The following is a 57671-nucleotide window of genomic DNA, read 5'->3' as shown; positions in this document are numbered from 1 at the left end:
AGTCGAAGTGGCGCGAACCGGACGAGGGGCTGTGGGAGGTCCGGGGGCCCCGCCGGCACTTCGTGCACTCCAAGGTGATGGCGTGGGTGGCCGCCGACCGGGCCGTACGGACCCTGGAGACCGATCCGCGGCTCAGCGGCGACGCGGACCGCTGGCGGGCGATGCGGGACGAGGTCCACCGGGACGTGTGCGAGCGGGGGTACGACCCGGAACGGAACACCTTCACCCAGTCCTACGGGTCCGCCGAGCTGGACGCGGCGACCCTGCTCATTCCCCGGGTCGGGTTTCTGCCGCCGGACGATCCACGGGTCACCGGCACGATCGACGCGGTACGGGCGGAGCTGGGGCACGACGGTCTGCTGCGCCGCTACAGCACGACGGGGCCGGGCGTGGACGGACTGCCGGGCGAGGAGGGCGCGTTCCTGGTCTGCTCGTTCTGGCTGGCCGACGCGCTGCATCTGACGGGGCGTACGGAGGAGGCGAAGGAGCTGTTCGAGCGGCTGCTCTCGCTCCGCAACGATGTCGGGCTGCTCTCGGAGGAGTACGACCCGGTGGCGCGGCGGCAACTCGGGAACTTCCCCCAGGCGTTCAGTCATATCGGACTGGTGGTGACCGCCCTGACGCTCGCCGGGGAGCGCACGGCAGGATAGGCCCATGGATCTTGGACTGAAAGACCGTGTCTATGTCGTGACGGGCGCGTCGCGCGGGCTGGGCCGGGCGGCGGCCGAGGCGCTGGCCGAGGACGGCGCGAAGGTCGTCATCTCCGGACGGGACGAGCAGAACGTCGGCAGGACCGCCGCGGCCATCGGACCCGGTGTGTACGGGCTGGCCGCGGACAACGCGGACCCGGACGTGGCGGAGCGTCTGATCGGGGCGGCGCGGCAGGAGTTCGGCGGCTTCGACGGCATTCTGATCAGCGTCGGGGGCCCGCCGCCGGGGCTCGCGCAGGACAGCACGGACGAGCAGTGGCGGGCGGCGTTCGAGTCGGTCTTCCTGGGGGCGGTACGGCTGGCCCGCGCGGCGGCGGCGGAACTGGGCGAGGGGGGCGTCATCGGCTTCGTCCTCTCGGGCTCGGTCCATGAGCCGATACCGGGTCTGACGATCTCCAACGGCCTGCGTCCGGGCCTCGCGGGCTTCGCGAAGTCCCTGGCGTACGAACTCGGCCCGCGTGGCATCCGGGTGCTCGGCCTGCTGCCGGCCCGTATCGACACGGACCGCGTCCGCGAGCTGGACTCGCTGTCGGGCGATCCGGAGGTGGCGCGGGCGGCCCATGAGGCCCGTATCCCGCTGCGGCGGTACGGCACGCCGGCGGAGTTCGGCAGGACGGCCGCGTTCCTGCTCTCGCCGGCGGCGTCGTATCTGACCGGCGTCATGCTCCCGGTCGACGGCGGCGCCCGCCACGGCTTCTAGCCCAGCCAGATCCGAACGAAGGACCCCAGGTCCTGCCCCCGCTCCCGCCACTCCCCCGTCCCTCCCCGGGCGGGGGAAGGACGGGGACGCGGGGGTCAGGTGACTCGTTCCGCGCCGTGGCGGGACGCCCGGAGGCGGACTTCCGAGGGGAGCGCGGCCAGGCCCGTCGACTCACGGGCCTGGGCCAGTGCCTCGTCGGTGAGGCGGTTCAGCGACTGGTGCGGCGACGCGTGGGGTTCCAGGAGCAGCCGGATACGGGCGGACGGCCCCGAGCGGCGGCCCCTGAGGCGGACATGGGCGCGGGCCACGCCGTCGAGGGACTCCGCGTCGTCCTCCAGCACCCCTTCCAGCGCGCGTCCGCGCAGCAGCGCGCCCTGTCCGTCGCCGCTGTCGATCAGCACCTCCGCCAGCCGGGCCCGGTGGAGCTGGGCCAGCAGCCACCACAGGGCCAGGACCACCAGGACCGCGAGGCCGGCGATCACCACCGGCCACCACCAGCCGTCGGCGCGGTACCGCTCCCGGGCCGCACGGCTGAGCAGGACCTGGTGCGGTCCGCTGTACGGCCACCAGGACGGCACCGACCACCCCAGTCCCTGGGCGAGCACCACACCCCCCGCGCACAGCAGCACCAGGCCGACCAGCGCCAGCAGCACGCGGTTGACCACCCGGATCATCCCGTCACCCCTTCTTCACCGGCCTGCGGACCCGCACCGTCAGCGAGGGCGGCCTCGCGAGGCCCAGTTCGCCGATGCCGGTGCCCAGCGCCTCGTCCAGGTCGGCCCGTACCGCGTCGAGTTCCCGGAAGTGGGAGAGGGCCCGCGCCCTCACCCTGGAGCGGCCCACCCGTACCCGCGCGGACTGCACCCCGGAGACCTCCATGGCCCGGTCGCGCAGCACCAGCGCGGCGGCCTCCCGGTCGAGCCCGCCCCGCACCTCGGCGACATCCCGGCGCATGGGCAGGACCCGGCGCAGGCCGGGGGTCAGGGCGAGCACGACCAGCCACAGCCCGAGCGCCATCGCGACGCACGCGCCGACCAGCACCCAGGTTCGGTCGAGCGGCTGCCTGGCCAGTTCGTCGGCGAGTCTGCGGCGCCAGTACATCGCGGGCTGCCCCGCCCGTACCGCCGCGATGTCGTACAGCAGCAGGCCGGCGGCGCCGAGGAGGATCAACGAGACCAGCGCCGCGGGGATCCGCCGCGAGGACCAGAAGCGCCCGGCCCGGTGGTCCGCCTCGCCGGAGAGTGTCGGCCGCGGCTCGTACCGGGTGGCGGAGGCGGACAGGTCGAGGCCGGGCGGCCCGCCCGTACCGCCTGACCCGCCCGTGCCGCCTTGTCCGCCCGTGCCGCCTGACCCACCCGTATCGCCTTGTCCGCCTGTACCGCCTTGCCCGCCCGGTGCGCCGCCGCGTGCGGGCGCCGCTTCCCGCCCGGCCGCTGCCTCGGGCGCCTCACCGCTCGCGGGTCCGCCGACCGGACCGTCCGCCGGATCGCTCACCGGACCCTCCCCCGTGCCGTCAGACGCGACTGGACGGAGTGGAGCCGCTCGACCCGCACCACCACCTCGGGTACGTCCATGCCCGCCAAGTCCCTCACCCGCTGGGCGACCCGGGTCCGTACCGCGCCGCACTGCGTACCGATGTCCGAGGGGTAGTCCAGCTCGACCCCGATCCGAACCTGCGCGATGTCACGGTGCACCGTGACGGTGGCGTACGGCGCGGAGCCCCCTTGGGGCACACCGTCGAGCGCCTCGCGCGCCGCCCGCGCGGCGATCTTCGCGACGACCCGGTCGGCGATCGTGGTCGCCCCGCGTTCGCCGGCCGCCACCCGCTCACCGGCCGCCACCCCGTCACCGGCCACGCGGGATCACCGCCGCCGGCCGTCGCGGTCGCGGTCGCGGGTGCGGAAGAAATCGCCCGGTTCGAGATCGCCGTCGATGAACCGCCCCGCCACGAATCCGACCGCTCCCAACGCGGCCACCAGCACAAAGGCACCGAAGCCGCCGAAGTATCCGGCGAAACCGAGCGCCATACCGGCCACCAGGCCGACCACCGCCATGCTCATCGTTCGCTCCTCTTCCGCTGCTCGTCCACGCGCTTCCCGCGCTTTCCGCGCTTCCACCGCCTCGTCGGCGGTGGCCTACTGGACCCGCGTGTCCTGGTCCTCGTCATCTTCCTCGTCGGGCAGCTTGACGTCACTGACGGCGATATTGACCTCGACGACCTCAAGGCCCGTCATCCGCTCGACCGCCGCGATGACGTTCTCCCGTACGGCGGCGGCCACTTGGGTGATCGAGACGCCGTAGTCGACGACGATCTCCAGGTCGAGGGCCGTCTGTACCTCGCCCACCTCGGCCTTCACACCCCGGCTGACGGATCTGGTGCCGCCGGGGACCCGGTCGCGCATCGCGCCGAAGGTACGGGAGATGCCGCTGCCCATGGCGTGCACACCGAGCACGTCCCGGGCCGCCATCCCGGCGATCTTCTCCACCACGCCGTCGGCGATGGTGGTGCGGCCCCGCGTGGCGGGAGGGCCGCCCCCGCGCTTGGTGACGGACGTCCGCCTCCCGTCCTCGCCCGAGAGCTCTGCGGCGGAGGGCGCTGACTGATTGCGAGGTGTGCTGTCTGACATCGCCGTTCGTCCTTTCCGGGCGGTCGGGGACTTCGCTCCTCAGACTAGGTCCGCTTTCCCCGCACCGCGCCGTGGATGCGGCAGGCTGGAGGAATGACGACTGCGCACAGCTCCGACAGTTGGACGGCCGCCGTACGCCGGCGGCTCGACCTGGGCAGACTGCTTCCCCTGGGCGGGGCCGCCGACGGGACATGGCTGGCGGAACGCGCGGCGGTGGAGGAACTGAGACGGGCGGCGGCGGAGATGCCCGGCGCCGTGCTCGGCACGGTGCGGCTCTCCCCCGTGGACCCGGCCTCGGCGGAGGAGCCCTCCGTACCCCCGCCGCCGAGCGCGCTGCCACCCGGACGGCTCCGTATCGAGGCGGAGTTCGGCGAGCGGTTCACGGCGATGACGGACGAGCCCCTGCCCGCTGTGGCGGAACGGCTGCGCGCGGTGCTGTACACCCGCGCGGCGGAGGGGCTGGGGCTGCGGGTCTCGGAGATCGATCTGCGGGTGACGGCCCTGCTCGGCCCGGCGTCGGAATCCCCGGCGGGACCGGCTGCTCCGATCGAGCTACAGACGGCCGTCCCGGAGGGCGAACCCGGGCTGACGGCCGCCTCGGTGCCGGGTGTGGCCTGTCTGACCCGGACGCTGGGCAGCGCGGTGGCCGGCACTCCCGGGCATGTCCGGGTGGAGCTGGCGACGGCGGCGGGGCACCGGCCGCTGGATGTGGCGCGGGCGGTACGGGAGAGGGTCGCGGCGGCCGTACCGGGCGGGCCTTCGGTGGCGGTGCTGATCACGGCGACAGCGGTCGGCGCGCCGCGCTGAAGGCCCCGGCGCGGCGCGGCCCGCCGGCGCGCTCGGTCCGCCGGTACGGTCCCGCCGCGCTCCCCCGGTCCGCCGGTGCGGTCCGCCGCGCGCCGGACCGCCACGCGCCCCCGGCCCCCGCCGCGCGCTCTGCCACCGGATGCGGGGCTGGTCGGCGCCCAGGACAATGGTGCAGGTCAGGCCGGGGTACCGGTCGGCGTGGCGGCCCCGCTACGCGTGAGGAGGTAGGCGCCCATGGCCTCTCCCGCCCCGGAGGTGATCCCGCAGCCGGTACTGAGCCCGCTCACGGGCGCGGCGATCTTCCTGGTGGTGACGGTGGACCCGGGGGGCGAGCCGGTCGTACGGGATCTGCTGCCGGATCTGGCGGGGCTCCAGCGCGCGGTAGGTTTCCGCGCGCCCGACGGGCAGTTGAGCTGTGTCGCCGGTATCGGCTCCCAGGTCTGGGACCGTCTGTTCGGCGGACCGCGCCCGGCCGGGCTGCATCCCTTCCGCGAACTCGTCGGCCCGACGGGGCATCGCGCGGTGTCCACCCCCGGTGATCTGCTGTTCCATGTCCGGGCCGCGCGGCTGGACCTCTGTTTCAATCTGGCCTCCGAGATCATGGACCGGCTGCGGGGGGCCGTCACGGTCCACGACGAGGTGCATGGGTTCAAGTACTTCGACGTACGCGATCTGCTCGGCTTCGTCGACGGGACCGAGAACCCGGTCGGACCCGTGGCGCGGGCGGCGGTGCTGACCGGGGACGAGGACCCGGGGTTCGCCGGTGGGAGCTATGTGATCGTGCAGAAGTACCTGCACGACCTGGACGCGTGGAACGCCCTGCCCGTCGAGGCGCAGGAGCGGGTGATCGGCCGTACGAAACTCTCCGACATCGAGATGGCCGACGACGTCAAACCCGTCGACTCGCATGTCGCGCTGAACACGATCACGGACCCCGACGGCACCGAGCGGAAGATCCTGCGCGACAACATGCCGTTCGGCCATGTGGGGCGTGGCGAGTTCGGCACGTACTTCATCGGCTACGCCCGGACCCCCGAGGTCACCGAGAAGATGCTGGAGAACATGTTTCTCGGCAGTCCGTCGGCCACCCACGACCGGATCCTGGACTTCTCCACCGCCGTGACCGGCACGCTCTTCTTCGCGCCCAGCGCCGACTTCCTCGACGATCCGCCGGACCCGCCCGGAGTGGAGGCCGGATCCCAGGCCGGAGCGGCAGGAGCCGAGGCCGGAGCCGGGGAGGCAGGGGCGGCGGGACCGGATACGGGACCGGGAGCGGGGGCGGAAGCCCCGGCGATCCACACACGGAGCACCGACGGCTCGCTCGGGATCGGTGACCTGAAAAGCGGTGGCCCGAAGAGCGGTGACCTGAAGAGGAGCATCCCCGATGAAGAACCTGCACCGTGACCTGGCGCCCATCTCCGATGCCGCGTGGGCGGATCTGGAGGAAGAGGCACGGCGCACCTTCGTGCGCCATGTGGCCGCCCGCCGGATCGTGGATGTGCCCGAGCCCGCCGGCCTCGTGACGGCGGCGACAGGAACCGGCCATCTCGACGCCGTCGATCCGCCGGCCGACGGGGTCCTCGCCCACACCCGGGTGTCACAGCCGCTGGTCGAGCTGCGGGTGCCGTTCACCGTCGACCGCCGGCAGGTGGACGATGTCGAGCGCGGCGCCAAGGACGCGGACTGGCAGCCGGTGAAGGACGCCGCCCGGAAGATCGCCTTCGCCGAGGACCGGGCGGTCTTCGAGGGCTACCGGGCGGCGGGCATCGCGGGCATCCGGCAGAGCACGTCCAACCCGGAGCTGACCCTTCCCGCCGAGGTGCGCGACTACCCGGACGCCATCAGCCAGGCCGTCTCCACCCTGCGGCTGGCGGGCGTCGGCGGCCCGTACACCCTGGCGCTGAGCGCCGACGCGTACACCGCCGTCAACGAGACGTCCGACCACGGATATCCGATCCACAAACACATCGACCGGGTGCTGGACGGCGAGATCATCTGGGCGCCCGCCATCGACGGTGCCTTCCTGCTCTCCTCGCGCGGCGGCGACTTCGAACTCCGGCTCGGTCAGGACGTGTCCATCGGCTATCTGTCCCACGACGACACCAGCGTGCGGCTCTACTTCCAGGAGACGCTGACCTTCCTGATGTACACGAGCGAGGCCGCCGTGGCACTCACCTCGCCCCCGCAACTGTGAGTCCGTCGGCCGACGGCGGGACGGGCCCGCTCGGGGTGCTCACCCGCCGTCAGTCGGCGAGCCCCGCCAGATCGCGCAGCCGACGGGCCTGCGCCGCGCGCTCGGCCGCGCGCTGGGCCTCGAAGGAGCGGCCGGAGGCACCCTGGAGCAGCGCCTTGGTCTCGATCACCGCGTCCCGGGGGGCGGCCAGTAGGGCCGCCGCCAGATCCTGGACCGCGGCGTCGAGTTCGTCCACGGGCACCACGAGATTGGCGAGCCCGGTGCGCTCCGCCTCGTCCGCCTGGACGAAGCGGCCCGTGGCGCAGATCTCCAGCGCACGGGCATATCCCACGAGTCCCACCAGCGGATGGGTGCCGGTGAGATCCGGGACCAGGCCGAGACTCGTCTCGCGCATGGCGAATTGCGCATCCGACGCGACGACCCGGAGGTCGCAGGCCAGGGCGAGCTGGAAACCGGCACCGATGGCATGCCCCTGGACGGCCGCGATCGACACGATGTCATTGCGGCGCAGCCAGACGAAGCCGTCCTGGTACGAGGCGATGGCCGCGTCGAGGTCCGCGTCGGAACCCCGGGCCAGCTCCAGGAAGGACGGCTCGCCGTCGAACCCCTCGGGGGTGAACGCCTGCCGGTCGAGGCCCGCGGAGAAGGATGTGCCCTCACCACGCACCACCACGACCCGCACACTGCCCGGCAGTGACCTGCCGGCTTCTGTCAACGCCCGCCACAGAGCGGGAGACTGGGCGTTGCGCTTGGCCGGATTGGTCAGGGTCACCGTGGCAACCGCGTCCTCGACGGTGAGCCGTACACCGTCGGTGTCGAGCACTGGTTCACGTACTGGTTCGCGTACTGGGTCGAGCGAAGTCATACGGGCGCCTCCGGTCCGGGCAGTCAGGACATCAAGCTAAGTGACTGGACAGTAACCACCTGGGCGATCGCCTGATCGACCCGGGTGGCCACCGCCCGAACCGGTGGCCATGAGGAGCGCGCACGGTCGTCAGGCCGAAGCGGCCTTCTTGCCTCTGGTCGCTCCGCCGCGTCCCCGCAGTGTGACTCCGGACTCGCTGAGCATTCGGTGGACGAATCCATAGGAACGGCCTGTTTCCTCGGCCAGCGCCCGGATGCTCGCACCATTGTCGTACTTTTTCTTCAGGTCTGCCGCGAGCTTGTCGCGCGCGGCGCCGGTCACCCGGCTGCCCTTCTTCAGAGTCTCGGCCACCCGTGCCTCCTCATGGGAAGTGCGCTCTGGACTTCTCATGATCACCCCTTACGGGCCTCCTGGCCACCCATTCGGCAAGGTCCGTACGACAAGCTTTGGCAGAGTTCAAGCTTCCGGCGCGACCGGAATCCCCGGTTCCGGTCATGGCTGTAGCGGTCAAGGACCATGACAGGGGTCGAAGTGCCAGGTCAGCGACGTACCCATAAGGGCGGGGCGGATGATGGCTGTGACGGTACTCTCCGTCGCGCGGCACGCCGACTGTACGAGACGCACTCACACAGATGATGGATCACCGCTGAGCCGAATGATCCATACGGAGTGGATCACGGTCGGGATCGGGTCTGGATCGCCCCGTGGAACACTGCCGCACACCGCGCCACACACCGCCGCGCACCGCTCCGGAGCGCACCACCGACGCACCACCGGTGCGCCGCCCGGCGCCCTCCCCGGCCCGTCCGGCCGTCGGCGCACGCCCCCGGGCGCACGGCCCACCGGTGAACGGGTTCACAGGCGTACGGCCCGTCCGGCGGGCAGCGGGCGGCGGGCAGCGGGCAGCGGGCAGCGGGCAGCGGGCGCACCGGAGCACCCGGCGATCCGACGCGGATCACCGGGTGGCCGTGGGGACGCCCCCTGGGGGGTCAGGCGAGCGCGACCAGATCCGCGTAGTCCGCGCCCCAGAGGTCCTCGACCCCGTCGGGCAGCAGGATGATCCGCTCCGGCTCCAGCGCGTGGACCGCGCCCTCGTCGTGGGTGACGAGGATGACCGCGCCCTTGTAGGTGCGCAGCGCGCCGAGGATCTCCTCGCGGCTGGCCGGGTCCAGGTTGTTCGTCGGCTCGTCGAGGAGCAGCACATTGGCCGAGGAGACGACGAGGGTGGCGAGCGCCAGCCGGGTCTTCTCCCCGCCGGAGAGCACCCCGGCGGGCTTGTCGACGTCGTCACCGGAGAAGAGGAAGGAGCCCAGCGTCTTGCGGACCTCGACCAGATCGAGATCGGGCGCCGACGAGCGCATGTTCTCCAGGACCGAGCGGTCCGGATCGAGCGTCTCGTGCTCCTGGGCGTAGTAGCCCAGCTTCAGACCGTGGCCCGGGGTCACGCTTCCGGTGTCCGGCTTCTCGACCCCGGCCAGCAGCCGGAGCAGTGTGGTCTTGCCCGCGCCGTTGAGGCCGAGGATGACGACCCGGGAGCCCTTGTCAATGGCGAGATCCACATCGGTGAAGATCTCCAGAGAGCCGTACGACTTCGACAGGCCCTCGGCCGTCAGCGGGGTCCTGCCGCAGGGCGCCGGCTCGGGGAAGCGCAGCTTGGCGACCTTGTCGGACTGGCGGACCTCCTCCAGCCCCGACAGCAGCCGCTCGGCCCGGCGGGCCATGTTCTGCGCGGCCACGGTCTTGGTGGCCTTGGCGCGCATCTTGTCGGCCTGGGAGTTGAGGGCGGCGGCCTTCTTCTCCGCGTTGGCGCGCTCCCGCTTGCGTCGCTTCTCGTCGGCCTCGCGCTGCTGCTGGTAGAGCTTCCAGCCCATGTTGTAGACGTCGATCTGCGCGCGGTTGGCGTCCAGGTAGAAGACCTTGTTCACCACGGTCTCGACCAGCTCGACATCGTGGGAGATCACGATGAAGCCGCCCCGGTACGTCTTGAGGTAGTCGCGCAGCCAGACGATCGAGTCCGCGTCGAGGTGGTTGGTGGGCTCGTCGAGCAGCAGGGTGTCGGCGTCGGAGAAGAGGATCCGCGCCAGCTCCACCCGGCGGCGCTGACCGCCGGAGAGGGTGTGCAGGGGCTGGCCGAGCACCCGGTCGGGCAGCCCGAGCGCGGCGGCGATGGTGGCGGCCTCGGCCTCGGCGGCGTACCCGCCCTTGGTGAGGAACTCCGTCTCCAGGCGCTCGTACCTCTTCATCGCCTTCTCGCGGGTGGCGCCCTTGCCGTTGGCCATCCGGTCCTCGTTCTCGCGCATCTTCTTCAGCACGGAGTCGAGGTCGCGGGCGGACAGGACGCGGTCGCGGGCGAGGACGTCGAGATCGCCGGTACGCGGGTCCTGCGGCAGATACCCGACCTCCCCGGACCGGGTGATGGTGCCGGCGGCGGGGATGCCCTCACCGGCGAGGCACTTGGTGAGGGTGGTCTTGCCCGCTCCGTTGCGGCCCACGAGACCGATGCGGTCCCCCTTGGCGATACGGAACGAGGCGGACTCGATGAGGACACGGGCTCCGGCACGCAGCTCTACGCCGGTTGCGGTGATCACGGAAAGACTCCAGGGCGGTATGGACGGCGGAAGAGGGCAGGCGGAGGCGAGTCTTCGACGCCGGCTAATGCACAAGGAGAAATGCCATACGGAGCAGTCTAACCGGGCTGCGCAACTGCTTTCCGCTGCCGGTGGCCGGTGCCCTCGGCCGGGCGGTGGCCCGGGAGATCGTTCCCGAGCGGGGTGCGGTCGGGCACGATCCTGCCGAGTCCGTCGACGGCCTTCAGCTCGGCCGTCCAGGCGGAGTTCCCGGCACAGGGCTGGGCGACGAGCAGGGCTCCGCGCGTACGGACCGAGCGCCCCGGGTCGAAGGCGCAGCCCCGGGCGGCGGGCAGCACCCAGCGCAGATCACCGTCCTCGGTGCGGTACGCGGTGATACGGCGCGGGGTGACGACGGCGAGCATGCGGGACCCGGGGTCGAGGAGCTGGAGCACTCCGGCGCCCCGGCCGGGGGCGGCGGCCAGCCAGTCGGCGAGGCCGGGGAGGGCGCGGTGCCAGCGGACGGCGTGGCCGGTGGCGCTCTCGGTGTCGGTGACCAGGCCGTCGTTCCACAGGGCGAAGGCGTGACCGGGTGCCGCCGTGACGGCGAGGGGGCGGCGACCGGTGCGCTCATGGACCCAGCGCAGTGCGCCGGAGTGCGGATCGTGTGCCTCGACGCGGGGGCCCTCGGTGCGCAGGACCGGGTCCTGGGCGGCGGGCGGGGCGGGGGCCGGCGGGGCGTGGACGGTCAGCTGGTCACCGAAGGGGGCGTGCCGGGACTGATGGGCGGCGGTCACCAGGGGGAGCGCGAGGACGGCCGGGACGACGGCGAGCGCGAGCCGGAGGCCGCGCCGTGCGCGCCGGCGCCGCGTGGAGGTGGGGGGTGTCGCGCCGCTGTCTCCGCTTCCGCCGGGTCCCCCGCCGCTCTCCGGTGACGGCGCGGACGCGGTGGGCGTCGCGACGGTCGGCGTCGCGGTCGTGGACGGAACGGTCACTGCTCCCCCGGTCCCTGTGCGTTCTTCGCTGCTCGCGCCGTTCGCCGCTCGCAGTCCGGTACCACCGGTCTCGATCAGGCGTGAGCGTAGTCAGGGGCCGCGCGGACGGGGCCGGGACCTGCCGGGACAGGGCGATCCCGGCGGGACACATCGCCCGTTCGGCCTCGGGACCGACGGCCCGGCGCGGTCCGGGGCGTCCGGGCGGTCCGGGGCGGGGGCCGGGAGGCGGTCCCCCGCCCCAGGCTCCCCCGCCCGGCGCCGCCGCGCGGGCGGGCGGCGGCGGGCGACGGCGGCGGCGCGGTGAACGGCGGCGAGGCCGACAGCGGCGGGCGGCGGGCGGCGGGTCAGGAGCCTCCGGTGTGCACCTGGAAGGCGGCCCGGCGCACGGCCTTGGCCAGGGCGGGATCCGGGTGCGCGGCGGCCAGGGCGACCAGGACCTGGACGGTACGGGGGTGGCCGACGGCCCGGACCTCGTCCAGCAGGGCGGGCACATTGCCCTGCACGGCCGAGTCGAGATGGCGGACCAGCAGATCGCTCTCGCCGTGGTCGGCGACGGCCGCGGCGGTGTCCACCCAGAGCCAGGTCGACTCCTCGCGGGTGAGGACGTCGGCCGCGTCGTCGGGGTCGGCGCCCTCGTACTCCGCCAGCCAGAGCAGCGCGTAGGGGCGCAGCGAGGGCTCGTCGGCCGCCGCCCGTACGCCCGCCTCGGCGGGGGCGCCGACGACGCGCAGCGCCTCGAAGGCCAGTCCGCGCAGCAGCGCGTCCTCGCCCCGTGCGACGGTGAGCAGTTCGGTGACGGCACTGCCGACCGTACGGGCGGCGAGCCAGGCCCGGTATTCGGCGCGGGCCGGTCCTGGGGTGAGCCGGGCACAGCCGCGCAGCATGTGCTGGGCGGACTGTTCGATATTGCCGGCGGGGCTCTGGGCGGCGACACAGATCTGTTCCAGTTTGACCCAGACCGCCCAGTTGCCGAGCGGGGTCAGGGTCGCCTGGCCCTCCCCCAGGGTGAGCGCGCCGACGGCGGCCAGGCCTTCGAGGGCCCAGTCGAGCAGCGGGGGAAGGAGGGCCTCGTCCAGGGGCTCGGGGGCCGCGGGCTCGGCCGCCATGGGCTCCGCAGGCGCGGACGCGGCGGGCACGGACCCGTCGGCCTGGGACCCGTCGGCCGGGGACTCGTCGGGCACGGGCGGCGGTCCGTACGGGACCTCGCAGCGCTCCTCGTGGAGTTCCGCCACCCGCTGCCGCAGCAGATCGAGCAGGGCCGGCACGAGTACGGGTCCGGCCGAGAGCTGGAGCAGCGAGAGCACCTGGGGGACGGCCTCGACGACCTCGGCGACCGTGGCGGCGGCGACATCCTCGGGAGCCGGGTGCACCAGCGACCAGGCGTCGAAGAGGGCGACCCAGCCGCGCTGGACGGCGCTGTCGTCGCGGTCCCACGCCTGGAGCCGCCAGCCGGGTCTCACGGTGCCGCCGTGGAGCTCGACGAGCCCGGCCAGCCGCGCGCGGTCCCAGCCCGCGCGCACCTGCTCCGGAGTCAGCTCCAGCGCGGCGGCGGCCCGTTCCTGGGCGGGCACGTCGAAGGAACCCGTGCCGGAGCCCCGGTCGACGGCCGCCCAGCGAGCGATCCGCACCGCGTCGGCGAGGACCTCCCTGGCCTGGCGGGCCAGCTCCGCGGCGGGCGGAGTGCCCTCGGGCGGCCGGGGTGCCGGCCTGTTACGGCCGTCGGTCACAGCCCGTCGGGCCGTGGTCAACGGCCTCGGGCGGACGAGTCGGAGTCTGGAGTTGCGCGCCAATTGCTCATCAGGCTTTCGGGACGTCACGGGAGCAGTCTTCCCGGTGACCGCCCGAAAGCCCAAACGGAACCTGTTTTGTCGCTACCGGAACACCGGGGGGAGTCTCCCCGGCCCGACCGGGGCGAGGAGGCGGACGGGACGGAGGAGGCCTGATGGACGGCTACATGAGAGGGGTGAGGAAGCGGCGGAGCGCTTCCTCGTAGCCGGGCGGGTCCGCGTTCCACATCGCGGCGTGCGGAGCGTGCGCCACGGCGTGGAGGCCGATCAGTCCGGGGCGCAGGGCGGCGAGTTCGCGGGAGGGGTCCCAGGAGGCGAGGGTGTCGTCGGGCCCGTGGATGATCAGCGTGGGCACATGCAGATTGCGCGGGTCGGCGGCCTGGAGCAGCCGGTCGCCGTGGAGTCCCGTCCTGCCCTGGGCCGCCCTGACGGCCAGCGGCAGCAGCGGGGTGGGGGTGCGCCGGGCGGTGGCGAGGGCCCGCAGGGTGGCCTCCCAGTCCAGCACGGGCGAGTCCAGCACCAGCCCGGAGATCCGCTCGCTGTGCGCGGAGTTGGCGGCGGCATGCAGGGCCATCGTGGCGCCGGTGGACCAGCCGTACAGGATGACCCGCTCCGCGCCGTAGCGGACGGCGTACCGGATCGCCGCGTCGAGGTCGCGCCACTCGGAGTCGCCGAGATGACCGAGGCCGTCCGGGGAGCCGGGAGCGCCGGGGTCGCCCCGGTAGGCGAGATCGAGGACGGGGACCTGGAGCCCCGCCAGCAGTTCCATGACGTTCAGGGGGTGCTCGCGTGTGGTGCCGAGACCGTGCACGGTGATCACCCAGGTGTCCCGCGCTCCCGGTACGAACCAGGCGGGCAGGAGGCCGAGTTCGCCCGGCACCCGCTCCTCGCGGTGGTCGAGGCCGAGCGCGGTGGTGGGGTCGCCGCTGTGGACCTGGGGGGTGAGGCGTACGCGCGTACCGGGGACGAGGGTGCCGTGGCCGACCCGCTCCAGTCTCCGTACGACGGTGTCCGCGGGGTGCGGGACGCCCTCCAGAACGGGTCCGACGACCGCGTGGACGCCCCGGTTCCCGATCCCGTAGACACCGGGGCGCAGGGCGGCGAGACAGCGGGTCAGGGTGATCTGTCCCGCCGCCGTGGCGTGCACGGTGAGCCGGGGGTCGCCGGGCAGGGGCCGCCCCGGTGACGCCTTGAGCGCGGCATCGCCGGCGAGCCGGCCGGCCGCGACCGCGGCCGCACCGACTCCGATCACTGTGGAGACGGCCGCTGCCGTCGCTGTGGCGGGACGCACGGTCCCAGTGTCGTCACCCCCGGCCGCCCCGGCCACCGGGCGCGGTCCGTCGGGGTACGCGAGCGGCGGGGAACGGGCCGCCGCCGGATCAGCGGCCGGGCTGGCCGTAGCCCCTCAGCTTCTCCCCCGCCTCGCGGAGCTGGTCCTCGGAGAGCAGCGAGGGGGTGCGGCCCGGCACCGAGGAGGCGGTGAGCCAGAGGCGGCACATCCACTCGAGCTGGGCCGTGCGGTCGTAGGCCTGGGCGAGGGTGGCGCCGTAGGTCACCGTGCCGTGGTTCCGGAGCAGACAGCCGGTCCGGTCCCGCAGGGCGGCGAGCATGCCCGCCGCCAGTTCGTCCGTCCCGTACAGCGCGTACGGAGCGACCCGGACGGGTCCGCCGAAGGCCGCCGCCATGTAGTGGATCAGGGGCAGTTCGGGGACGAGCGTGGAGACGGCGGTGGCATGCACGGCGTGGGTGTGGACCACGGCCCGCGCCGGTGTGCTCCGGTAAACGGAGAGATGCAGCGGCAGCTCACTCGTGGGGGTGAATTCACCGAGGACCTGCCGGCCGTCCGGATTCACCCCGACGGCGTCCCCGGGACCGAGCTGTTCATAGGGAATTCCACTCGGCGTGACCAGGATGAGTCCGCCGACCCGTACCGAGACGTTGCCCGAGGTGCCGACGACCAGCCCCTCGGCGGCCGTCCTGCGGGCCGTGTGCACCAAGTCCTGCCAGGCCCCCGCTATCGCGTCCCGGCTCTGCTGATCGGTCATACGGCGATCCTGCCAGGAGTGTCCCGGCGTGTCGTACACCGTTCTCCCGATCATCCGAACAGATCCACGCCGACGTCAGCGGGAGACACCGCGAAGCCCTGCGCAGTTCATCTTCCGTTCACCCTGACTCCCTACGTTCACCGAGGCCCCCTACGTCGAACGATTGCCTGGGTAAATGGAACACATCACACTGCTGCTTGCGATCGTGATCGTGACGGCGCTCGTGTTCGATTTCACGAACGGTTTCCATGACACCGCCAACGCGATGGCGACGACCATCTCGACCGGCGCCCTGAAGCCCAAGACCGCGGTGGCCATGTCCGCCGTTCTGAATCTGGTCGGCGCGTTCCTCTCCGTGGAGGTCGCCAGAACGATCTCCGGCGGGCTCATCAACGAGAACGGCATCCGGACAGAAGTGATCTTCGCGGCGCTCGTCGGCGCCATCCTCTGGAATCTCTTCACCTGGCTGCTCGGCCTGCCGTCCAGTTCCTCCCACGCCCTCTTCGGCGGACTGATCGGCGCCACCCTGATGTCCGTCGGCGCCTCCGGGGTCAACGGCGGTGTCGTCATCACCAAGGTGCTCATCCCGGCGCTCGCCGCTCCGGTCGTCGCGGGTCTCGCGGCGCTGCTGGCCACCCGGCTGACGTACCGCATCGGCCGCGGTACGGACGACAGGGCCACCGCCAAGGGCTATCGCGCGGGGCAGATCGCCTCCGCCGGTCTGGTCTCCCTCGCCCATGGCACCAACGACGCGCAGAAGACCATGGGCGTCATCACGCTCGCGCTGGTCACCGGCGGGGTGCTCGCGCCCGGCTCCAACCCCCCGATGTGGGTCATCGTCTCCGCGGGCACGGCGATCGCGCTCGGTACGTATCTCGGCGGCTGGCGCATCATCCGCACCATGGGCACCGGCCTCACCGATCTCAGGCCGCAGCAGGGCTTCGCCGCCCAGACCAGCGCCGCGACCGTCATCCTGGCCTCCTCCCACCTGGGCTTCTCGCTCTCCACCACCCAGTCCTGCTCCGGGGCCGTGATGGGCGCCGGCCTCGGCCGCAAGGGCGGTGTGGTCCGCTGGTCCACCGCCACCCGGATGTTCATCGCCTGGGGGCTGACCCTGCCCGCCGCGGGTCTGGTCGCCGCCTGCGCGGAGTTCCTGACCGGCCAGGGCAGTTGGGGCGTCGCGGTCGTCGCCGCGCTGCTGGTGGCGTTCTCCGGCGCGATCTGGCTCGCCTCGCGCCGCCGCCCGGTCGACCACACCAATGTCACCGAGAACGAGGCCGGGGAGCCCGCCGACGCCGTGGCCAACGGCGTCGCGGCCGTCGCCCCGCCCCCCACGGCCGGTGCCGCGCAGGACCTCTCGGCCACCATCCCGTCCCCTCCGGGCGGCGCCGGTGAGCCGGCCCGCACCGCCTCGGTCTGAACCGTCCCGGTCCGAACCATCTCGATCCGAACCCTCTCGGTCCGAACCATCGCGGTCCGAACCGCCTCGGTCTAAGGAAAGAACGTATGAAGATCGACTGGGCAGCACTCGGCTCCGTCTTCGGGGTCAGCCTCGTGGCGACCGTCGCCCTCGTGGGCCTGTTCACCCTGGGCATCGTGGGTCTCGCCAGGCGCGAGTCCGCCGTCGCGCAGGGCGGCGGTACGGGCACGGCGGCGCTGGCGCGCACGGGTGCGTACGCCTGCTTCGCCCTCTGCGCGGCGGCCGTGGCGTACGGGATCTATCTGATCGTCGCCTGACCCCCGCCCCTGTCCCGCCCGTCCCGCCCGTCCCGCCCGTCCCGCTTCGCCTCGCCTCGCCCCGCATCGCCCCGGCCCTTACGGGGCGATGTGGGGCTTCGCACACTGTCCCGCCGCAGGTCAGGGATGGGTTGACGGGTGTTCACGGGGCGTGGTGGACTGCCGGGGCCATTACGGCGGCAGAAGAGGAAGCCGGTGCGAATCCGGCGCGGTCCCGCCACTGTCACTGGGAACTGTCCCAGGAGCCAGGAACTCTCGCCGCCGCATCACGTCGAGCCGGGGCGCGGACCCTGAGTGAGGACATTTCGCCATGCCTGGCAGCGGTTCGGCCGCCGTGCGCGGCGGCGGTGCGACCGCCGAGCGGGTCTTCGCGTACGGCGCGGCCCTGGGGCTCCTGGGCGACCGGCTGTTCGGCGATCCGCGCCGGGGGCATCCGGTGGCCGCGTTCGGCCGGGCGGCGGGGGCCGTCGAACGGGCGCTGTGGCACGACCACCGAGGCTGGGGCACGCTGCACACGCTGGTGTGCGCCGGAGGCGCCGCCGGTCTCGCGGTCCTCGCGGCCCGGGGTGCACGGGGAGCACGGGGAGTACGGGGTGTACGGGGTGTACGGGGTGGAGGAGGCATCCCGGAGAGCCGTGCCGCCTCCGTCACGCTGACCGCCCTGGCCACCTGGTCCGTCGTCGGCGGCACCTCCCTGGGCCGGGAGGCGCGCGCGATCGGCGCCGCGCTCACCGCCGGGGACCTCGCGCTGGCCAGGGAGCGGCTGCCACGGCTGTGCGGGCGTGACCCGCAGGCACTGGACGGACAGCAACTCGCGCGCGCCGTCGTGGAGTCCGTCGCCGAGAACACCTCGGACGCCGTCGTGGGCGCGCTGGTGTGGGGGGCGATCGCGGGCGTGCCCGGACTGGTGGGATTCCGCGCGGTGAACACGCTGGACGCGATGGTGGGTCACCGGTCCGCCCGGTACCGCAGGTTCGGCTGGGCGTCGGCCCGGCTCGACGATCTGGCAGGCTGGCCGGGCGCCCGGCTGACCGCCGCCCTGGCCGCCGTCGCCGGTGACGATCCGCGCGGGGCCCTGCGGGCGGTGCGGCAGGACGCGCGCAGGCATCCGAGCCCCAACGCGGGCCCGGTGGAGGCGTCGTTCGCGGGCGCGCTGGGCGTACGGCTCGGCGGGACACTCGCGTACGGCGGACGGGTGGAGCACCGGCCCGTACTGAACGGTGAGGGGCGGCCCGTGACGACGGCCGACATCGAGCGGGCCGTGCGGCTGTCGCGCCGGGTGGGCGGATACGCCCTCGCGGTCTGTGCCGCCGGCCGGTTCGCGTACGGCGCGCTGCGCCGCCGTGCGGCGGACACGGGAAGGGGACTGGGATGAGCCGGGGCGGGCGCGGCGGGGGTCTGCTGGTGGCCGGGACCACCTCGGACGCGGGCAAGAGCGTCGTCACGGCGGGGATCTGCCGGTGGCTCGTACGCCGGGGGGTGAAGGTCGCCCCGTTCAAGGGGCAGAACATGTCGCTGAACTCGTTCGTGACGCGCGAGGGCGCGGAGATCGGACGGGCGCAGGCGATGCAGGCGCAGGCGGCCCGGGTGGAGCCGACGGCGCTGATGAATCCCGTGCTGCTGAAGCCCGGTGGCGACCGCAGCAGCCAAGTGGTGCTGATGGGGCGGCCGGTGGGCGAGCTGAGCGCCCGGGGTTTCTTCGGCAGCCCGGGAGGCGGGACCTCCGGACTCTCCGGACAGCCCGGCGTGCCCGGAAAGCCCGGCGTGTCAGGGGAGTTGGCGGGGGCCGGCGAGCGGGCGGGGGCCAACGCGGTCGCGGGGGCCGGCGCGACGGTCTCGGAGAGCGTGCTGCGCGGGGGGCGGGAGGCCCTGCTCGGCCCCGTCCTGGAGTGCCTGGAGGAACTGCGCTCCACCTATGACGCGGTGATCTGCGAGGGCGCGGGCAGCCCGGCCGAGATCAATCTGCGCCGTACCGACATCGTGAACATGGGCGTCGCGCGGGCCGCGCGTCTGCCCGTGGTGGTGGTCGGGGACATCGACCGGGGCGGGGTCTTCGCCTCGTTCTTCGGTACGACCGCGCTGCTGAGCCCCGAGGACCAGGCCCTGGTCGCGGGGTATCTCGTGAACAAGTTCCGGGGCGATGTGTCCCTGCTGGAGCCCGGTCTGGAGATGCTCCGGGGACTGACAGGACGGGCGACGCTGGGGGTGCTGCCCTGGCGGCACGGCCTCGGCATCGACGAGGAGGACGGACTGCGTATCTCGCTGCGCGGCACCGTGCGCGAGTCCCTGGTGGCTCCCCCGCACGGCGAGGAGGTGCTGCGGGTCGCGGTCTGCGCCGTACCCCTGATGTCCAACTTCACCGATGTGGACGCGCTCGCGGCCGAACCGGGCGTGGTCGTACGGTTCGTGGACCGCCCCGAGGAGCTGGCCGACGCCGATCTCGTGGTGGTGCCCGGCACCCGTGGCACCGTGAAGGCGCTGGCGTGGCTGCGGGAGCGCGGGCTCGCCGACGCCCTGGCGCGGCGGGCCGCCGAGGGGCGTCCCGTCCTGGGGATCTGCGGCGGCTACCAGATCCTCGGTGAGCACATCGACGACGAGGTGGAGTCACGGGCGGGCGCCGTGGCCGGACTGGGGCTGCTGCCCGTACGGGTGCGGTTCGCCCGCGAGAAGACCCTGGCCAGACCGTCCGGGACGGCCCTCGGCGCGCCCGTGGAGGGGTACGAGATCCATCACGGCGTCGCGGAGGTGCGGGGCGGGGACGCCTTTGTCTCCGACGCCGGCGGACGGGCGCTGGACGGCTGCCGGGTGGGCGCCGTCCAGGGCACGCACTGGCACGGGGCGCTGGAGAGCGACACGTTCCGGCGGCGCTTTCTGACGGAGGTGGCGCGGACGGCCGGCCGGCGTTTCGTCCCCGCGCCCGACACGAGCTTCGGCGCGCTGCGCGAGGAACAGCTCGACCTTCTCGGTGATCTCGTCGAGGAGCACGCGGACACGGACGCCCTGCTGCGGCTGATCGAGGAGGGGGCGCCGGCCGGGCTGCCCTTCATCCCCCCGGGGGCCCCATGACCACCACCGCCGTACTCGAAGGAGCGATCAGCATATGAGCATCCCCTATCCGTTCACCGCCATCGTGGGGATGGACGATCTGCGGCTGGGCCTGCTGCTCAACGCGGTCAGTCCGGCGGTCGGCGGAGTCCTCGTGCGCGGGGAGAAGGGCACGGCGAAGTCCACAGCCGTACGGGCCCTGGCCGCCCTGCTGCCCGAGCTGGCGGTGGTCGCCGGGTGCCGGTTCGGCTGTGATCCCGCCGCGCCCGATCCGCACTGCCCGGACGGACCGCACGAGACCGGGCCGGGGGTCTCCAGGCCCCCGCGCATGGTCGAACTGCCCGTCGGCGCCTCCGAGGACCGGCTCGTCGGGGCCCTGGACATCGAACGGGCGCTGTCGGAGGGCGTGAAGGCCTTCGAACCCGGGCTGCTCGCGGACGCCCACCGGGGGGTGCTCTATGTCGACGAGGTCAATCTCCTCCATGACCATCTGGTCGATCTGCTGCTGGACGCCGCCGCCATGGGCGCCTCGTACGTGGAGCGCGAAGGCGTCTCCGTACGGCATGCCGCGCGCTTTCTGCTCGTCGGCACGATGAACCCCGAAGAGGGCGAGCTGCGCCCGCAGTTGCTCGACCGCTTCGGGCTCACCGTGGAGGTCGCGGCCTCGCGGGAGCCGGAGCTGCGGGTGGAGGTCGTACGGCGGCGGCTCGCGTACGACGACGATCCGGCCGGCTTCGCCGCGCGCTGGGCCGGCGAGGAGACCGCGCTGCGGGAGCGGATCGTCGCGGCGCGCGCGCTGCTGCCCGGGGTGCGGCTCGGGGACACCGCGCTGCTCCAGATCGCCGCGACCTGCGCCGCCTTCGAGGTGGACGGGATGCGCGCGGACATCGTGATGGCGCGGACCGCGACGGCGCTGGCCGCGTGGGCGGGGCGTACGGCGGTACGCCCCGAGGACGTGCGGCAGGCCGCGCTGCTCGCGCTGCCGCACCGGCGGCGCCGCAATCCGTTCGACGCGCCTGGGCTGGACGAGGACAGGCTCGACGACACGCTGGAGCGGTTCAAGGGCGAGGACGGCCACGGGGACGGCCACGGGGGTGACGGCGGGGACGACGACCCGGACGGCGGCGGTCCCGGCGGCCCGGACGGACCCGGTGGTGGCATCCCGCCGCAGGGCGGCCCCGAGGCGACGGGGACACCGCCGGAGTCGGGCGCGAGGCGGCACGACGCGCCCGCGGAGCCGGAACCGCCGGCCGGGCCCGAGCCCGGGACGGAGCCCGACGGCCGGCCGCGGGACCCGGCCGCCGATGCCGGAGCGGGTGCCGGAGCGGGCGCGGGTGCCGGTGCCGGTGAGCAGTCCGCCGTACGGGCCGCCGAGCCGTTCCGTACGAAGACACTGAGCGTCCCCGGGCTGGGCGAGGGCGCCGCCGGACGCCGTTCCCGGGCCCGTACCGACCACGGCAGGACGACCGGATCGCGCAGGCCCCGGGGCACGCTGACCAAGCTGCATCTCGCGGCGACCGTCCAGGCCGCGGCCCCGCACCAGCGGGCGCGCGGGCGCGGCGGCCCCGGACTGGTGGTCCGCAGGGACGATCTGCGGCAGGCGACCCGGGAGGGGCGCGAGGGCAATCTCGTGCTGTTCGTGGTCGACGCGTCCGGGTCGATGGCGGCCAGACGGCGGATGAGCGCGGTGAAGGGCGCGGTGCTCTCGCTGCTGCTGGACGCGTACCAGCGGCGCGACAAGGTCGGTCTGGTCACCTTCCGGGGCAGGGCGGCCGAGGTGGCCCTGCCGCCGACCTCGTCGGTGGACGCGGCGGCGGCGCGGCTGGAGTCGCTGCCGACGGGCGGGCGCACCCCGCTCGCCGCCGGGCTGCTCAAGGCCCATGACGTGCTACGGGTGGAGCGGATACGCGATCCCGCGCGCCGTCCGCTGCTGCTGGTGGTGACGGACGGCCGTGCGACGGGCGGTCCCGATCCGGTGGCGCTGGCCGCGCGCGCGGCCCGGCTGCACGCGGCGGAGGGAACGGCCTCGGTGGTCGTGGACTGCGAGTCGGGGCCGGTACGGCTGGGACTGGCCGGTTCGCTCGCCGCCGCGCTGGAGGGCACGGCCATCACACTCGACGCCCTGCGGGCCGACAGCATCGCCGGTCTGGTCAGGGACGTACAGCAGGTCAGCAACGGACGCCCCAGGAGGGCCGCGTAATGCCGCAGGGACAGCCGGAAACCGTTCCGGACGACGGTCTCACCACCCGCCAGCGCCGCAACCGCCCGCTGGTGCTCGTGCACACGGGCACCGGCAAGGGCAAGTCGACGGCGGCGTTCGGGCTCGCGCTGCGCGCGTGGACCCAGGGCTGGCCGATCGGGGTGTTCCAGTTCGTGAAGTCGGCGAAGTGGCGGGTCGGCGAGGAGCGCGCGCTGACGGTGCTGGGGGCGAGCGGCGAGGGCGGTTCCGTCGCCTGGCACAAGATGGGCGAGGGCTGGTCCTGGGTGCAGCGCGACAGCCAGCTCTCCAACGAGGAGGCGGCGCGCGAGGGCTGGGAGCAGGTCAAGCGCGATCTGGCGGCCGAGACGCACAAGCTGTACGTCCTGGACGAGTTCGCCTATCCGCTGCACTGGGGCTGGGTGGACACGGACGAGGTGATCGAGGTGCTGCGCGACCGCCCCGGGACCCAGCATGTGGTGATCACCGGGCGCAACGCCCCCGGGAAACTGACCGACTTCGCGGATCTGGTCACCGAGATGACCAAGGTCAAGCACCCGATGGACGCGGGCCAGAAGGGCCAGCGGGGCATCGAGTGGTGAACGTCCCGCGTCTGGTCGTCGCCGCGCCCGCCTCCGGCAGCGGCAAGACCACCGTCGCGACGGGGCTGATGGCGGCCTTCTCGGAGCGCGGTCTCGCCGTGTCCCCGCACAAGGTGGGGCCCGACTACATCGATCCGGGGTATCACGCGCTGGCGGTGTCCGCCGGGGGCGGCCGGGCCCGCCCGGGGCGGAATCTCGACGCGTACATGTGCGGCCCGGGGCTGATCGGGCCGCTGTTCGCGCATGGCGCGGCGGGCTGTGACCTGGCGGTCGTCGAGGGCGTGATGGGGCTGTACGACGGCGCGTCCGGCCAGGGCGAACTGGCCTCCACCGCCCAGGTGTCGAAGCTGCTGCGGGCGCCGGTGGTGCTGGTGGTGGACGCCTCGTCGCAGTCCCGTTCCGTGGCGGCGCTGGTGCACGGTTTCGCCTCCTGGGATCCGGAGGTACGGATCGGCGGGGTGATCCTCAACAAGGTCGCCACGGACCGGCACGAGCGGCTGCTGCGCGACGCGCTGGACGAGTCGGGTGTGCCGGTGATGGGGGTGCTGCGGCGCGCCGGACAGGTCGGTACCCCTTCGCGCCATCTCGGTCTGGTGCCGGTGGCCGAGCGGCGGGCGGAGGCGGTCGCGGCGATGCGTGAGCTGGCCGGACGGGTGCGGGCGGGCTGTGATCTGGAGGCGCTGCTGGCGCTGGCGCGCAGTGCTCCCCCGCTGGACACGACGGCGTGGGAGCCGGGGTTCGCGGCGTCCGAGCCGCCCGCGCCGGTCGCGGCCGCATCGGTCGCGGCCGCATCGGTCCGGGCCGCGCCGGTTCCGGCGGGCGCGTCCCTCACGTCGACGGATCAGGCAGGGCCGGCCGGCCGGGCCGACCGGGCCGGCCTGCGTGTTCCGGCGCGGCGCGGGCGGCCGGTGATCGCGGTGGCCGGCGGGTCCGCGTTCACCTTCTCGTACGCGGAACACACCGAGCTGCTGACGGCCGCGGGCGCGGACGTCGTACCGTTCGACCCGCTGCGTGACGAGGCCCTTCCCGACGGGACAGGGGGTCTGGTGATCGGGGGCGGCTTCCCCGAGGTGTACGCGCCGGAGCTGTCGGCCAACGAGCCGCTGCGCAAGGCCGTGGCGGAGCTGGCGTTCTCCGGTGCTCCGGTGGCCGCCGAGTGCGCCGGGCTGCTGTATCTGGCGCGCTCCCTGGACGGGCGGCCGATGTGCGGGGTGCTGCCCGCCGACGCGCGGATGTCGGAGCGGCTGACGCTGGGCTACCGCGAGGCGGTGGCGGTCGGCGACAGCGCGCTGGCGAGGGCCGGAACCCGGGTGCGGGGGCACGAGTTCCACCGGACGGTGGTGGAGCCCGGCGCGGGGGACGCCCCCGCCTGGGGCGTGGTCCACCCGGACCGCCGGGTGGAGGGCTTCGTCCGAGGCGGCGTGCACGCGAGCTATCTGCATACGCACTGGGCGGCGGCGCCGGAGATGGCGCGGCGGTTCGTGGAGCGGTGCCCGGCGTGAGCGGGCGGTGAGCGGACGGTGAGCGGGCTCTCGGGCGTGCCGGCCGGTGCCGGGCCTCGTGCCTCAGCCCGCGAGACCGACCACCAGCCAGATGAAGGCCACGCCCAGGACCGTGCAGAGCAGGGTGGAGCGGGCCGGGTGCTCATGATGTGCCTCGGGCAGGATCTCGGCCGCGGCCAGATAGAGCAGGGCTCCGCCGAAGAATCCCAGATAGCCGGCGAGCGCCTCCTCGGGCAGGGTGAACAGCAGGGTGGACGCGGCGCCCACCACGGGCGCGATCGCGTCCGCGACGAGCATCACGAGCGCCCGGCGCCGGTCGTTCCCGTACAGGCTGGTGAGCGTGTACGTGTTGAAGCCGTCGGCGAAGTCATGGGCGATGACGGCGAGCGCGACGGCGGCGCCCATCCCCTCGCCGACCTGGAAGGCCGCGCCGAGGGCGATGCCGTCCATGACGCTGTGGCCCACCATGGCCGCCGCGGCGGTCAGTCCGACCTCGGGCACCCGGTCGGTCGCGCCGCGGGCCGCGTCCCGGCCGGGATCCCGGTCCACGCCGGGGGCGGCCGGGTGGGCGGCGCTCCGGCGGCCCCCGGGTCCCGCGCCGTACGGGACGGACTCGCGGGAGGCGGCGTCGCGCGCGTCGCCCGGCCGCGCCACGCCCTCCTGCGGGGCGCCGCCGTGGGAGGCCTGACGAACCGCGAGCAAACGTTCCACCAGATGGGCTACCAGAAAGCCGCCGACGAAGAGCAGCAGTGCCCGCGGGACACCGAAGATCTCGCCGCCCGCCGCGCGCATCGCCTCCGGCAGCAGATCCAGGCCGACGACACCGAGCATCAGCCCTCCGGCCAGGCCCAGTACGAGATGGCGGCGGTCGGTGACGCGTTGCGCCGTCCAGCCGCCGAACAGCGTCATGAGGAACGCGCCGAGCGCGACGATCACGGCCATGCGCCCCTGCATAGCCGATCGGGGGCCCCTCTCGCACATCCGGAACACGGCCCGGGGCGGTGTCCGGAACGGGAGGCGGAGCCGGAGGCGGAACGGAAGGCGGGGCCGGGGCCGGACACCGTGCTTCGCCCGGAGCCGGAACTGGAGCACGAGGCGGACCAGGAAGCCGGGCTTCGGCCGGGGGCGGGGCCCGGACCGGGGCTGGTCATCGGGGTCGGCGCGCGCGGCGGCGCCTGCGTCGGGGAACTGCTCGGGCTGATAGCCGACACGCTGCGGGACGCCGGGCTCGCGCCAGGCTCCGTCGTCGGGCTGGCGACCCTCGACACCAAGGCCGGTGATCCCGCGGTCACCGGGGCCGCCGCACGGCTGGGCGTGCCCGTACGGGGATACGCGGCCGGCCTGCTGGCCACGGTCGTCGTGCCGAACCCGTCCGGCGCGCCGCTGGCCGCCGTGGGGACGGCGTCCGTCGCGGAGGCCGCCGCGCTCGCCGAGGGGGGCGTACTCCTCGTACCGAAGCGGAAGTCGAACCCCCGGGGCCGGCCGGCCGCGGTCACCTGTGCCGTGGCGTACAGGGGCCGGTGCCGAGTGGAACCGGCGGAAGCGGAGATGATGTCGGTGTGGACGGTGGAAGACCGTTGACGGTGGAGAGTTGACGGCAGCGAACGGCGGTCACGCGCGACAGCGCGTGCCGCCTGATGACGCCCCGGGATCCCGGGGCGTCCGGACGGCAGGCGGAAGGGAGCCCGGTGACCCGCGTCATCCAGCCCATGAAGAGCGTGGCGCCCCGGCAGCGGGGTCCGTATCCGCCCGGGGCGCGCTGTGAGAGCCCCGCCCGGCGCGCGACGCCCGGCACGGCCGGTGCGCAGGGCATGCACGGCATGTACGGCACGCCCGGTGCGGCCGATGCGGCCAGCACCGCCGGCACGCACGGCACCGCCGGTGCGCCCGGCACGGCCGCGATATCCGGCGCTCGACCGAATGACGGCCATGTCTACGCGCGGTGATCTCCATGATCTGCGCCATCACGGCGATGTCGAGCTGCGGGACGGCGCGGAGGGGCTGATCGATCTCGCGGTCAATGTCCGTACGGGCACTCCCCCCGAGTGGTTGCGTACCCGTATCGCCGAGTCGATGGCCGGGCTCGCGGCGTATCCGGACGGACGGGCCGCGCGGGCGGCGGTCGCGGCGCGGCACGGGCTGCCGGTGGAGCGGGTGCTGCTGACGGCGGGGGCGGCGGAGGCGTTCGTGCTGCTCGCCCGCGCCCTGCCGGTCCGCCGGCCGGTGGTCGTCCATCCGCAGTTCACCGAGCCGGAGTCGGCGCTGCGGGACGCGGGGCACACGGTGGGGCGGGTGCTGCTGCGGATGGCGGACGGCTTCCGGCTCGATCCGGGCGCGGTCCCGGAGGAGGCGGATCTGGTCGTCGTCGGCAATCCCACGAATCCGACGTCCGTGCTCCATCCCGCCGAGGTCATCGCGAGGCTCGCCCGTCCCGGGCGGACGCTGGTGGTGGACGAGGCGTTCATGGACGCGGTGCCGGGGGAGCCTCAGTCGCTGGCGGGCCGTACGGATGTGCCGGGGCTGGTGGTGCTGCGGAGCCTCACCAAGACCTGGGGGCTCGCGGGGCTGCGGATCGGTTATGTCCTGGCCGAGCCGGGGACGGTGGCCGCGCTGGAGCGGGCGCAGCCCCTGTGGCCGGTCTCGACGCCCGCGCTGGCCGCGGCGGAGGCGTGCATGTCGCCGGACGCCCTCGCCGAGGCGGAGCACGCGGCGTGCCGGACGGCGGTGGAGCGCGCCCATCTGCTGGCCGGGCTCGCGGAGTTCGAGGAAGTGCGGGCCGTGGAGGCGGCGGAGGGGCCGTTCGTCCTGGTCCGTATGGCACGCGCGGACGCGGTACGGGCCCGGCTGCGCACCCTCGGCTTCGCCGCGCGCCGAGGGGACACGTTCCCGGGGCTGGGCCACGAATGGCTGCGCCTCGCGGTCCGCGACCGCACCACGACGAACCGTTTTCTCCAGGCCCTGGACCAGGCGCTGACGGCGGTGGGCACCTGACGGCCCCGCCACGGAGCGATCGGCGGTACGGCCGCCCTCCGGCCGTACCGCCCCGGACCGTTGTTCCCCGTGTTTCCCGGCCCGTGGCACCCCGGATCGTTCTCCCTGGCCCGTAGCGCCTCCGATCGCCGTTCGCCGACCCGTACCGCCGCGCGGCGAACCGCTGTGCCGCGGAACCGCCGCGCCGCCTTCGTGCGTGCGTACGGCGAGCGGGGCCCGCTCGACGCGGGCACCGCTCGCCGTCCTGGCCTCCCGGGCCCCCTTGGCCCCAGAGCCTTCCGCTGGGCCTTCCCCCGGGTCAGCGCTTGGCGCGGCTCCTCGCCAGGGCGATCGTGGCGCCGCCCGCCGCGAACAGCAGTGCCGCGCCGCCCGCCAGATACGGCGTCAAGGAGCTGCCGCCCGTCTCGGCGAGGTTCTCCCCGGCCGGCTCGGCGCCGGTCTGCGGCTTCAGATCGGCCGGGTCGGCCGGAGCGGCCGGAGCGGCGGGGTCGGCCTGTTCCGGCTGCTCCGGCCGCTCCGGAGCCGTCGCGCTCTTCTCCGGCGTCTCACAGGTGGCCCCCGCGAGCGTGAGGGAGCCCTCCACCTCGGCGACGTTCAGCTTGAGCGGGTTCAGCGCCACCTTGAGTTCCAGCGCCGCCGCCGCGGCCGTACGGGACGTGGTGTGCGTCTTGGACAGTTCGAGCGTCACCTCGCCCACCCCCGGCGCCTCGACCCGCGTCGTACCGCCCGCGGAAAGCGTGACCCGCTTGCCGAGCACCGTCACCGGGCCGAGCAGATTGGACTCGGCGACCGGCCGCTCACCGGCCGCGCAGACCGCCGTGGAGGTGACCTCCTGGATCTCGACGAGGGAGAGCAGCGGCAGTCCGGGGACATGGACCTTCGCGTGGGCGAGCCGGGTCCGCCCCTCCGCCCTGTGCGCGTCGGCCGTCGCCTTCGCGTGGGCCACATCGGCGCGGAGCACGGTGAAGGGCCTGCCCCCGTCGACCCCGTCCAGCGTGACGCTCAGCGCGGTCTTCTCGGCGCTCGCCGGGGCCTCGACCTCGTTGAGCGCGGCCTTGAGCGGCACCTGGACGGTCCTGTTGAGCAGGGACACATCGAGGTCGGTCCTGAGCACGACCGCGCCCGCCCGCCCCGTGCTCCCGCCCTCGGTGGCCTGCGCCGGGGCGGCGAGGAGCACCGGCCCCGCCGTCAGCGCGGCGGCGGCCGCGACGGCGGCGCAGCGGCGTGCGGGCATGCGGAAGGTATTGCTGTTCACGATGTGGAACCCCCACAAGAGACTTGGCGTCGCCGGCCCGCCGAACGGGGACACGCGGCGGTGGCGACCGACACACCGGAATCTTTACGCACGAAGAGTGAACTGGCGGGCACCTGGGGTGAGTTCACTCCAAAGTGGGGTTTCCGGGTTCATATTCGATTCTTGTGGCACGTGCGTTCTTCGCCGCGCCGCCCGTGACGGGGCGCGGGGGGTGCGCCGGTCCACGACCGCGGAGCACGCGTAAGAGAGATCAACGACCCGGGCGGCCCTCGCGTCACCCCCCGTCCGTCACGCCCCGTCGGTCACCCGCCCGCGTCACGCCCCGTCCATCACGCGCCCGTCCATCGCACGCCCGCGTCACGCCCCGTCGATCACCCGCCCGTTCAGCACGATCTGCCGCGGCGCCGCCAGGACCTCGACGTCCGCCCGGGGATCCTCGTCGTACACCACCAGATCCGCCGGGGCGCCCTCCTCCAGCCCCGGGCGGCCCAGCCAGCGCCGCGCGCCCCAGACGGCCGCCGAGAGGGCGTCCACGGGCGGGATGCCGGCCTTCACCAGCTCCGCGACCTCGGCCCCCACCAGACCGTGGGCAAGCCCACCGCCCGCGTCCGTGCCGGCGTAGACCGGGATGCCCGCGTCGTAGGCCGCGCGCACGGTGTCGTAACGGCGCTCGTGGAGCCGGTTCATATGCGCCGACCAGCGCGGGTACTTGTCCGCGCCACCCGCCGCGAGCCGCGGGAACGTCGCGATGTTCACCAGGGTCGGGACGATGGCCACACCGTGCTCCGCGAAGAGCGGAATGGTGTCCTCGGTGAGCCCCGTCGCGTGCTCGACGCAGTCGATGCCCGCCTCCACGAGATCGCGCAGGGCGGCCTCGGCGAAGCAGTGCGCGGTGACCCGGGCGCCGAGCCGGTGCGCCTCCGCGATCGCCGCCTCGACCTCGCCGCGCGGCCAGCAGGCGGTCAGATCGCCCGCGTCCCGGTCGATCCAGTCACCGACGAGCTTGACCCAGCCGTCACCGCGCCGGGCCTCCTGGGCGACCACGGCGACCAGGTCCTCCGGCTCGATCTCATGGGCGAAATTCCGGATGTAGCGGCGGGTACGGGCGATGTGCCGGCCGGCCCTGATGATCTTCGGCAGGTCCTCGCGGTCGTCGATCCAGCGGGTGTCTGCGGGTGATCCGGCGTCCCTGAGCAGCAGGGCACCCGCGTCCCGGTCGCCGAGCGCCTGCTTCTCGCTGGTCGCGGGGTCGACCGCGCCGTGGTGGTCCAGGCCGACATGGCAGTGGGCGTCGACCAGACCGGGCAGCGCCCAGCCCCGGACGGTACGGATGTCGCGGGCGCCGGCCGGCCGCTCGTAGCTGACCCTGCCGCCCACCACCCACAGCTCGTCCCTGACCTCCTCGGGTCCGACAAGCACCCGCCCCTTCACCCGCAGCACCGCCTGATCACTCATGAACAGCACTGTACGAGGCCGTGGGTACCCTCGACCGGGACAATTCCGAACACCGGTCCGAAGCCGGTGACACCGTCGAAGAGAGCACCGCTGTGACACACCCGCTGCTGGACCTGCCCCCGCTGACCGCCGCGCACTTCGCCTCGATCGAGCGCCGCGTCGCCGCGCTGCTCGCCACCGAGAACGATGTCGTGATCATGCAGGGCGAGGCCCTGCTGCCGCTGGAGGCCTGTGTCCGGGGCGGCGCGCGGCCCGGCTCGACGGCGCTGAACGTGGTCACGGGACCGTACGGCCAGACCTTCGGCAACTGGCTGCGTGACTGCGGAGCCACGGTCGTCGACCTGGAGGTGCCGTTCCACTCCGCCGTGACCGCCGACCAGGTCGCCGCGGCCCTCGCCGCGCACCCCGGGATCGACTTCGTCTCGCTGGTGCACGCCGAGGCGGCGACCGGCAACACCAACCCCGTCGCCGCGATCGGTGAGGTGGTACGGGCCCATGGCGCGCTGTTCATGCTGGACGCCGTCGCCTCGGTGGCCGCCGAGCCGCTGCTGACGGACGCCTGGGGCGTGGACCTCTGTGTGATCGGCGCGCAGAAGGCGATGGGCGGACCCGCCGGGGTCTCGGCGGTGTCGGTGAGCGCACGCGCCTGGGAGCGCTTCGCCGCCCATCCCGGCGCGCCCCGCCGCTCGTACCTCTCGCTGCTGGACTGGAAGGAGCGGTGGATCGACACGGGCCGCAGGGCGCTCCCGCACGCCCCCGCCCAGCTCGAAATGCTGGCGCTGGAGGCGTCCGTCGAGCGGATCGAGGCCGAGGGCCTGGACACGGTGATGGCCCGGCACGCCTCCGCCGCGGCGGCCACCCGCGCGGGCGCGGTGGCGCTGGGACGGGATCTGGAGCCATTCGTCCATGAGGCGTCGGCGGCCGCTCCGGTGGCGACGACGCTCCGCACCCCGCCCGGGACCGACGCCGCGGAGGTGGTGGCCAAGGCCCTGGCCGCCGACCCCTCGCTGCCGCTGATCGCGGGCGGCGGAGCGCTGGCCTCGGAGATGATCCGCGTCAACCACTACGGCCCCCACGCCACCCCCGAGGCCGTACGGTCCGCGCTGGACGCCCTGGACGCCGCGCTCGGCGCCGCTCAGGGGAAGTGACCGCGGGGCGGGTCGGCATTACCTCTCGCATATCAAATATTGACTATTGACTATTGACTATTGACGCGAGAATGAGTGGCGATAACGCATCACGGTTTTTTTGAATTCTTTTTCCACGGGCAGTTTCCCGTAAGCTTCTGCCCGCCGATCCACAGCCTAAACACAGAGGTTTCCGAGGGGCTCGGACGCGATTCCAGGTGATATCCGACGGGTCTCACCAGCGTTACGAATATGTGACCGAGTCCACAAGCGCAGCCGTCTTGCCCAGAAATCTCCGCATATTATACCCATCTATGTGAGACGGCGCACAGGCAGCCGCGCACGCGTGATAACACATGTCGGCTTCTTGCCCAACCCCTCCCCGAGATGCATGTTTTGAATGCCCTCGGTAAATTCAATACCTATGACCGCCGCACAAGCAGACCTTGCAGGCGCCCGAAGCGAATTCACCCCATCCTTGACGATCGACGCCCCACGAGTGGAGGACGGAGCCGCGATCTGGCGCATCGCCCGTGACTCCGAGGTACTGGACCTCAACTCCTCGTACAGCTACCTGCTGTGGTGTCGTGACTTCGCGGCCACGTCCGTCGTCGCCCGCGACGACGGAGGAGTACCGATCGCCTTCGTGACGGGATACGTCCGCCCCGAGCGTCCCGACGTGCTGGTCGTCTGGCAGGTGGCCGTCGACCGCGAGCAGCGGGGCCGCGGGCTCGCCGGCACTTTGCTCGACGCGCTCACCGCCCGGGTGGCGCGAGAGCCGGGGATCTCGTCGGTCGAGACGACCGTGACCCCCGACAACACCGCCTCGGACCGGTTGTTCACCGCGTTCGCCGCGCGTCATGGCGCGACGCTGACGCGTGAGGTCCTCTTCGACGGCCGGCTGTTCCCCGACGGGACGCACCAGCCGGAGGTGCTGTACCGGATCGGCCCGCTCTCCCGGCCCGCCGGACGGACGCGGACGCCCTGAGCAGATGAGCGTGCCGGCGCGGCCCGTGGGCCGACTGGACGCGCCGGGTACGTCAGGTGTCCCGGACGCCCAGCCGCCGTCGCGGGTGCCCCAGGTGGCCAGGTCGTCCCGCGTGGCCAGGTGTCCCCCGCGCGCGCCGGGTGCGTGGATCGCCATGGAGGTGAGCACGCCGACGCGTCCGAACCGGTCATGCCGGGTGGACACGGCGCCGCCGGTGGACACGTTCCGGCACCTGAGCGCGTCGGAGCCCATGGACCGGACGCGTCGGAGCCCATGGACCCGCGCGCACAGGGGCACGGAGGCACAGGCGCACGCAGGCACAGGGGCATACGCCGCGCCACGCGAGTGAGGCACCTGAGCCACGACGAAGCACCTGAGCCGAGCCGCACACCAGCACCGTCCGCCGCCCCGGACCGGTCGACGAGGACACACCCCTCCCCCCTCTCCCTCTCCTCACCCACTCCCATCGGCAGGAGATTCCTGTGACTATCACCCCGCCCGCACTGAGCGTCTTCGAGACCCTTGAGTCCGAGGTCCGCAGCTACTGCCGCGGCTGGCCCGCCGTGTTCGACCGTGCGCAGGGCAGCCGCCTCACCGACGAGGACGGCCACAGCTACCTCGACTTCTTCGCCGGCGCCGGATCGCTCAACTACGGCCACAACAACCCGGTGCTGAAACGCGCGCTGATCGACTACATCGAGCGCGATGGCATCACCCATGGCCTCGACATGGCGACGACCGCGAAACGCGCCTTCCTGGAGTCCTTCCAGAATGTGGTGCTCCGGCCGCGCGATCTGCCGTACAAGGTGATGTTCCCGGGCCCGACCGGCACGAACGCCGTCGAGTCCGCCCTCAAACTGGCCCGCAAGGTGAAGGGCCGGGAGTCGATCGTCTCCTTCACCAACGCGTTCCACGGCATGTCGCTGGGCTCGCTCGCCGTCACCGGCAACGCGTTCAAGCGCGCCGGGGCCGGTATCCCGCTGGTCCACGGCACCCCGATGCCGTTCGACCACTATCTGGACGGCCGGACCCCGGACTTCCTCTGGTTCGAGCGCCTGCTGGACGACCAGGGCTCCGGACTGAACAAGCCCGCCGCGGTGATCGTCGAGACGATCCAGGGCGAGGGCGGCATCAATGTCGCGCGCCCCGAGTGGCTGCGGGAACTGGCCGCCCTCTGCCACCGCCAGGACATGCTGCTGATCGTCGACGACATCCAGATGGGGTGCGGCCGTACCGGCGCCTTCTTCTCCTTCGAGGAGTCGGGCATCACCCCGGACATCGTCACCCTGTCGAAGTCGATCAGCGGCTACGGGCTTCCCATGTCGCTCTGCCTCTTCCGCCCCGAGCTGGACATCTGGGAGCCGGGCGAGCACAACGGCACCTTCCGGGGCAACAACCCGGCCTTCGTCACCGCAGCCGCCGCGCTCACCACGTACTGGGCGGACGGCCAGATGGAGAAGCAGACCATCGCGCGCGGTGAGCAGATCGAGCGGGCCCTCGCGGCGATCTGCGCCGAGAGCACCGGTACGACCGCGGAGTTCCGGGGCCGGGGCCTGGTCTGGGGCCTGGAGTTCGCGGACAAGGAGCGGGCATCCGCTGTATGTGCGCGTGCGTTCGAACTGGGGCTGCTGCTGGAGACCTCGGGCCCGGTCGGCGAGGTGGTGAAGCTGCTGCCGCCGCTCACCGTCACCCCCGAGGAACTGGACGAGGGCCTGCGCACACTGGCCCGCGCGGTCCTGGAGACGGCCTGACGCACCGGCGCGGCGCGCGGCACACCGTACCCGCGCGTCGTCCGGACGGAGAAGGACCCCGGACAGGGCAGGAGACCCGGGCAGAGCAGAGACCCGGACGGACAAGGACAAGAAAGAAACAGAGAAGCCAGAACAGCGCAGAGAGAAAGGCGGCAACACGCCGTGATCGTCCGATCGTTCAAGGACATCGAGAACACCGACCGCCATGTGAAATCGGCCTCGGGCACCTGGGAGAGCAAGCGCATCGTGCTCGCCAAGGAGAACGTCGGCTTCTCCCTCCACGAGACCGTGCTCTACGCGGGTACGGAGACGTCGATGTGGTACGCCAACCACATCGAGGCCGTGCTGTGTGTGGAGGGCGAGGCCGAACTCACCGACGACGAGACGGGTGAGACCCACTGGATCCGGCCCGGCACGATGTATCTGCTGGACGGACACGAGCGCCACACGCTCCGCCCCAAGACCGACTTCCGCTGTGTATGCGTCTTCAACCCGCCGGTGACCGGGCGGGAGGACCATGACGAGAACGGGGTCTATCCGCTGCTGACCGAGGAGGGCTGACGATGACCACCACTCCCGTACGTTCGGAACGTACCGAACGTACCGACCTCTACCCCACCCGTGGCCGCCGCGAGGTGACCACCCCGCGGCAGGACCCCGTCGTCTGGTCGGCACCGGGCGCCCCGGGACCGGCCTCCGCCGCGGACCTCGGGGACTTCGAGCGGGACGGCTTCCTCACCGTGGACCGGCTGATCGGCCCCGACGAGGTGGCGTTCTACCGCGCCGAACTGGAACGACTGGTCGCCGACCCCGCCGTACGCGCGGACGAGCGCTCGATCATCGAGCCCCAGTCCAAGGACGTGCGGTCGGTCTTCGAGGTCCACCGCATCAGCGAGATCTTCGCCGGGCTGGTGCGCGACGAGCGGGTGGTCGGCCGCGCCCGCCAGATCCTCGGCTCGGACGTCTATGTCCACCAGTCGCGGATCAATGTGAAGCCGGGCTTCGGCGCCTCGGGCTTCTACTGGCACTCGGACTTCGAGACCTGGCACGCGGAGGACGGTCTGCCGAACATGCGGACCGTCTCCGTCTCGATCGCGCTGACCGAGAACTACGACACCAACGGCGGGCTGATGATCATGCCCGGATCGCACATGTCGTTCCTCGGCTGCGCGGGTGAGACACCCCAGGACAACTACAAGCAGTCGCTGAAGATGCAGGACGCCGGCACGCCGTCGCACGAGGCGCTGACGAGCATGGCGGACCAGCACGGCATCAGGCTCTTCACCGGGCGGGCCGGTTCTGCGACCTGGTTCGACTGCAACTGCATGCACGGGTCGGGCGACAACATCACGCCCTACCCGCGCAGCAATGTGTTCATCGTGTTCAACAGCGTGGAGAACGCGGCGGTGGAGCCGTTCGCGGCGCCCGCGCCGCGGCCGGACTTCATCGGGGCCCGGGACTTCACACCGGTGCGCTGAGGCCGGTGCGGCACCGAGGCCCGCGCACCGGCGCCGGAGAGTGTGCGGACGCCGAACGGACGCGGGGCGGACCGTCATGGTCCGCCCCGCGTCGGTGTGTCAGTTCTCCAGGGACGGATAGTCGATGTAGCCCTTGTCGTCGCCGCCGAAGAAGGACGCCGGGTCGGGGGTGTTGTACGGGCCGCCCGCCTTCAGCCGGGCCGGCAGATCGGGGTTGGAGAGGAAGAGCGCCCCGAAGGAGATGATGTCCGCCGTGCCGTCCTCGATCAGCTTCAGCTCGTCGGCGCCGGTGAATCCCTCGGTCGCGGCATTGAGGACGAGCGTCCCCGAGAACGCCTTGCGCAGCGCGGTGGTCAGCTCGCGCGTGTTCTCGATCAGGTGCAGATAGGCGAGGCCGATCGGCTCCAGCTCCTGGACGAGCGCGAGGTACGTGGCATCGGGCTCGGGCTCCTCGATGCTGTTGTACGGGTTTCCGGGCGAGATCCGGATCGCGGTGCGCGAGGCCCCGATCTCGTCGGCCACCGCGCGGGTCACCTCGACCGCGAAGCGGATACGGCCCTCCACGGAGCCGCCCCACTCGTCGGTGCGCACATTGGAGCCGGGGGCCAGGAACTGGTGAATCAGATAGCCGTTGGCACCGTGCAGCTCGACACCGTCGAACCCGGCCTCGATCGCGTTGCGGGCCGCGGAGGCGAAGTCGGCGATGGTCTCCCGTACCTCGTCGGAGGTCAGTTCGCGCGGGGTGACGAAGTCCTTGGGACCGTCATGGAGATAGACCTGTCCCTGCGGGGCGACGGCGGAGGCGCTGACCGGCACCAGACCGTCGGGAAGCAGATCGGGGTGGCCGATCCGGCCGGCGTGCATGAGCTGGACGAAGATCTTGCCGCCCTTGGCGTGTACGGCGTCGGTGACCTTGCGCCAGGCCGCGATCTGCTCGGCGCTGTGCAGACCGGGGGTGTCCGGGTACCCCTGGCCGACCACGGAGGGCTGGGTGCCCTCGGTGATGATCAGCCCGGCGGAGGCGCGCTGTGCGTAGTACTCCACCGTCGAGTCGGTGGGCGAGTGACCGGGGCCGAAGGCGCGGCTCCGCGTCATCGGGGCCATGGCGACACGGTTGGCGAGCTGCGTGCCCGAGAGGTCGATCGGGTCGAACGCGGTGGTCATGAAGGCTCCCAGAACGATAAGTGGGCGGTACGACAGGCTTGGCACCGACGCAATAGATGGTCGGCCAAGTAATCAACCGTGGATCACTCTAACTCATTCCTTGGCCGACCAAGCTAAACTCTGCCGCATGACCTCGGAGCACACGGACGACCCTGCCTGTAGCAGCGAACTCCCGGGCGCCGCGCGCGGCGGCCCGGTCAGCCACTCGCTGTCCCGGATCGCCCGGCTGCACCGTATCGCCGCGGGGAAGCTGCTGCGGCGCACCGGTCTCTATCCGGGCCAGGAACTCCTGATGATGCGCCTCTGGGACACGGACACGGCGCGCCAGTCCGAGCTGATCAAGTCGATGGACCTCGATCCGTCGACCGTCACCAAGATGCTTCAGCGGCTGGACCACTCGGGCTATGTGAAGCGCTCGGCCGACCCGGAGGACCGGCGGGCGGTACTGGTCGAGGCGACCCCGGACAGCTGCGGGCTGCGCTGGGAGGTCGCGGACGCCTGGACGGACCTGGAGGAGCACACGCTCGCGGGGCTCGACGAGACCGAGCGCGAGGAGCTGGCGCGGCTGCTCGCCAAGGTCGAGGAGAACCTCTGCAAGGAGACCCAGGACTGCCCGGAACGGCGGGCGGAGGCGCGGGAGCGTCCCGCGTCGGACCAGGCGTAGACGCGGCGGATCGGTGAGCGGGCGTATCGGTGACCCGTGTATCGGGGGCCGGTGTATCGGGGGTCGGCGTATCGGTGACCCGTGTATCGGGGGCCGGCGTATCGGGGGCCGGCGTATCCGCGCCGCCCAGGAAGGGGTGGTGCTCCGGTGAGCGGACGACTGGACGAGGTCCGGGACGGACTGGGTGAGTTCTGCGCCGAAGCCCTGCGGGAGTACGGGTGTCCCTCGGTCTCGGTCGCGGTGGCCGAGCGGGGCGAGGTGGTCCTCGCGGAGGCGTACGGTTACGCCGACACCGCCACGGGCCGGCCCGCGACGCCCGCCACGGCGTACGGACTGGCCTCCGTCACCAAGCCGATCACGGCGACCGCCGTCTGTCTGGCGGCCGACGAAGGACTGCTGGACCTGGACCAGCCGGTGCCCGTACACGTACCGGTGTCGGGGCCCGTACCGGTGCCCGTACACGTACCCCTGCCGGTGCCCGCGCCGGTGTCCGCTTTGGGTCCCGCATCCTCCGCTCCCCGACGGGCGCTGTTCGCCGACCACGGCCGGTGGCCGGAGCCGACGGTCCGCCAGTTGCTCCAGCACCGGGGCGGCTTCGGGGCGTTCTACGCCTGGGACTACGGGGACGGCGCCCGGACCGTCGACGCGGACGGATACACGGCGCTGTTCCGGGAGCCGGGCAGCGGCTTCGAGTACGCCAATCTCGGCTACCGCGCCCTGGGCCGGCTGCTGGAGGCCGTCACCGGACAGGAGCTGGGCGCCTTTGTACGGGAGCGGGTGTTCGAGCCGCTCGGACTCACCGGCTGCCAGGTCGCCCGTACCTACCCGGGCCCCGCCCCCTCGGCGGTCCGGTACACCGTCGACGGCCGCGCGTACCCGGACTACGGTTGCGACCACCCCGGTGCCACCCTCGGCTGGGCGCCGGCCGGCGAACTGGCTCTCTTCGCCCAGTCGTACGAGCGGCTGCTGAAACCGGAGACGGCGGCGGCCATGCGGGCGGGGCTCCCGGTCAACGCCCGGGTCGGTTACGGGCTCGGCTGGTGCGTCTCGTACGGCGAGGGTCCCGTGGTGCTGAGTCATGGCGGCGGCGGAGGCGGGGTGGCGTCGATGGCGGTCGCCGTCCCCGGACGACAGCTCTCCCTGGCCGTACTGACCAACTGCACCGCCAAGGGGGCGCGCGACGCGATCGTCCGGTACGTGCTGGACACGCTGGTCCCGGAGTGCGGCACCGAGCGTCTCTCGCCGCTGGTCCCCGACCCGGAGCGCCCCTTGACCCTGCCCCCGGGCGGTGTGTGGGCCGGCGGGATCGGTACGCCCGAGGGCACGATCCCCATCGAGCTACGCGTGCTGACGGAGGATCAGGTCGAGGTCCGGCTGGGCGGCGGAACGAACACCGGCACTGGCACCCGCACTGGCACCGACACTGGCACCGCCGCCGACCCGGCGACCGCCCGCAGCGAGAGCGTCCGTACGGTGGCGGTGGCGGTGGCGGTGGCGGTCGCCTCCGAGGCCTGGGATCTGCGGGCCGTCCTCCCCTTGCAGCTGCCGACGGCCGACGCGCGGATCAACAGCCCCGGTCTGCTGCTGGGCCTGCGGCGCGAAGGAGAACGGCTGACGGGGGTGGCCCATGCCTACAAGAACGGTGACGCCGAGGGCCTGTTGGGCAATTTCCTCAGCCACCCCTGCGAACTGACCACGGCCACCGAGGCCGCCACAACCACAGCGACAACCACGGCGACGGCGACGGGGCCAGTGACCGCCGTCCCCACCGCGGCCGCTCAGCCCGCCAGCACGTCCAGCGCCCGGTCCACGTCCGCGGCCGAGTTGTAGAGGTGGAAGGCGGCCCGTACATAACCCGCCCGGATCGCGACGGACACCTTCGCCCGTTCGAGATCGGCGTGACGGTGCGTCAGCCCCGGTACGGAGACGATGGCGGAACCCTCGGCGGGAACCGGCTCATGGCCGAGGCCGATCAGCCCCTCCCTGAAGCGGACGGCGAGCGCCGTGTTGTGCGCGTGGATCGTCCCGACACCGATCTCGTTCAGCAGCGCGAGGGACTTGGCGGCGCCGTGGTACGCGAGGAACGACGGCGGTTCGTCGAAGCGGCGCGCGGAGTGGGCCAGTTCCTCGACGGGACCGTACGTACTGCCCCAGAGATCCTCGGCCGCGACCCAGCCCGCGTGCAGCGGCGCCAGTGACTCCTGCGCCTCCTCGGTCACGGTGAGGAATGACGCACCGCGCGGGGAGACAAGGAACTTGAACCCGCCGGTGACGGTGTAGTCGAACGCCCCCGCGTCCAGCGGCAGCCACCCCGCCGACTGGCTGTTGTCCATCAGTGTGCGGGCGCCGTGCGCCGTGGCGGCGGCCCGTACCGCCGCCAGATCGGCCAAGCGGCCGTCCGCCGACTGGACCGAGGAGAACGCGACCAGCGCGGTGCCCGGCCGTACCGCCTCCGCGAGGTCCGCCAGGGGCGCGGACCGCAGCTTGAGGTCACCGCGCACGGCGAAGGGTGTGACCACCGAGCTGAACTCGCCCTCGGGGTGGAGGACTTCGGCACCGGGCGGCAGCGAGGCCGCGATCAGCCCGACATGGACCGAGACCGCGCCGCCGGTGGCGACGCGGTCGACGGGCACTCCGGCGAGCCGGGCGAAGGAGGCACGGGCGTCGCCGACGGTCTCGAAGCTGCCGGCACCCTCACCGGCCGCGTTCGCCTCCGCGAGCGCGCGTACGGCGGCGACGGCCGCGCGGGGCAGCAGACCGCAGGTGGCGGTGTTGAGATAGGTCGTGTCCGGCGCGAACTCGGCGCCTCCCAGGGTGTCCATGAACCCACCCTGGAACCCGCTCACCTCGTAGTCAATCGCGTTGTACTGAGGGCTACTCCCAAGCTGTCCTTATGCATGGGCTCCGGCCTGCGGAATCTCGCAGGAACCGTCGGTGTCGCACACCGCGGCATCCGGCGCGGAGACGGCGACGGGCGTGATCACCCGTCCCTGCCAGGCCTGCTCCAGCGCCTGGGTGAACAGTTCGGCCGGCTGCCCGCCGGAGACGCCGTACCGCCGGTCGAGCACGAAGAACGGCACCCCGTTCGCCCCCAGCTCGGCGGCCTCGCGCTCGTCGGCCCGTACGTCGTCGGCGTACGCCTCGGGGTCGGCCAGGACCCGGCGGACCTCGGCCTCCGCGAGCCCGGCCTCGACCGCGAGGCCCACCAGGGTCTCCTGGTCGTAGACGGAACGCTCCTCGGCGAAGTTGGCCCGGTACGCGAGCGTCAGCAGCGCGTCCTGCCGGCCGTGGGCCTTGGCGAGATGGAGCACCCGGTGGATGTCGAACGTACTGCCGTGGTCCCGCCCCTCGGTCCGGTAACCGAGCCCCTCGGACCGCGCGTTGGAGGCCACGTGCTCCTCCATGGCGAGCGCCTCCTCCGGGCTCCGCCCGAACTTCTTCGCGAGCATGTCCACCACCTGCACGGTGTCGCCCTTGGCCCGCCCGGGATCCAGCTCGAACGACCGGTGCACCACCTCGACCTCGTCCCGATGGGCGAAGGCCGCGAGGCCCTTCTCGAAGCGGGCCTTCCCGATGTAGCACCAGGGACAGGCGATGTCGCTCCAGATCTCGACGCGCATGTGTCTGCTTCTCTCCGCTTCCGTACGAGCCCGAGCGGAGACCCCCTCCGCCGCTACGGAAACACCCAGCCCCACCACCCCATTCCCACCCCACCCCGCCGCCCCCGCCACCCCGCCGAAGGACCGACAGCCCATGACACACCCGGGACCCATCACGGGGCGGCCCGTACACTCCCACGCTCTTCCTCGGCCACGCCCACATGGGCATCACCGCAACCGCCTACGCCCACGTACAACACCGCCTCCAGCGATAGGCCCTCGACACCCTCATCACCGCGCTCGACAGCCCTGAGACCACCGAGACGGTACGACGCTCCGACGGCGACGAACCGCCGCCCTGCCCCGCCCTCGTCCGCTGACGTTGCCGTCGACTACTGCCGTCACCCAACGCAGGAGCCCCGCCGACCCAATCAAGGCCGGCGGGGCTACTCATTCACTGAAGCGAACGCGTCATCCGTCACTCGCGAGAGCTTCAAAAGCCACAGCAAGGGCTTCTCTCAAAGAATCTACGACCGTCGGATCGAGCAAGCGAGGATTCTCCACTCGGTAGGAACCTCCAGAAAGCGGAGTAATGCACACCTCCTGGGCCCCTTGCTGTCGGTTCACCGATCTAAGCCGTAGCGTTCCATGGCTAAGGGTGGGGAAAAAATGACCGAACCGGCCATCCGTATAGGCTGCTTCCACTAGCGGGTGCTCCTCGGAGAACTCCTCAGAAGTCCGCAACCAATTCCACTGAGCGGGTACCGGGTCACCTGACTCGTGGGCTCTCGCTAGCCGCCCCGACATCATGAATGGGAACCTTCCAGTGAAGTTATCCACCGAAACACCATCCCGCCAGGCAGCCAATGCCTCAATCAGATCGTCTAGATCATCAGTGGCACCCTCAGCCCACGTGAATCCCTTCCCCTGGATTGCTACGTAGAAGGTCCTGCTTTGGCTACCGAGTTGAATAGAGGCCCTTCCGCGACTCGAATCAAGCTCAGCCGTGGCTAGCAGACCAGGTCCCGATGCGTAGTGACTGTAGAGCCGCCCCAGGTCAAGATTCTTCTTCCCGGCAGTTAGCTCCATCACCGAGATAAGGCCGCCCGCCGCGAGGAGGTCTGGGTAGAGGCCAGAATCAAGCGCATCCACGTTCGTACACTCCCCTTCGATTCTTTTCACTAACAGCCACAGAACTTCCCTGCATCCGACAGGAAGGGCCGAAGCCTACCGAAGCTCGCCCAATCTGGTTCCGCGACATCGGCTCTCCCAAGAGCCCCCTTCGCGTCAGGCCGATAGAAGTTAATCGACGACCATGAGCGTTCGCCATTAGCGACAGATCTGGCGATCCAGCCCATCTCCATATCAGTGGCGTACGCGCCCGGCTGGAGTCCAGCCTTCGCTGATTCGGTGAAGTTGCCCAGGCCGCGGAGATTTACATGAAGCGTCACCGACGAGTCCCGGATCGCGTTCTCTACTGGACCCTGCCATGCGTCAGGGGCATAGCCGCCAAAGTGCTTGAACCCCTCGCTGTCCGCCCACGAATAGGTTCCCTCCGCCTTCTGCCCTAGCGCCACGTTGCAGTTATGAACCAGGACCGAAGCGGCGCCCGCCAGCACATAGTACGTGTGCAGGTTGCTGACGGTGAGGTTGTGGACCGTGGCCGATCGCGTCGTCCAGCGCTCGATCGCCGTAATCTGGATGTAGGTGCCGGCGCTGGTGCGTAGCCATTCGCCGGACTTCAAGTCCGTGGCGTCGATCCAGGCGTCGAGGGCCGGGACCCAGAAGGGGTGGCCGCTGGTCGCGGTCAGGGTGGCGGTCGCGTCGCCCTTGGCACCGCCGGTGTCGAGAGTGATCCGGACCAGGTGTTTGAGCCCCTGCCCCTTGATCTCCGCCGTGACCGTCTCGACGCCGGTCTCGCCGGTCTCGGGGTCCGTGGCCAGGACCTGATCGCCGTTCTTGACCTCTTCGATGGGCTTGGTGGTGCCGTCGGCCATCAGGACCGGGGTGCCCGGGGTAAAACTGTTGGGTTTGTTGTCGGTGGCGCAGCTTCCGCCGCTTACCCCACCGCTGCTCGCCCTCGTCTGTTTCTTCGCGGACGGGCCCGCTCTCTTGGCCGCGGTCTTCTGAACCACGTTGCCTGTTTTTACCGCCGCCTTCTTCTGGGCCCTTGTCGCCGCCTGCGCGGCCTTCTTCTTGAGCTGGGCTGCTTTTCTCGCCGCTTCCTGCGCCTTCTTCTTCGCCTGTCTGGCCATCTCCTCGGCTCGCTTGGCCAAGGCGATGATCTTTCGGGCGCGGTCCTGTGCCTTGCGCCAGGCGCTGATCGCGTTGAACGTCAGCTCGACGGCCCGCCAGACCTTCTTGCCCTTGCTGAAGACCGCGGACCAGGGAATGGCGTCCATGATCAGGCTGCCGCAGGACCAGAGGTCACCGCGGGAGAAGCAGCTCACCACGTCGTTCCAGCCGACGAACTCCTTCAGGACCGCCCAGCCGACGCTCAGGATGATGTCGGACATCGACGTGTTGAGCTGGCCGTTCGCCCATGCCACCGCGGAGCTGCCGGGGTGGCCGAAGTCACCGCCCCCGCCCCCGCCGCCCACCGCCTCGGATGCCATACCGGTCGGGTCGGCATAGGTGACGGGGTTGTTCTCGCAGTAGACGTAGCCGTTCATCTGGACCGGGTCGGCCAGGTCCAGCACGGGGTCGGCGGAGAGGAAACGCCCCGTCGACGGGTCGTACTCCCGTGCCCCGAGATGGACCAGACCGCTGGCGGCGTCGTCGCCGCCCCCGACGTAGGAGCGGTGCGAGCGCCAGGAGTTGGCCTCGCCGCGTTCCACGCCGAAGGGATCGGTCTTGGAGAACTGCACGGTGCTGCCACCGCTCAACCCGACATTCGCGTACGCGGTGCCGTTCTGGTCGGTGAACTGCGCCGACAAGGTCGGGGTGCTGGTGTTCTGCACATGCCGCAGCACGGTGGGGGCGCCCGGCTGAGCGTAATACCGCTCCGTGTAGGAAAGGGCGCCCGCGGCGGTCGTCGCGACAGTGGTATCACCGAGATACAGGGTTCGCTCGCCGGAACTGAGCGCCATCAGCCGCTCACCGGCGGCGTCGTAGATGTACCTGGTCTCGTCGGCCGGTGCCCAGGACTGGGCCGCGCCATTGGTGTCACAGGTGTTCAGCTGCAGCTTGGTGCCGTTGGCCGGGTTGGCGCCGGTGACATCCAGGCACTTCCCTGAGGCCACGTGCTTGAGCTTGTGCCCGGCGGAGACCGCCGTCCACTGCTGGGCCGGCGCGCCCGTGCAGTCCGCGATCACCACGGCTGTGCCGTTCGCCGTGCCGCCGTCCTTGGGCACCACGCAGTGTCCGAGGACCTTTAGCGCGCCCTTCGAGGAGTCCGTCGGCGAGGCGCTGTCGATCCGCAGCTTCTGCGCCTTGGTGCCGTTGCAGCTGTAGAGCTGGAGCGCGGTGCCGACGGTCGTGGACGCGGACGTCAGATCGGCGCACTTGTTGTCGAGTCCCACCCAGGCACCGGACCCGCTCTCGCCGAAACCGGTGACCTTCTCGACCTTGCCGTCCCAGGTCCAGGAGAGCGCCTGCTGGTCCGCTCCGTCGGTACGCGACAGGGTGTTGCCCGCGTCGTCGTACGTCCGCCGCGCTTCCTCGGTGACACGGGCGCCGGCTTCCGTGGAGTAGACCGACGACATGGAGGTCAGCGTGTGCGGCTGCTTGCCGTCCGCGCCGCCGTAGGAGTAGGTCGTGACCGCGTCCTTCGACGGGTCCGTCACCGTGGCACCGTCCACCAGCGCCATGTGGTGCTCGACCAGCTTCTTGCGGTTGCCGAGTTCGTCGTAGGTGTAGGTCTGCCGGTATCCGTCCCCGGCCGGGCCCGCCGCCACCGTCGCGGGGGTGCCGTCGCTCCTGGTGGGGCAGGCCGTGTCCTGGGTCGTCCATGCCTGGCCGAGCTGGCCGAGCGAGTCGTAGGTGAAGCACTGCTGCTCCGTGACCGCGTTCGACCGGTCACCGATCCCGGTCACATTGCCGGCGGGGTCGTAGGTGTAGGTACGGGCGTTGACGCGGTTGCCCGTCACCGTCGTCGTGTCGCCCGCCGACTCGCGGTCGATGAGGGTCTGGCTCAGCGCACCGGTCGACTCGTCGAACACATTGGTGCTCCACAGCCGGTTCGGCTGCTCGCCGGTGACCGTGCGCAGTACCTCGCCGTGGGGGCTGTAGTTGACATCGGCGGTGTACCACTGGTCACCGGAGGTGGAGACGGGCAGTCCGTCCCTGTTGTAACGGGTGATGACCTCTTCGCTGCCGAGGGCGCCGGCCGCCGGCAGGGTCACGGCTTTCGGCAGACCGGTGCGGGTGTACTCGTACGTGTACGCGTACGTGTCCTTGAGGCCGTAGAGCAGTGCGGTGGCGGTCGGCAGCGAGACGGTCCTGCCGGTGGGCTGGTAGTCGGGGGTGTATCCGGTGACCGAGGTCGTGTACGCCAGTCCGTCCGTGTACCGGCTCGCCTTCGCCGGCAGGCCGATGCCGCCGGGCGCACTGTCGTACTCGTTCCGGGTCAGAAGGGTGCCCGTGGAGGACCCGAGCCGCTGTTCCTTGGGACGGGACAGCTTGTCGTAGCCCGTCCACACGGTCGTCTCGTGCGACTCGGCCCCGCCGACCGCACGCGTGTCCGTCACCGTCTCCGGCCGGTCGAGCGAGTCGTAGGTGGTCCTCGTCGTGCCGGTGTCGGGGTCGGTCGCCGACATCTGCCGGCCGCGGGCGTCGTACGTCCACGACCAGGTGTTGCCCTGGGAGTCCTTCGCCCAGGTCTGGTCGCCACGCGCGTCGTACTTGTACGTGGTCGTGCGGAAGGCGCTGCGGGCGGCGTCGGTGAAGGTGTCGACGCGAACCGTACGGCCGAGCGCGTCGGTGTAACTGCGCTGGGACGCGGCGCCCTTGGGCTCAACCGCCGTGGAGAAGTCGTATCCGTACTCGTTGCGGGTGGCCTTGTCAGGCTTGGCGGAGCCCGCTTCGTACGGGGTCTCGGCGAGGATGCGGCCGAGACCGTCGTACGAGTAGAGCGTCGAGTTCGGAATCTGGAACTCGGAGTCCGGCTCATAGATGACCGGCTGCGGATCACCGGTCACGTAGTAGGCGTTGTCCGTCCGTCTGACGGTGCCGTTCTCGCTGTAGAGCACATCGGTGACCAGCCGGCCCTCACCGACGGCTGGGGTCTGTGTCTGGCGTTCCCGGCCCAGGCCGTCGTAGAACGCCACGGTGTCGGTGTACTCACCGTCGTCGCCCAGTGTCGAGGTGACCACGTACACCGGTTCGCCGGGGGTCGTGCTGTAGGAGAACCTCACCGAAGGGACGCCGGCGTCGGCCGCGGGGCCCCAGCCCGCCGTGGTGCGCCCCAGCGCGTCATAGGCGTAGCCGGTGGTGTTGCCGTTGGCGTCGGTCTCCTTGAGCGAGGTGCCCCGGCCGGGCTCGACCCACGCGGTGGACGCGTGGCCGAGGGCGTTGGTGGTGACGACCGAGTGAACCTGCCCCGTGGCCGGCCTGTACTCGGTGGTCTCGGTGTTTCTCTGGGCGTCGGTCGTGGACGTAGCCCGGCCGTAGCCGTCATAGCCGAGCGTGGCGCTCGTCGTCCAGGAACCGCCGTTCGCCGCGATGTCCCACGTGGCCGTCACCAGACCGGTTACGGGCGGGGCACCGAAGTCCTTGTCGTCGTAGGCGACGCGGGAGCCGCCGATCCAGTCCGCGGCGGTGGCCGTGTCCGCCTCGGCGCAGGTGCCCGCGGTGGTCAGCGTCTCCTTGGCCAGCCCGATGAGGTGTTCGGACTCGTTGTGGACGTACGACGTGACCGTGCAGGACTCGTCGGCGGCCTTCCCGGTGTCCCCCTGCATCTCGACCCGGAGGGGCAGCCCGTACTTCGCGTCGTACGTGGTCGCGGTCTTCACCGTCCGCGAGGTCCGGGTGTCCTCCGAGAGCCCCGAGGAGCGGTTCACCGTGACACTGCTCGCGGTCAGTACCCGGTTGGCCTGAAGATCCGGTACGCCCTCTCCCCGGTCGCCGCGGGTGGCCAGGACGGTCACCGTCGGGTAGTCGACCGTCCGTGTGAGGAGCGTCCCCTGCTGCTTGGTGTACGTGAGGGTCTCGGCGACCCGTCCCTGGTAGGCGAGTTTGTCCGGAGCGATCGTCGCGTCGTCGTGGTCCTTGACGGTGACGGAACGTTTCTGGCCCCCGGGCAGCGGATCGTCGTCCATGCCACGGAAGTAGCGCGTCTCGCTCATCCCGCGCTCGGTGCCGGTGTACGGGTCCGTGAGATGTGCGCCGGTGAGGGTGCGGACCAGCCCGTAGCCACGCCACTGGTCGTAGGTACGGGTCTTCTTCTTGGAGAACTCGGCCTGGTTCAGCGCCCAGGCACCGCCGCCGACATATTCGTACGAGGTGGTGACCGGCGGGACACCGGTCACTCCTGGCTGCTCCTGGACCGAGTCCACGACGTACTTGTTGAACCAGGCGACCGACTCGGTCTTGTCGGGGTCGGGGTGCCAGAAGGCGGGGAAGCAGCGCCCGGTGTTGTCCTCGGGCGCGGGGAAACCGCTGCCCGTGGCACACGCCCCGGCCGGCGCGGCGTAGTCGACGACGGTTTCCCCGCCGTACTCGTTCACGACACGGACGATGCGCATCCGGTCGAAGGCCGGGTTGGGGTCCGACGCCCCCTCCCTGACCCGATTGGGCATGGGGGACTCGTTGGCGAGGAACGAGACGGGATTGAGCGGGATGACCGCGCCCTCGGGGTCATATCCCGCCCGGGTGATGGACTGCAGCCACAGAGCGGTGCCCTCGTCGGTGCGCTCCGCGGGCAGTGACTGTTCGAGTGTCCATGTGTCGACCTGCGACAGCGCCGTGGAGCCCTCGGTGCGCTGCGCCTCCGTGGTGACCTTGGCGAGACGCTTGCGCGACCAGAACGTCGGGACCGGTACATAGCAGCCCTCGTCGGGCTTGGCGGCGCAGTACAGGTCGGCCGGGGTGTCGTACCAGATGCGGTTGCGCGCGAAGTCGCCCGAGGTGAAGTTGGCCTCGGTACAGGCGATGCTGTCCTCGGTGTAGCAGCGCTCCGCGACGTCGAACCTCACCCGGGCGAGCGGGGCCGCGGTGTAGATGTTGTCGAGGCGCTGACCGTAGTCGATACGGGTGAGGAAGCCGCCTCGGTCGTACCGCACCGGTGTCTTGAACTTCAGGTTCTGTGCGAAGTGGTTGGTCTCCTTCTCCCACCACAGCGTCATGGCGTTGCCGTTGGGGTCCACGACGTAGTCGAGGTTCCAGCGCCATGCCTGCTTGCAGAAGGAGTCGGCGAAGGCCTCCGCGTGGCACGGTTCGTCCTGCTGGTTTCCGGCCACCGGCGCCGTCAGTACGGAGTCGGTCGTCTCCTCCCCGGCCGACCACCCGGGGAGCTTATGCATCCCGAAGTGGTACTGCATTCCATCGCGGGTGGTGACGCGCCAGTACTCGCCGTCGTCGTCGCCGTTGCCCAGGGCGGGGTTCTCGATGAGTTCGACCCGTGAGCCGTCGCCGTTGGCGGTGACCCAGTCGTGTGTGGTGTCGTCCTTGACGAGTTCCGTCGTCGTGCCACCGAGCGTCAGGGTGGCGTTGTCGGATCCCCAGCACAGGTCGCCCGTCTTGCGCTTGGCGTTGTTGGCGTCCTTGAGGTCGTCCCGGCATGCCTTGTAGGTCCGTGTGATGGAGCCCGGGTTGTACTCCCAGCCGTCACCGAGCCATGACGCCTGGTTGTTGGTCGCCGACGTACGGCCGTCGACCACCTGGGAGTTGTAGCCGAAAGCGACGCTCGGCGAGGGGCCACCGGGTACGCCAGGGGTCTGGAGAGGGTACGAGTACGTGAAGGCGCCCGCACTGCCGCCCGCCGACCAGGAACCCGCGCTGACCAGTGGGGTGGCGGAGAAGTCGCCCTTGGAGCCGCCGCCCGACGAGGTGGCGACCCAGACCGCGGCGCCCGAGCCGGCAGCGGTGCGCAGCAGCGGCCCCGTGCCGGCCGGGTCGCGGTACAACGCGTCCGTCGCGGCACTGCCTCGCGGGGCGGCGGACGTGGCGGAGGCGGCACCTGCGGCGGGGTCCGTCAGCGTGGCGACATCCACCGTCGCCTCGATGCGCCGCTTTCCGTCGATCTTGCCGTCGCCGACGACATCACCCGGCTGCCGCTCGACCACGTTCTCGCTGTGCACCTCGGTCGGCTCCGAGCACTCCTCGGAGCCGGGCGCGTCCAGGAAACATTCGGGGTACTGCGTGAACTGGAGCCGGTCGGCCCAGTCGGCGCCGTACAGCTCCGTGAATTCGGTGTAGTCCAGGGCCACCACGGCATCGCCGGACGCGTCGGCGGGCGGCCGTACGGTGAAGACGAGGCCCTTGAGATTCGTCCCCGCCAGGGCGGACTGATCGGCCAGCAAGACCTGCCAGTCGCCCTCCAGCGCGGCGGCCTCCTCGGCGGTGGCGCCGTCGGGCGCGCCGACCTCGATGGGCAGGTCCCCCACCGGGACCATGTCGCCCGCGGACAGATCTGACACCGATTCGGTGGCGGCGTCCCCAGCGGGAGCCGTCGTCCTGGTCGGCTCGTACTCCTCGGCGTGTTCGATCTCGGCCGTCGTCAGGTCCGCGAGCGCGCCACCGTCCTCCCCCGGCACCGGATCGGCCTTCTGCAACTCGATCAGGTCCACGCCGGAGCGCTTGTCGTCCGGTGGGACGGCGTATGCGGCAGGCAGCGCACCGATCATCAGCGCGCCGAACACGACGGCCACCACTCCGGTACGGAACAGGGCTTGTCCGCGCCGTTCGGCGCGCGTCCCGGGGAGAGTGCCCCGGCCGTTCCAGGAAAGCGAAATCCACACGACGGTCGTGGCCCCCCACGCACTCGATCGGCGCTGTCGGGTGTGGAAGGAGAACTCCACCGCCGATCACCGAAGTTGACTCGGCGCATGTTCAGCCATGAACTCACGTGCCGTCAAATGTCTTCTACTGTGCGTGATTTGCGTCACTGCATATTTCCTTGCCTGCGGGGCGTGAATCCACCAAGCCCTTACACAAAACCCTCCCCATTCAATCTCCGTACACAATGTGAGAATCGATCATGTCGTATGAATGCTCCTCAAAAGCCATGAAAAAATGGAGCCTTTGAGCGATTTGTGTTGATATTCAGCGGGTACACCAGAGTCCCTGACGTGGCCTTCACGTGAAGGCCTTGTGGGCCAGGTCCCTGGAGCCCACCCTCGCGCTGGTCACTCATGGGCACGGAACGGACCGGAAACGCCTGGCCTCCGGTGAAGTCCATCGGTCATGCTTCAGCCGTGCCCCGCTCTCCGTACGACGCCGGTTCCTGTGCGACCGACCGGAGGAGAACAAGGAGAGACGAGGGCGGGGGGGATCACAGCAAGGTCATGAGGCGTGCCTGCCCAGTCGCCCGCACCCGGCGGATTTCTTCCGTGGGGTGCGGGCGACTGCGTACGGCCGTAGTGGGAAGGAATCCAGCACCGTGGAACGTCGTCTTCTGTTCCGGCCCAGGGCGGTGTCCCGGCGTGCCACGGCGGGAGTGGCGGCTCTGGTCGCCGCCGCCCTCGGTACGACCCTCCTTGTCACCGAGCTGGGTGACGGGGCCGGCGCCCCCGCGGTGAAGAGGTCCGAGCGGGCGGCGGACCGCGCCGCCACCGGTCCGCTCGACGAGGACATGGCTCAGGAGAAGGCGGTAAGGACCGGCAAGCGGATCGAGGTGACGGCGCTGCGGAGCGCGACCTCCACCACCTTCGCGCGCCCCGACGGTTCCTTCGAGCTGACGGCCCATGCGGCACCGGTGCGGGCGAAGGCGGACGGGACGTGGAAACCCATCGACACCGCACTGGTGCGCACGGCGCAGGGCTGGGCACCGAAGGCCTCGGCCGACCCCGTGGTGTTCTCGGCCGGCGGCCGCGCGAAGGGAAGCGCCGACCGGGCCTCGGCCGACGGCGGAGGTGCCGTGCTGCCCGCCACGTACACCGTTGTCCGGACAGGTGCGGGCGACGGTCGGAAGAATGGGGTCGTCCGCGCGGCGGGGCCGGACATGGCGTACACCGAGTTGGTCACCTTCACCAGCGCCGGCCACGAGGTCACCATGAGCTGGCCGGGACCGCTGCCAGAGCCGGTGATCGACGGCGCGAGCGCCCTCTATCCGGGGGTGTTCGAAGGAGTCGATCTGCTTCTCACCGCCCGGGACAGCGGCTTCAGCCATGTTCTGGTCGTCCACAGTGCCGAGGCCGCGGCCGCCGCCCCTCTCGACGGTCTCACCTACCGCCTGACCTCACCCGCTCTGACGTTCCACCTCGACCCGATCACCCATGTGGTCACCGCGAAGGACAGCGCGGGCCAGGACATCGTGGTGTCGCCGACCCCCTTCATGTGGGACTCCGCGGGGAAGCCCGCCGTCACCGAGGGTCCCGACCCGGCCCCCGCGGAACCGACCGAGTCCCCGGCGCCCTCGTACTCCGAGGAGCCCGGGGATGAGGTCGGGGAGGAGACCGAGCGGCCCTCCGACGGACTGGACACCGAGGGACCGGAGCCGGGCACCCTGCCGGAGTCCTCACCGACGACGGTCCCCGAAGTGGATCCCAGCCAGGAGGAGTCCACCGAGCGGACCGCGTACGGCGACCGGGACCCGGCTGCCGGGACCGTCACAGGCGCGTATGCCGCCCGGGTCGGCACCACCGCGGCCGGCTGGGCCCTCGCACCCGAGGATGTCCTGGCGCTGCCGGGGCTGGCGGGCCCGCAGCCCGGCACCCACGCGGCCGTGGGGGATGCCTCTCTCACCGGGCAGGGCACCACCTCCGCCGAGCTGTCCGTCACACCCGACGGCGCGTGGCTGACCGACCAGGAGCTCGTCTGGCCCGCCTTCATCGATCCGTCGCTCACCGGCAAGACGAAGAACTGGACCACGGCCTACCAGAAGTACCCCACGTCGAGCTTCTACGACGGCGCCAACTACAACACCGGAACGACCGAGGCCCGTGTCGGCTACGAGTCCACCACCGGTGGTCTGTCCCGTTCCTTCTTCCGTCTGGGGTGGACCAGCAGCATGAAGGGCGCCACCGTCACCTCGGCGACCATCCGGCTGAGGGAGACCTACGCCTGGTCCTGCGCCGAGCGCGAGATGGAGATCTGGCACACCGGTGGCATCTCGTCGGCCACCACCTGGAACAAGCAGCCGTCCTGGAATTCGAGGATCGGCACGAAGTCGTTCGCCCACGGCTGGAGCTCCAACTGCCCCGACGCGTACGTCACCTTCGACGGCAAGCCCATCGCGCAGGACGCCGCGGACGCCGGCTGGACCAGCTTCACCATCGGCCTGAAGGCGGCCACGGAGAACACGTCCGCCTCGTGGAAGAAGTTCACGGCCGAGGGCGAGGCCGCTCCCAAGATCACGATCACGTACAACCGGAAGCCCAAGACTCCGAGTTCGCTCGATATGACCCCGGGCCCCGGCTGCGACAGCGAGACGCCCTACCCGACGATCGGCAAGCGTGATCTGGTTCTCGCGGCCGTCTCCTCCGACCCCGACGACACGTCCCAGACCAAGGACCTCAAGTACCTGGACTTCGAGCTCTGGCGCACCGGTTACGGAGACGCCAAGATCCTCGACACCAATGTCGCCGTGAGCAGCGCGGGCAAGGCGTCGGCCACCGTCGCGGCCTCCAGGCTCACCAACGGCCACCAGTACTCCTGGCGGGTGCGCGCCCTCGACTCGACCGGCGCGGGCTCCCCCTACGCGCCAGTGAACGACGTCGGGGTCTGCCGGTTCATCTTCGACAGCTCCGCTCCGAGCGCCCCCGTCGTCAGCTCGGAGCAGTTCCCCGCCGCGGACGCGGACGGCACGGTGTGGTCCGTCGCTCCCCTCGGTATCGCCGGGAGCTTCACCTTCGACCCGGACGGCGAGAAGGACATCGTCTCCTTCCAGTACTCCTTCAACTCCACCAGCTACAGCACCTCCAAGCCGGTGGCCGCGGGCAAATCCCTGAGCGTCTCGCTCTCGCCGCCCGCCGCGGGCCCGCACATCCTGTACGTACGGTCGGTCGACGGGGCCGGCAACTACTCACCCGGGACGAAGTACTACTTCTACGTACGGCCCAAGTCGACAGCCGACATACCCGGCGACGTCAGCGGTGACGGTGTCCCCGACCTCTTCGTCATCACGAGTGCCGGAAACCTCTACATGTATCCGGCGACCCTCGGCGGTGACATCCACACCAGCCTCAAGGCCGCCCATCTCGACGGCACTCCGCTGCAGTCCGTGGTCCCGGACCGATCCGGGTACTGGAAGAGCGCGGCGGGGACACCCGCCCTGATCGCGCACGGCGGCGACGGACTGCCGGGCGACGGCGTCACCGATCTGTTCGCACGGATGCCGGACGGAAAGCTGTACGTGTACCAGGGCGACGGATACGGCAGCTTCGACATCGCCGGGCAGGAGCTTCTGCGGCTGCCCCGCAACGCGCCCGACACGGCCACGCTCAACCAGATCATCGTGGGCGACTACAACCTCGACAAGAGGCCCGATGTGTTCGCGACGACCGACAGCGGGGCTCTGTGGTTCTTCACCGGCTACACCGGGGCGTCGTTCCGTACCGCCGCTCTGATCAACTCCTCGGCGTGGGACGTCCGCGATCTGGTGTCGGTCGGGGACCACAACAAGGACGGGGCTCCCGATCTGGTGTGGCGGTCGGAGTCCTCCGACCGGCTCTACATCCGGCACGGCATCAAGGACGGTGCGGGAGGCTCGACCGTCGCCTCGCTGTCGACGGCGGCCGGTTCCCTGATGGGCGTGGACACGGCCTACGCGGAAGGCTGGGCGGAGACAACCATGCCCACATCACGGCTGTACGGCACGCCCGATGTCACCGGTGACGGCATTCCCGATATCTGGAGCCAGCACGCGGACGGCAGCATCAAGATCTACAAGGGCGGTGCGTCGGCGCTGGGGTCCGGCGCCACGGTGATCAGCGCCGACAGTGAGTGGGACGCCACGAAGCTCGCCTTCGGCTGATCCGCGCGGGACGGACTGTCCGCGCGAGCCTGGGCCCGGCACCGGTTTCGGTGCCGGGCCCAGGTGGATCCTGGCGCGCGCCGGGGGCCGGATCGCCGGGGCGGGCCCGGGGGGGCTGGATGGGCGGTGGGGCAAGGGAGTCAGGGGGCAAGGGAGTCAGGGGTGATGGTGGGGTTCGGGGTGGTGGGGTTCGGGGTGGTGGGGTTCGGGGTGGTGGGGTCGGGGGCGGGGTGGTGCTGGGGGTGCGTGGGGGGATTCTCGGGGAGGGGCGCCGGGGTGCGGAGTGTGCGCACCTGGGGGGAGAGCAGGGTGGCGGCCGTCGCCAGGACGACCAGGGCCGCGCAGCCCGCGAGGGCCGGGCCCGTGCCGGTCCTCGCGGCAATCGGGCCCGCGATCAGCAGGCCGAGCGGGGCGAAGGCCAGGGATCCGAAGATGTCGTACGAACTGACGCGGGACAGGGCCTCCTCGGGCACCTCGCGCTGGAGGGTGGTGATCCACAGCACCCCGAAGATGTCGTTGGCGACGCCCGCGCAGAACATGGCGACGGCGACCGACCAGACCGGCGCCTCCGCGGAGAGCAGGACGATGGGGGCGGCGGCCGGGAAGGTCGCCAGCACCGCGACGAGGATCGGCCGCCGCACCCGGACACGGGTGGCGATACCGGCGCCCGCGATCATGCCCAGCGCCTGGGCGGCGACGATCACCGACCAGGCCCGCGCCCCGCCCAGCCGCTCGTCCGCCACCAGGGGGCCGAGGACCCCGAGCGTCGCGTTGAGCGCGGCGACGACGACGGCGTACTGGGCGACCACGGCCCACAGCCACTGCCGGGAGGCGAACTCCTGCCAGCCTTCCCGCAGATCCGCCCACCCGGAGGAGACGCCGCGGGGCGACGTGGTCAGCCGCAGACCGTTCACCAGCAGCGCGCTGACGGCGAAGGACGCGGCGTTCAGCGCCAGGGCCCAGCCCGCTCCGACCAGGGCGACGGTCACCCCCGACAGCGCCAGACCGAACAGCATGGCGCTGTTCGTGCCGACCCGCAGCAGACCGTTCGCCCGCTGGAGCCGGCTCCCGGGCACGATGAGCGGTACGACGCCCTCCATCGCCGGCAGGAACAGCGCGGTGGCCGTTCCCGCCAGCACCGCCAGGACGCACAGGCCCCACAGCGGCGCATGGCCCGAGAGCACCATCGTGGCCAGTCCCCCGTACGCGGCGGCGCCGACGACATCGGAGAGGACCATCAGCCGGGAGCGCGACATACGGTCGGCGATCACCCCGCCGACGAGGACGAGGAGAAGCTGCGGGAGAGCCTGGCAGGCGAGCACCAGCGACAGCTTCCCGGGCCCCGCGCCGGGCAGCGCGAGGACCGCGAACGCCAGCGCCACCCGGGCGAATCCATTGCCCAGGACCGAGATGGTGCGGGCCGCGGCGAGGAGAAGAAACCGCCGGTCACGCAGGAGCGGCGGGGGCGTCGGTGCTGCTGTCATGGCGAGTCAGCCTAGGGTCTGCCCGAGCGCCATGGCCCCCGCCGTCGCCCTTTCCGGACGGAGCGGAACGGGCCGCCGCACCGGGGCGCGCGGCGGCCCGTCCGCGCCAGGGACCCCGCGGGCCGCCAGGGACCCCGCGGGCCGCCGGGGACGGCGGTCCGGGCGCGGTGGCCTCCGGGTCCGGCGCGTCAGCTCCCGTCGCGGAGGTCCGTCAGGCCCTTCGGCCGGAAAGCGATGGTGTCGAAGGTCACCGCGCACCCCTCGCCGCTCGGCGACTGCGCCAGGAAACCGACGCGCGCCGACGCGACCTCCTCGGGCGTCCCGAGCGTGAAGACGCGGACGAAGGTCCACTCCCGGCCGTCCGCCGAGGCGTGGAAGGCGAACGCCCTGCCGGTGCGGCTGACCCGCAGCCAGAAGCTCTCGCCCGCCACCTGGAAGGAGTTGGCGTCGTCGGAGTGGCCGCGGGTGACGACCGTACAGATCGTCGGGCGCGCGGGGGACAGCTCCAGACAGAGCTTGGCCCACTGCCGCTCGGCGACCTCCAGACAGAGCACCCCCGCGTCGAAGGCCGCGGCGAAGCCGACCGTGACCCGGGCGAGAAGCTGGAAGTCGCCCTCCGGTACGCCGAGCAGCCGGGGCGCGTCGGAGGCGGGGTCGAGGGACTCCTGCGACGGCGGTACGAAACGGTCCTGGCGGGGACCCGCCCGGCCGGTGAGCGCCCCGTCCGCGTACGCCCACGCGCCCTCGGGACCGTACGGCCGCAGCGGAAACGGCAGTTCGGGCACTTCGAGTGCTTCACGCTCCTCCGTCGTGGGGGCCCGGCCGCCCGCCCCGTTCCGGTCGCCCGCCCCGCTCACCCCGTCGCCCGCGCCCCCGCTCGGGCCGCCGCCTATGCCTCCGTCACTCATCTACGGGGTTCTCCGGGCGTCTACGGGGTTCTCCGGGCGGCCGTCGACTCGGCGCGGCAGGCCCAGCGGATTGTCGTCGGCCAGTTCGGGCGGGAGCAGCGCGGCCGGCGTGGACTGGTACGTGACCGGGCGCAGCCAGCGCTCGATCGCCGTCGCGCCGACCGAGGTGGAGGTCGAGGTGGTCGCCGGGTAGGGGCCGCCGTGGTGCTGCGCCGGGGCGACGGCGACACCGGTCGGCCAGCCGTTGACCAGGACCCGTCCGGCGAGCGGCGTCAGTTCGGCGAGCAGTTCGGCGGTGCCGGGCACGCTTCCCGCCGCCTCCGCCTCCGCGAGCTGGAGCGTGGCGGTGAGATTGCCGGGCAGCCGGGCGAGGACCGCGCCGATCTCGTCCGCCGAGGCGTACCGCGCGACCACCGTCACGGGTCCGAAGCACTCCTCCAGCAGAAGATCGTGCGGCCCGGCCTTGGTGAGCAGTTCGGCGGGCAGGGACAGGAAGCCCGCGCTGACGGTGTGTTCGCCGCCCGCGCCCGGCGTGATCGGCGCCTGCACATCGGGGAGCGCGGCCCGTTCCCGTACGCCCGCGACAAAGGCGTCCCGCATCCGGTGGTCGAGCATCACCCCGGGCTCGGTCTCGCTGACGGCCGCGGTGAGGGAGTGGACGAGCCGGTCGCCGGACGCGCCGGCCGGTGCCAGTACGAACCCGGGCTTGGTGCAGAACTGCCCCGCCCCCAGCGTCATGGAACCGGCGAGCCCGGCACCGATCTGCTCGGCGCGCTCGTCCGCCGCCGCCTCGGTGATCACCACCGGGTTGAGGGAGCCCAGTTCACCGTGGAACGGGATGGGCGTGGGCCGGGCCGCCGCCGCGTCGAAGAGGGCGCGCCCGCCGCGTACGGAACCGGTGAATCCCGCGGCCGCGACCAGCGGGTGCTTGACCAGTTCGATGCCCGCCTCGAAACCGTGCACCAGGGTGACGACGTCCTCGGGCAGCCCGACCCGGGCCGCCGCCCTGCGCAGCACCGAGGCGCACAGCTCGGAGGTACCGGGGTGGTCGGGATGCGCCTTGACGACGACCGGGCAGCCGGCCGCGAGCGCGCTCGCGGTGTCGCCGCCGGGCACGGAGAAGGCGAGCGGGAAGTTGCTGGCGGAGTAGACCGCGACCACCCCGAGCGGCACCTTCCAGCGGCGCAGGTCCGGCCAGGGTGGTGTGCGGTCCTGGTCGGCGTGGTCGATCCGGACGTGGGGGGGGGGGGCGGCCGCGCCCCCCGCGGCGAACGCCCACACCACCGCGGGGGGACGGGCGCGGTCACCGGGGGGCCGGACCGGGCCGCGCGCGGGCGCGGCGGCCGCGGCCGCGA

At 71.9% G+C, this 57671-nt stretch carries 45 protein-coding genes, 1 pseudogene and 1 riboswitch (1 of these 47 running past the window's edge); of the genes and pseudogenes, 23 read left to right on the top strand and 23 right to left on the bottom strand.

Features of this window, described 5'->3' with window-relative positions:
* Together ACFYYH_RS18055 and ACFYYH_RS18050 are read left to right on the top strand one after the other, a co-directional pair.
* Positions 1 to 650, top strand: the end of a protein-coding gene (locus tag ACFYYH_RS18055; RefSeq protein ID WP_388551664.1) for a glycoside hydrolase family 15 protein. 1135 nt of this gene lie to the left of the window's left edge; only the last 650 of its 1785 coding nucleotides appear in the window; the start codon falls outside the window, past its left edge; it ends in the stop codon at positions 648 to 650.
* A 4-nt stretch (positions 651 to 654) separates the two neighbouring features.
* A complete protein-coding gene (locus tag ACFYYH_RS18050; protein WP_388551662.1) occupies positions 655 to 1410 on the top strand; it encodes an SDR family oxidoreductase in 756 nt (251 codons plus the stop codon).
* 95 nt (positions 1411 to 1505) lie between these two features.
* On the opposite strand, the gene amaP is transcribed toward ACFYYH_RS18050, so the two are convergent.
* The 5 genes from amaP to ACFYYH_RS18025 all read right to left on the bottom strand — a co-directional run bounded on the left by amaP (position 1506) and on the right by ACFYYH_RS18025 (position 4037).
* Positions 1506 to 2084 (bottom strand): alkaline shock response membrane anchor protein AmaP, encoded by a 579-nt coding sequence (gene amaP, locus ACFYYH_RS18045; RefSeq protein ID WP_388551660.1) that lies wholly within the window; start codon positions 2082 to 2084, stop codon positions 1506 to 1508.
* Between the two features lie 4 nt (positions 2085 to 2088).
* Positions 2089 to 2904, bottom strand: coding sequence for a DUF6286 domain-containing protein (locus ACFYYH_RS18040; protein WP_388551658.1), 816 nt, complete (start codon positions 2902 to 2904; stop codon positions 2089 to 2091).
* The gene (locus ACFYYH_RS18035; protein WP_388551656.1) at positions 2901 to 3266 is read right to left on the bottom strand and encodes a hypothetical protein; all 366 of its coding nucleotides are present in this window, start codon (positions 3264 to 3266) and stop codon (positions 2901 to 2903) included. The genes ACFYYH_RS18040 and ACFYYH_RS18035 overlap by 4 nt, the downstream gene beginning before the upstream one ends.
* Before the next feature lie 6 nt (positions 3267 to 3272).
* On the bottom strand, positions 3273 to 3470 hold the full coding sequence (locus ACFYYH_RS18030) for a hypothetical protein (protein ID WP_388551655.1): 198 nt from the start codon (positions 3468 to 3470) through the stop codon (positions 3273 to 3275).
* 75 nt (positions 3471 to 3545) lie between these two features.
* Positions 3546 to 4037, bottom strand: coding sequence for an Asp23/Gls24 family envelope stress response protein (locus ACFYYH_RS18025; RefSeq protein ID WP_388551653.1), 492 nt, complete (start codon positions 4035 to 4037; stop codon positions 3546 to 3548).
* Positions 4038 to 4130: 93 nt separating this feature from the next.
* Here ACFYYH_RS18025 and ACFYYH_RS18020 point away from each other — a divergent pair, with 93 nt between their 5' ends.
* From ACFYYH_RS18020 to ACFYYH_RS18010, 3 genes are all read left to right on the top strand, one after another.
* Positions 4131 to 4844 (top strand): hypothetical protein, encoded by a 714-nt coding sequence (locus tag ACFYYH_RS18020; protein ID WP_388551652.1) that lies wholly within the window; start codon positions 4131 to 4133, stop codon positions 4842 to 4844.
* A 234-nt stretch (positions 4845 to 5078) separates the two neighbouring features.
* A complete protein-coding gene (locus ACFYYH_RS18015) occupies positions 5079 to 6248 on the top strand; it encodes a Dyp-type peroxidase (RefSeq protein WP_388551650.1) in 1170 nt (389 codons plus the stop codon).
* Positions 6229 to 7038, top strand: coding sequence for a family 1 encapsulin nanocompartment shell protein (locus ACFYYH_RS18010; protein ID WP_388551648.1), 810 nt, complete (start codon positions 6229 to 6231; stop codon positions 7036 to 7038). Before ACFYYH_RS18015 ends, ACFYYH_RS18010 begins: the two co-directional genes overlap by 20 nt.
* 49 nt (positions 7039 to 7087) lie before the next feature.
* On the opposite strand, the gene ACFYYH_RS18005 is transcribed toward ACFYYH_RS18010, so the two are convergent.
* The 7 genes from ACFYYH_RS18005 to ACFYYH_RS17975 form a co-directional block, all read right to left on the bottom strand.
* Positions 7088 to 7903, bottom strand: coding sequence for an enoyl-CoA hydratase/isomerase family protein (locus ACFYYH_RS18005; protein WP_388551647.1), 816 nt, complete (start codon positions 7901 to 7903; stop codon positions 7088 to 7090).
* A gap of 129 nt (positions 7904 to 8032) precedes the next feature.
* Entirely contained in the window at positions 8033 to 8254 is a 222-nt protein-coding gene (locus ACFYYH_RS18000) for a helix-turn-helix domain-containing protein (protein ID WP_030753304.1), read from the bottom strand.
* Positions 8255 to 8892: 638 nt separating this feature from the next.
* The gene (locus ACFYYH_RS17995) at positions 8893 to 10491 is read right to left on the bottom strand and encodes an ABC-F family ATP-binding cassette domain-containing protein (RefSeq protein WP_388551645.1); all 1599 of its coding nucleotides are present in this window, start codon (positions 10489 to 10491) and stop codon (positions 8893 to 8895) included.
* 98 nt (positions 10492 to 10589) lie between these two features.
* Positions 10590 to 11465, bottom strand: a complete 876-nt coding sequence (locus tag ACFYYH_RS17990; RefSeq protein WP_388551644.1) for a hypothetical protein — start codon at positions 11463 to 11465, stop codon at positions 10590 to 10592.
* Between the two features lie 344 nt (positions 11466 to 11809).
* Positions 11810 to 13192, bottom strand: a complete 1383-nt coding sequence (locus tag ACFYYH_RS17985; RefSeq protein ID WP_388551642.1) for a hypothetical protein — start codon at positions 13190 to 13192, stop codon at positions 11810 to 11812.
* Between the two features lie 223 nt (positions 13193 to 13415).
* On the bottom strand, positions 13416 to 14543 hold the full coding sequence (locus ACFYYH_RS17980; protein ID WP_388551641.1) for an alpha/beta hydrolase: 1128 nt from the start codon (positions 14541 to 14543) through the stop codon (positions 13416 to 13418).
* Between the two features lie 88 nt (positions 14544 to 14631).
* Positions 14632 to 15297: a class II aldolase/adducin family protein gene (locus tag ACFYYH_RS17975; RefSeq protein ID WP_388551640.1), complete on the bottom strand. Its 666-nt coding sequence runs from the start codon at positions 15295 to 15297 to the stop codon at positions 14632 to 14634.
* A gap of 175 nt (positions 15298 to 15472) precedes the next feature.
* Between ACFYYH_RS17975 and ACFYYH_RS17970 the strand changes: the two genes are divergently transcribed.
* From ACFYYH_RS17970 to ACFYYH_RS17940, 7 genes are all read left to right on the top strand, one after another.
* Positions 15473 to 16717, top strand: a complete 1245-nt coding sequence (locus tag ACFYYH_RS17970) for an anion permease (RefSeq protein ID WP_388551638.1) — start codon at positions 15473 to 15475, stop codon at positions 16715 to 16717.
* 86 nt (positions 16718 to 16803) lie between these two features.
* Positions 16804 to 17034 (top strand): hypothetical protein, encoded by a 231-nt coding sequence (locus ACFYYH_RS17965; protein ID WP_388551637.1) that lies wholly within the window; start codon positions 16804 to 16806, stop codon positions 17032 to 17034.
* 138 nt (positions 17035 to 17172) lie between these two features.
* A riboswitch (cobalamin riboswitch) is annotated at positions 17173 to 17312 on the top strand.
* A gap of 32 nt (positions 17313 to 17344) precedes the next feature.
* Complete coding sequence (locus ACFYYH_RS17960; RefSeq protein WP_388551635.1) at positions 17345 to 18409, top strand: cobalamin biosynthesis protein; 1065 nt, start codon at positions 17345 to 17347, stop codon at positions 18407 to 18409.
* Positions 18406 to 20100, top strand: a complete 1695-nt coding sequence (locus tag ACFYYH_RS17955) for a cobyric acid synthase (RefSeq protein WP_388551633.1) — start codon at positions 18406 to 18408, stop codon at positions 20098 to 20100. Before ACFYYH_RS17960 ends, ACFYYH_RS17955 begins: the two co-directional genes overlap by 4 nt.
* Before the next feature lie 34 nt (positions 20101 to 20134).
* Entirely contained in the window at positions 20135 to 22279 is a 2145-nt protein-coding gene (locus ACFYYH_RS17950) for a putative cobaltochelatase (RefSeq protein ID WP_388551631.1), read from the top strand.
* Complete coding sequence (cobO, locus tag ACFYYH_RS17945) at positions 22279 to 22878, top strand: cob(I)yrinic acid a,c-diamide adenosyltransferase (RefSeq protein WP_388551629.1); 600 nt, start codon at positions 22279 to 22281, stop codon at positions 22876 to 22878. Before ACFYYH_RS17950 ends, cobO begins: the two co-directional genes overlap by 1 nt.
* The gene (locus tag ACFYYH_RS17940; RefSeq protein WP_388551627.1) at positions 22872 to 24380 is read left to right on the top strand and encodes a cobyrinate a,c-diamide synthase; all 1509 of its coding nucleotides are present in this window, start codon (positions 22872 to 22874) and stop codon (positions 24378 to 24380) included. Before cobO ends, ACFYYH_RS17940 begins: the two co-directional genes overlap by 7 nt.
* A gap of 63 nt (positions 24381 to 24443) precedes the next feature.
* On the opposite strand, the gene ACFYYH_RS17935 is transcribed toward ACFYYH_RS17940, so the two are convergent.
* Positions 24444 to 25322 (bottom strand): ZIP family metal transporter, encoded by an 879-nt coding sequence (locus tag ACFYYH_RS17935; protein WP_388551626.1) that lies wholly within the window; start codon positions 25320 to 25322, stop codon positions 24444 to 24446.
* A 120-nt stretch (positions 25323 to 25442) separates the two neighbouring features.
* Here ACFYYH_RS17935 and ACFYYH_RS17930 point away from each other — a divergent pair, with 120 nt between their 5' ends.
* The 3 genes from ACFYYH_RS17930 (at position 25443) to cobC (ending at position 27371) form a co-directional block, all read left to right on the top strand.
* Positions 25443 to 25961 carry a cobalamin biosynthesis protein gene (locus ACFYYH_RS17930; RefSeq protein ID WP_388551625.1) on the top strand — a complete coding sequence of 173 codons (519 nt, stop codon included), beginning with the start codon at positions 25443 to 25445 and terminating at the stop codon, positions 25959 to 25961.
* Positions 25962 to 26068: 107 nt separating this feature from the next.
* On the top strand, positions 26069 to 26326 hold the full coding sequence (locus ACFYYH_RS17925) for a hypothetical protein (RefSeq protein WP_388551624.1): 258 nt from the start codon (positions 26069 to 26071) through the stop codon (positions 26324 to 26326).
* The gene (cobC, locus tag ACFYYH_RS17920) at positions 26310 to 27371 is read left to right on the top strand and encodes an Rv2231c family pyridoxal phosphate-dependent protein CobC (RefSeq protein ID WP_388551622.1); all 1062 of its coding nucleotides are present in this window, start codon (positions 26310 to 26312) and stop codon (positions 27369 to 27371) included. Before ACFYYH_RS17925 ends, cobC begins: the two co-directional genes overlap by 17 nt.
* Positions 27372 to 27669: 298 nt before the next feature.
* Here the strand turns inward: cobC and ACFYYH_RS17915 are convergent, their stop codons facing one another.
* Together ACFYYH_RS17915 and ACFYYH_RS17910 are read right to left on the bottom strand one after the other, a co-directional pair.
* Positions 27670 to 28626 carry an SCO1860 family LAETG-anchored protein gene (locus tag ACFYYH_RS17915; RefSeq protein WP_388551620.1) on the bottom strand — a complete coding sequence of 319 codons (957 nt, stop codon included), beginning with the start codon at positions 28624 to 28626 and terminating at the stop codon, positions 27670 to 27672.
* 357 nt (positions 28627 to 28983) lie between these two features.
* Positions 28984 to 30081, bottom strand: a complete 1098-nt coding sequence (locus ACFYYH_RS17910; RefSeq protein WP_388551618.1) for an amidohydrolase family protein — start codon at positions 30079 to 30081, stop codon at positions 28984 to 28986.
* A 92-nt stretch (positions 30082 to 30173) separates the two neighbouring features.
* Between ACFYYH_RS17910 and ACFYYH_RS17905 the strand changes: the two genes are divergently transcribed.
* The 5 genes from ACFYYH_RS17905 (at position 30174) to thpD (ending at position 35425) form a co-directional block, all read left to right on the top strand.
* On the top strand, positions 30174 to 31229 hold the full coding sequence (locus tag ACFYYH_RS17905; RefSeq protein ID WP_388551712.1) for a pyridoxal-phosphate-dependent aminotransferase family protein: 1056 nt from the start codon (positions 30174 to 30176) through the stop codon (positions 31227 to 31229).
* Positions 31230 to 31632: 403 nt separating this feature from the next.
* A complete protein-coding gene (gene ectA / locus ACFYYH_RS17900; protein ID WP_388551616.1) occupies positions 31633 to 32196 on the top strand; it encodes a diaminobutyrate acetyltransferase in 564 nt (187 codons plus the stop codon).
* 482 nt (positions 32197 to 32678) lie between these two features.
* On the top strand, positions 32679 to 33947 hold the full coding sequence (ectB, locus tag ACFYYH_RS17895; protein ID WP_388551614.1) for a diaminobutyrate--2-oxoglutarate transaminase: 1269 nt from the start codon (positions 32679 to 32681) through the stop codon (positions 33945 to 33947).
* A gap of 162 nt (positions 33948 to 34109) precedes the next feature.
* The gene (locus ACFYYH_RS17890) at positions 34110 to 34508 is read left to right on the top strand and encodes an ectoine synthase (protein WP_388551613.1); all 399 of its coding nucleotides are present in this window, start codon (positions 34110 to 34112) and stop codon (positions 34506 to 34508) included.
* A gap of 2 nt (positions 34509 to 34510) precedes the next feature.
* Positions 34511 to 35425, top strand: coding sequence for an ectoine hydroxylase (thpD, locus tag ACFYYH_RS17885; protein ID WP_388551611.1), 915 nt, complete (start codon positions 34511 to 34513; stop codon positions 35423 to 35425).
* 99 nt (positions 35426 to 35524) lie between these two features.
* On the opposite strand, the gene ACFYYH_RS17880 is transcribed toward thpD, so the two are convergent.
* A complete protein-coding gene (locus tag ACFYYH_RS17880; RefSeq protein WP_388551609.1) occupies positions 35525 to 36589 on the bottom strand; it encodes an alkene reductase in 1065 nt (354 codons plus the stop codon).
* A gap of 127 nt (positions 36590 to 36716) precedes the next feature.
* Between ACFYYH_RS17880 and ACFYYH_RS17875 the strand changes: the two genes are divergently transcribed.
* Positions 36717 to 37253: a MarR family winged helix-turn-helix transcriptional regulator gene (locus ACFYYH_RS17875; protein ID WP_388551607.1), complete on the top strand. Its 537-nt coding sequence runs from the start codon at positions 36717 to 36719 to the stop codon at positions 37251 to 37253.
* Between the two features lie 147 nt (positions 37254 to 37400).
* Positions 37401 to 39083, top strand: coding sequence for a serine hydrolase domain-containing protein (locus tag ACFYYH_RS17870; RefSeq protein WP_388551605.1), 1683 nt, complete (start codon positions 37401 to 37403; stop codon positions 39081 to 39083).
* Here the strand turns inward: ACFYYH_RS17870 and ACFYYH_RS17865 are convergent.
* The 4 genes from ACFYYH_RS17865 to ACFYYH_RS17850 form a co-directional block, all read right to left on the bottom strand.
* Positions 39032 to 40075 carry an aminotransferase class V-fold PLP-dependent enzyme gene (locus ACFYYH_RS17865; RefSeq protein WP_388551603.1) on the bottom strand — a complete coding sequence of 348 codons (1044 nt, stop codon included), beginning with the start codon at positions 40073 to 40075 and terminating at the stop codon, positions 39032 to 39034. The two genes, ACFYYH_RS17870 and ACFYYH_RS17865, sit on opposite strands and share 52 nt — an antisense overlap.
* 69 nt (positions 40076 to 40144) lie before the next feature.
* Positions 40145 to 40873: a DsbA family oxidoreductase gene (locus ACFYYH_RS17860; protein WP_388551601.1), complete on the bottom strand. Its 729-nt coding sequence runs from the start codon at positions 40871 to 40873 to the stop codon at positions 40145 to 40147.
* Positions 40874 to 41323: 450 nt separating this feature from the next.
* The gene (locus tag ACFYYH_RS17855; RefSeq protein WP_388551710.1) at positions 41324 to 41659 is read right to left on the bottom strand and encodes a DUF6193 family natural product biosynthesis protein; all 336 of its coding nucleotides are present in this window, start codon (positions 41657 to 41659) and stop codon (positions 41324 to 41326) included.
* Positions 41660 to 42033: 374 nt separating this feature from the next.
* The gene (locus ACFYYH_RS17850) at positions 42034 to 49749 is read right to left on the bottom strand and encodes a ricin-type beta-trefoil lectin domain protein (RefSeq protein ID WP_388551599.1); all 7716 of its coding nucleotides are present in this window, start codon (positions 49747 to 49749) and stop codon (positions 42034 to 42036) included.
* A gap of 641 nt (positions 49750 to 50390) precedes the next feature.
* On the opposite strand from ACFYYH_RS17850, the gene ACFYYH_RS17845 reads away from it, so the two are divergent.
* Positions 50391 to 53924 carry an FG-GAP-like repeat-containing protein gene (locus ACFYYH_RS17845; RefSeq protein WP_388551598.1) on the top strand — a complete coding sequence of 1178 codons (3534 nt, stop codon included), beginning with the start codon at positions 50391 to 50393 and terminating at the stop codon, positions 53922 to 53924.
* A 140-nt stretch (positions 53925 to 54064) separates the two neighbouring features.
* Here the strand turns inward: ACFYYH_RS17845 and ACFYYH_RS17840 are convergent, their stop codons facing one another.
* The 3 genes and pseudogenes from ACFYYH_RS17840 to ACFYYH_RS17830 all read right to left on the bottom strand — a co-directional run.
* Entirely contained in the window at positions 54065 to 55408 is a 1344-nt protein-coding gene (locus tag ACFYYH_RS17840) for an MFS transporter (protein WP_388551596.1), read from the bottom strand.
* A 188-nt stretch (positions 55409 to 55596) separates the two neighbouring features.
* A complete protein-coding gene (locus ACFYYH_RS17835) occupies positions 55597 to 56316 on the bottom strand; it encodes a DUF1349 domain-containing protein (protein ID WP_388551594.1) in 720 nt (239 codons plus the stop codon).
* A pseudogene (locus ACFYYH_RS17830) lies at positions 56317 to 57555 on the bottom strand (aldehyde dehydrogenase family protein); the annotation flags it as partial.
* Positions 57556 to 57671 lie beyond the last annotated feature (116 nt).

Source organism: Streptomyces sp. NPDC002018 (assembly GCF_042890865.1).
Classification (GTDB): domain Bacteria; phylum Actinomycetota; class Actinomycetes; order Streptomycetales; family Streptomycetaceae; genus Streptomyces.
This window is presented reverse-complemented; position numbering and strand designations above follow the sequence as displayed.

Excerpts from the sequence above, each read along its gene's own strand:
- ACFYYH_RS18050 (WP_388551662.1), top strand. The coding sequence starts at position 655 with ATGGATCTTGGACTGAAAGACCGTGTCTATGTCGTGACGGGCGCGTCG.
- amaP (WP_388551660.1), bottom strand. The coding sequence starts at position 2,084 with ATGATCCGGGTGGTCAACCGCGTGCTGCTGGCGCTGGTCGGCCTGGTG.
- ACFYYH_RS18030 (WP_388551655.1), bottom strand. The coding sequence starts at position 3,470 with ATGAGCATGGCGGTGGTCGGCCTGGTGGCCGGTATGGCGCTCGGTTTC.
- ACFYYH_RS18025 (WP_388551653.1), bottom strand. The coding sequence starts at position 4,037 with ATGTCAGACAGCACACCTCGCAATCAGTCAGCGCCCTCCGCCGCAGAG.
- ACFYYH_RS18020 (WP_388551652.1), top strand. The coding sequence starts at position 4,131 with ATGACGACTGCGCACAGCTCCGACAGTTGGACGGCCGCCGTACGCCGG.
- ACFYYH_RS18015 (WP_388551650.1), top strand. The coding sequence starts at position 5,079 with ATGGCCTCTCCCGCCCCGGAGGTGATCCCGCAGCCGGTACTGAGCCCG.
- ACFYYH_RS18010 (WP_388551648.1), top strand. The coding sequence starts at position 6,229 with ATGAAGAACCTGCACCGTGACCTGGCGCCCATCTCCGATGCCGCGTGG.
- ACFYYH_RS18005 (WP_388551647.1), bottom strand. The coding sequence starts at position 7,903 with ATGACTTCGCTCGACCCAGTACGCGAACCAGTACGTGAACCAGTGCTC.
- ACFYYH_RS17975 (WP_388551640.1), bottom strand. The coding sequence starts at position 15,297 with ATGACCGATCAGCAGAGCCGGGACGCGATAGCGGGGGCCTGGCAGGAC.
- ACFYYH_RS17970 (WP_388551638.1), top strand. The coding sequence starts at position 15,473 with ATGGAACACATCACACTGCTGCTTGCGATCGTGATCGTGACGGCGCTC.
- ACFYYH_RS17965 (WP_388551637.1), top strand. The coding sequence starts at position 16,804 with ATGAAGATCGACTGGGCAGCACTCGGCTCCGTCTTCGGGGTCAGCCTC.
- ACFYYH_RS17960 (WP_388551635.1), top strand. The coding sequence starts at position 17,345 with ATGCCTGGCAGCGGTTCGGCCGCCGTGCGCGGCGGCGGTGCGACCGCC.
- ACFYYH_RS17955 (WP_388551633.1), top strand. The coding sequence starts at position 18,406 with ATGAGCCGGGGCGGGCGCGGCGGGGGTCTGCTGGTGGCCGGGACCACC.
- ACFYYH_RS17950 (WP_388551631.1), top strand. The coding sequence starts at position 20,135 with ATGAGCATCCCCTATCCGTTCACCGCCATCGTGGGGATGGACGATCTG.
- cobO (WP_388551629.1), top strand. The coding sequence starts at position 22,279 with ATGCCGCAGGGACAGCCGGAAACCGTTCCGGACGACGGTCTCACCACC.
- ACFYYH_RS17935 (WP_388551626.1), bottom strand. The coding sequence starts at position 25,322 with ATGGCCGTGATCGTCGCGCTCGGCGCGTTCCTCATGACGCTGTTCGGC.
- cobC (WP_388551622.1), top strand. The coding sequence starts at position 26,310 with ATGTCTACGCGCGGTGATCTCCATGATCTGCGCCATCACGGCGATGTC.
- ACFYYH_RS17910 (WP_388551618.1), bottom strand. The coding sequence starts at position 30,081 with ATGAGTGATCAGGCGGTGCTGCGGGTGAAGGGGCGGGTGCTTGTCGGA.
- ectA (WP_388551616.1), top strand. The coding sequence starts at position 31,633 with ATGACCGCCGCACAAGCAGACCTTGCAGGCGCCCGAAGCGAATTCACC.
- thpD (WP_388551611.1), top strand. The coding sequence starts at position 34,511 with ATGACCACCACTCCCGTACGTTCGGAACGTACCGAACGTACCGACCTC.
- ACFYYH_RS17880 (WP_388551609.1), bottom strand. The coding sequence starts at position 36,589 with ATGACCACCGCGTTCGACCCGATCGACCTCTCGGGCACGCAGCTCGCC.
- ACFYYH_RS17875 (WP_388551607.1), top strand. The coding sequence starts at position 36,717 with ATGACCTCGGAGCACACGGACGACCCTGCCTGTAGCAGCGAACTCCCG.
- ACFYYH_RS17865 (WP_388551603.1), bottom strand. The coding sequence starts at position 40,075 with ATGGACACCCTGGGAGGCGCCGAGTTCGCGCCGGACACGACCTATCTC.
- ACFYYH_RS17860 (WP_388551601.1), bottom strand. The coding sequence starts at position 40,873 with ATGCGCGTCGAGATCTGGAGCGACATCGCCTGTCCCTGGTGCTACATC.
- ACFYYH_RS17855 (WP_388551710.1), bottom strand. The coding sequence starts at position 41,659 with ATGTCGGGGCGGCTAGCGAGAGCCCACGAGTCAGGTGACCCGGTACCC.
- ACFYYH_RS17840 (WP_388551596.1), bottom strand. The coding sequence starts at position 55,408 with ATGACAGCAGCACCGACGCCCCCGCCGCTCCTGCGTGACCGGCGGTTT.
- ACFYYH_RS17835 (WP_388551594.1), bottom strand. The coding sequence starts at position 56,316 with ATGAGTGACGGAGGCATAGGCGGCGGCCCGAGCGGGGGCGCGGGCGAC.